The organism is Psychroserpens burtonensis DSM 12212 (genome assembly GCF_000425305.1).
In the GTDB taxonomy this organism is placed as follows: Bacteria; Bacteroidota; Bacteroidia; order Flavobacteriales; family Flavobacteriaceae; genus Psychroserpens; species Psychroserpens burtonensis.
Genome location: NZ_AUDE01000012.1, coordinates 115,343 through 167,263 on the forward strand (window position 1 = coordinate 115,343; position 51,921 = coordinate 167,263).

46 protein-coding genes are annotated in these 51,921 nt (G+C 34.4%); 23 read left to right on the forward strand and 23 right to left on the reverse strand.

The features are described 5' to 3' along the window. The first annotated feature begins 141 nt into the window (after positions 1-141). Positions 142-1,908 (forward strand): carboxypeptidase-like regulatory domain-containing protein, encoded by a 1,767-nt coding sequence (locus tag H593_RS0105835; protein WP_028871581.1) that lies wholly within the window; start codon positions 142-144, stop codon positions 1,906-1,908. 76 nt (positions 1,909-1,984) lie between these two features. Here H593_RS0105835 and H593_RS0105840 read toward each other — a convergent pair whose 3' ends face one another. From H593_RS0105840 to H593_RS0105860, 5 genes are all read right to left on the reverse strand, one after another. Next, a complete protein-coding gene (locus tag H593_RS0105840; protein WP_028871582.1) occupies positions 1,985-2,842 on the reverse strand; it encodes a GLPGLI family protein in 858 nt (285 codons plus the stop codon). Positions 2,843-3,141: 299 nt separating this feature from the next. Beyond that, positions 3,142-5,910 (reverse strand): TonB-dependent receptor, encoded by a 2,769-nt coding sequence (locus H593_RS0105845; RefSeq protein WP_028871583.1) that lies wholly within the window; start codon positions 5,908-5,910, stop codon positions 3,142-3,144. A 60-nt stretch (positions 5,911-5,970) separates the two neighbouring features. Beyond that, positions 5,971-6,855, reverse strand: coding sequence for a GLPGLI family protein (locus H593_RS0105850; RefSeq protein ID WP_028871584.1), 885 nt, complete (start codon positions 6,853-6,855; stop codon positions 5,971-5,973). 174 nt (positions 6,856-7,029) lie between these two features. Next, complete coding sequence (locus H593_RS0105855; RefSeq protein ID WP_028871585.1) at positions 7,030-7,878, reverse strand: GLPGLI family protein; 849 nt, start codon at positions 7,876-7,878, stop codon at positions 7,030-7,032. Positions 7,879-7,967: 89 nt separating this feature from the next. Further along, the gene (locus H593_RS0105860; protein WP_028871586.1) at positions 7,968-8,339 is read right to left on the reverse strand and encodes a hypothetical protein; all 372 of its coding nucleotides are present in this window, start codon (positions 8,337-8,339) and stop codon (positions 7,968-7,970) included. Positions 8,340-8,462: 123 nt separating this feature from the next. Here H593_RS0105860 and H593_RS0105865 point away from each other — a divergent pair, with 123 nt between their 5' ends. From H593_RS0105865 to H593_RS0105885, 5 genes are all read left to right on the forward strand, one after another. Then, positions 8,463-10,025, forward strand: a complete 1,563-nt coding sequence (locus H593_RS0105865) for a sensor histidine kinase (RefSeq protein ID WP_028871587.1) — start codon at positions 8,463-8,465, stop codon at positions 10,023-10,025. Continuing rightward, positions 10,018-10,695 carry a response regulator transcription factor gene (locus tag H593_RS0105870; RefSeq protein WP_028871588.1) on the forward strand — a complete coding sequence of 226 codons (678 nt, stop codon included), beginning with the start codon at positions 10,018-10,020 and terminating at the stop codon, positions 10,693-10,695. Before H593_RS0105865 ends, H593_RS0105870 begins: the two co-directional genes overlap by 8 nt. 87 nt (positions 10,696-10,782) lie before the next feature. Beyond that, the gene (locus H593_RS0105875; protein ID WP_028871589.1) at positions 10,783-11,565 is read left to right on the forward strand and encodes a hypothetical protein; all 783 of its coding nucleotides are present in this window, start codon (positions 10,783-10,785) and stop codon (positions 11,563-11,565) included. A 2-nt stretch (positions 11,566-11,567) separates the two neighbouring features. Continuing rightward, entirely contained in the window at positions 11,568-12,182 is a 615-nt protein-coding gene (locus H593_RS0105880; RefSeq protein WP_028871590.1) for a deoxynucleoside kinase, read from the forward strand. A 142-nt stretch (positions 12,183-12,324) separates the two neighbouring features. After that, a complete protein-coding gene (locus tag H593_RS0105885; RefSeq protein WP_028871591.1) occupies positions 12,325-12,783 on the forward strand; it encodes a glycosyl-4,4'-diaponeurosporenoate acyltransferase CrtO family protein in 459 nt (152 codons plus the stop codon). Here H593_RS0105885 and H593_RS0105890 read toward each other — a convergent pair. The 4 genes from H593_RS0105890 to H593_RS0105905 form a co-directional block, all read right to left on the reverse strand. Then, positions 12,773-13,768, reverse strand: coding sequence for an App1 family protein phosphatidate phosphatase (locus H593_RS0105890; protein ID WP_028871592.1), 996 nt, complete (start codon positions 13,766-13,768; stop codon positions 12,773-12,775). The two genes, H593_RS0105885 and H593_RS0105890, sit on opposite strands and share 11 nt — an antisense overlap. 377 nt (positions 13,769-14,145) lie before the next feature. After that, on the reverse strand, positions 14,146-14,271 hold the full coding sequence (locus H593_RS21405) for a hypothetical protein (protein WP_261793658.1): 126 nt from the start codon (positions 14,269-14,271) through the stop codon (positions 14,146-14,148). A gap of 184 nt (positions 14,272-14,455) precedes the next feature. Next, on the reverse strand, positions 14,456-16,894 hold the full coding sequence (locus H593_RS0105900; protein ID WP_028871593.1) for a sodium-translocating pyrophosphatase: 2,439 nt from the start codon (positions 16,892-16,894) through the stop codon (positions 14,456-14,458). A 193-nt stretch (positions 16,895-17,087) separates the two neighbouring features. Then, positions 17,088-17,615 carry an inorganic diphosphatase gene (locus tag H593_RS0105905; protein WP_028871594.1) on the reverse strand — a complete coding sequence of 176 codons (528 nt, stop codon included), beginning with the start codon at positions 17,613-17,615 and terminating at the stop codon, positions 17,088-17,090. Positions 17,616-17,784: 169 nt separating this feature from the next. On the opposite strand from H593_RS0105905, the gene H593_RS0105910 reads away from it, so the two are divergent. The 3 genes from H593_RS0105910 to H593_RS0105920 are packed head-to-tail and all read left to right on the forward strand — an operon-like array spanning position 17,785 to position 18,941. After that, positions 17,785-18,165, forward strand: a complete 381-nt coding sequence (locus tag H593_RS0105910) for a hypothetical protein (protein WP_028871595.1) — start codon at positions 17,785-17,787, stop codon at positions 18,163-18,165. Positions 18,166-18,221: 56 nt separating this feature from the next. Next, positions 18,222-18,602 (forward strand): DUF4174 domain-containing protein, encoded by a 381-nt coding sequence (locus H593_RS0105915; protein ID WP_028871596.1) that lies wholly within the window; start codon positions 18,222-18,224, stop codon positions 18,600-18,602. Between the two features lie 6 nt (positions 18,603-18,608). Next, positions 18,609-18,941, forward strand: a complete 333-nt coding sequence (locus tag H593_RS0105920) for a hypothetical protein (protein WP_028871597.1) — start codon at positions 18,609-18,611, stop codon at positions 18,939-18,941. A gap of 3 nt (positions 18,942-18,944) precedes the next feature. Here the strand turns inward: H593_RS0105920 and H593_RS0105925 are convergent, their stop codons facing one another. Next, entirely contained in the window at positions 18,945-21,455 is a 2,511-nt protein-coding gene (locus tag H593_RS0105925) for a DUF5686 and carboxypeptidase-like regulatory domain-containing protein (protein ID WP_028871598.1), read from the reverse strand. Positions 21,456-21,618: 163 nt separating this feature from the next. After that, positions 21,619-22,596 (reverse strand): pyruvate dehydrogenase complex E1 component subunit beta, encoded by a 978-nt coding sequence (locus H593_RS0105930; protein WP_028871599.1) that lies wholly within the window; start codon positions 22,594-22,596, stop codon positions 21,619-21,621. 324 nt (positions 22,597-22,920) lie between these two features. On the opposite strand from H593_RS0105930, the gene H593_RS0105935 reads away from it, so the two are divergent. The 11 genes from H593_RS0105935 to lspA all read left to right on the forward strand — a co-directional run bounded on the left by H593_RS0105935 (position 22,921) and on the right by lspA (position 34,079). Next, positions 22,921-23,652 (forward strand): hypothetical protein, encoded by a 732-nt coding sequence (locus H593_RS0105935; protein WP_147231599.1) that lies wholly within the window; start codon positions 22,921-22,923, stop codon positions 23,650-23,652. A gap of 26 nt (positions 23,653-23,678) precedes the next feature. Next, positions 23,679-24,425: an electron transfer flavoprotein subunit beta/FixA family protein gene (locus H593_RS0105940; protein ID WP_028871601.1), complete on the forward strand. Its 747-nt coding sequence runs from the start codon at positions 23,679-23,681 to the stop codon at positions 24,423-24,425. A 23-nt stretch (positions 24,426-24,448) separates the two neighbouring features. Then, positions 24,449-25,411, forward strand: a complete 963-nt coding sequence (locus H593_RS0105945) for an electron transfer flavoprotein subunit alpha/FixB family protein (protein WP_028871602.1) — start codon at positions 24,449-24,451, stop codon at positions 25,409-25,411. Positions 25,412-25,618: 207 nt separating this feature from the next. Further along, positions 25,619-26,233 carry a bifunctional nuclease family protein gene (locus H593_RS0105950; RefSeq protein ID WP_028871603.1) on the forward strand — a complete coding sequence of 205 codons (615 nt, stop codon included), beginning with the start codon at positions 25,619-25,621 and terminating at the stop codon, positions 26,231-26,233. Positions 26,234-26,242: 9 nt separating this feature from the next. Next, positions 26,243-28,000: a nucleoside transporter C-terminal domain-containing protein gene (locus H593_RS0105955; RefSeq protein ID WP_028871604.1), complete on the forward strand. Its 1,758-nt coding sequence runs from the start codon at positions 26,243-26,245 to the stop codon at positions 27,998-28,000. A 324-nt stretch (positions 28,001-28,324) separates the two neighbouring features. Next, positions 28,325-29,149: a thymidylate synthase gene (locus H593_RS0105960; protein ID WP_028871605.1), complete on the forward strand. Its 825-nt coding sequence runs from the start codon at positions 28,325-28,327 to the stop codon at positions 29,147-29,149. 9 nt (positions 29,150-29,158) lie between these two features. Further along, positions 29,159-29,668: an energy transducer TonB gene (locus H593_RS18580; protein ID WP_051229631.1), complete on the forward strand. Its 510-nt coding sequence runs from the start codon at positions 29,159-29,161 to the stop codon at positions 29,666-29,668. Positions 29,669-29,781: 113 nt separating this feature from the next. After that, complete coding sequence (locus H593_RS0105970) at positions 29,782-30,714, forward strand: dihydrofolate reductase (RefSeq protein ID WP_028871606.1); 933 nt, start codon at positions 29,782-29,784, stop codon at positions 30,712-30,714. 251 nt (positions 30,715-30,965) lie between these two features. Beyond that, positions 30,966-32,519: an NAD(P)/FAD-dependent oxidoreductase gene (locus H593_RS0105975; protein WP_028871607.1), complete on the forward strand. Its 1,554-nt coding sequence runs from the start codon at positions 30,966-30,968 to the stop codon at positions 32,517-32,519. A gap of 70 nt (positions 32,520-32,589) precedes the next feature. Continuing rightward, positions 32,590-33,483: an ACP S-malonyltransferase gene (fabD, locus tag H593_RS0105980; RefSeq protein ID WP_028871608.1), complete on the forward strand. Its 894-nt coding sequence runs from the start codon at positions 32,590-32,592 to the stop codon at positions 33,481-33,483. A gap of 98 nt (positions 33,484-33,581) precedes the next feature. Next, positions 33,582-34,079 (forward strand): signal peptidase II, encoded by a 498-nt coding sequence (gene lspA, locus H593_RS0105985; protein ID WP_028871609.1) that lies wholly within the window; start codon positions 33,582-33,584, stop codon positions 34,077-34,079. Positions 34,080-34,114: 35 nt separating this feature from the next. Here lspA and H593_RS0105990 read toward each other — a convergent pair whose 3' ends face one another. From H593_RS0105990 to H593_RS0106000, 3 genes are all read right to left on the reverse strand, one after another. After that, a complete protein-coding gene (locus tag H593_RS0105990; protein ID WP_028871610.1) occupies positions 34,115-34,306 on the reverse strand; it encodes a hypothetical protein in 192 nt (63 codons plus the stop codon). Between the two features lie 528 nt (positions 34,307-34,834). Next, positions 34,835-35,857 carry a UDP-glucose 4-epimerase GalE gene (gene galE / locus H593_RS0105995; RefSeq protein ID WP_028871611.1) on the reverse strand — a complete coding sequence of 341 codons (1,023 nt, stop codon included), beginning with the start codon at positions 35,855-35,857 and terminating at the stop codon, positions 34,835-34,837. A 1-nt stretch (position 35,858) separates the two neighbouring features. Then, a complete protein-coding gene (locus tag H593_RS0106000; RefSeq protein WP_028871612.1) occupies positions 35,859-37,013 on the reverse strand; it encodes a DegT/DnrJ/EryC1/StrS family aminotransferase in 1,155 nt (384 codons plus the stop codon). Between the two features lie 88 nt (positions 37,014-37,101). Here H593_RS0106000 and H593_RS0106005 point away from each other — a divergent pair, with 88 nt between their 5' ends. Both H593_RS0106005 and H593_RS0106010 read left to right on the forward strand, forming a co-directional pair. After that, positions 37,102-38,328 (forward strand): 3-deoxy-D-manno-octulosonic acid transferase, encoded by a 1,227-nt coding sequence (locus H593_RS0106005; RefSeq protein WP_051229632.1) that lies wholly within the window; start codon positions 37,102-37,104, stop codon positions 38,326-38,328. 109 nt (positions 38,329-38,437) lie between these two features. After that, complete coding sequence (locus H593_RS0106010) at positions 38,438-38,689, forward strand: hypothetical protein (RefSeq protein WP_028871614.1); 252 nt, start codon at positions 38,438-38,440, stop codon at positions 38,687-38,689. 149 nt (positions 38,690-38,838) lie between these two features. Here the strand turns inward: H593_RS0106010 and H593_RS0106015 are convergent, their stop codons facing one another. From H593_RS0106015 to H593_RS0106055, 9 genes are all read right to left on the reverse strand, one after another. Next, positions 38,839-40,119: a T9SS type A sorting domain-containing protein gene (locus H593_RS0106015; RefSeq protein ID WP_028871615.1), complete on the reverse strand. Its 1,281-nt coding sequence runs from the start codon at positions 40,117-40,119 to the stop codon at positions 38,839-38,841. Between the two features lie 12 nt (positions 40,120-40,131). Beyond that, entirely contained in the window at positions 40,132-41,454 is a 1,323-nt protein-coding gene (locus tag H593_RS0106020; RefSeq protein ID WP_028871616.1) for a M20/M25/M40 family metallo-hydrolase, read from the reverse strand. A 1-nt stretch (position 41,455) separates the two neighbouring features. Further along, complete coding sequence (locus H593_RS0106025) at positions 41,456-42,301, reverse strand: cyanophycinase (protein ID WP_028871617.1); 846 nt, start codon at positions 42,299-42,301, stop codon at positions 41,456-41,458. Between the two features lies 1 nt (position 42,302). Next, on the reverse strand, positions 42,303-43,436 hold the full coding sequence (locus H593_RS0106030; protein ID WP_037051609.1) for a PKD domain-containing protein: 1,134 nt from the start codon (positions 43,434-43,436) through the stop codon (positions 42,303-42,305). A 12-nt stretch (positions 43,437-43,448) separates the two neighbouring features. Continuing rightward, the gene (locus H593_RS0106035) at positions 43,449-44,795 is read right to left on the reverse strand and encodes a PKD domain-containing protein (RefSeq protein WP_169338350.1); all 1,347 of its coding nucleotides are present in this window, start codon (positions 44,793-44,795) and stop codon (positions 43,449-43,451) included. A 29-nt stretch (positions 44,796-44,824) separates the two neighbouring features. Beyond that, the gene (locus tag H593_RS0106040) at positions 44,825-46,153 is read right to left on the reverse strand and encodes a RagB/SusD family nutrient uptake outer membrane protein (protein ID WP_028871620.1); all 1,329 of its coding nucleotides are present in this window, start codon (positions 46,151-46,153) and stop codon (positions 44,825-44,827) included. Between the two features lie 4 nt (positions 46,154-46,157). Beyond that, positions 46,158-49,385: a TonB-dependent receptor gene (locus tag H593_RS0106045; protein ID WP_028871621.1), complete on the reverse strand. Its 3,228-nt coding sequence runs from the start codon at positions 49,383-49,385 to the stop codon at positions 46,158-46,160. A 193-nt stretch (positions 49,386-49,578) separates the two neighbouring features. Continuing rightward, positions 49,579-50,640: a FecR family protein gene (locus H593_RS0106050; protein ID WP_028871622.1), complete on the reverse strand. Its 1,062-nt coding sequence runs from the start codon at positions 50,638-50,640 to the stop codon at positions 49,579-49,581. Positions 50,641-50,753: 113 nt separating this feature from the next. Next, complete coding sequence (locus H593_RS0106055; protein WP_028871623.1) at positions 50,754-51,338, reverse strand: RNA polymerase sigma factor; 585 nt, start codon at positions 51,336-51,338, stop codon at positions 50,754-50,756. Between the two features lie 386 nt (positions 51,339-51,724). Between H593_RS0106055 and H593_RS0106060 the strand changes: the two genes are divergently transcribed. Next, the coding region (locus H593_RS0106060) for an ISAon1 family transposase N-terminal region protein (RefSeq protein ID WP_425414345.1) at positions 51,725-51,921 on the forward strand (197 nt) is incomplete at its 3' end.

The window sequence follows — 51,921 nt, forward strand, 5'->3', positions numbered from 1 at the left end:
CATTTCGACTGCGCTCAATGTGACACACGACTCATAAATTGACTTTTTATATATCCACTTTTAAAAAAAACACGATTCTACGCAACCTTTTAATAAAATCACCATCTTTAGTATACAACTCTATATTTAAATCAATTGTCTATGAAAATTTTCAAGTTCGTTTTATTAGTCTCGTTGGTATTTTGCGCAGCCTCTTGCAACAAAGATGACAGTCCTAGTAATACTCAAAATCAAGATCCGAACCCAGACCCAATAGCATTTGCTCAAAATTTTGGGAGTGAAATTTCTAGAACATTTTTAGGCACTGTTGTAGACACTAACAATAATCCTATTGAAAATGTAATGATTAGCATTGGAAGCTCAACTGCAAGTACAGATCCAAATGGTGTATTCATAATTAATAATGCCACGGTTAACGAACGTTTTGGATATGTAAAAGCTGAAAGAGCTGGTTTCATTCATGCATCAAGCGCAGTTGTACCAAGTGAAGGTACAAATAAGGTTCGCATTACCATGTTAGCAGAAACTAGTGCTGGCACAACCTCAAGCGGGACTCAAGAAACCATCAATTTACAAAACGGAGCATCTGTAGCTCTTGAAGGTGATTATATAAAACCAGATGGTTCCTCATACTCTGGCAGTGTGAATGTCATTATGCACCATTTAGATCCTGCTGATGAAAATATGCAAGATCAAATGCCAGGAATGCTCTATGCTGCCAACGCTCAAAATGAAGCGCGTATGCTCCAAACGTTTGGAATGTTGGCTGTTGAGTTGAGAGGTGATAATGGTGAAGATTTGAACTTAGCTGAAGGTTCTAGCGCAGAAATCACTATGCCTTTAGATCCAAGTCTCATAGCAATTGCGCCAAGCTCCATACCGCTTTGGTATTTTGATGAAGTTAACGGGTATTGGATTGAAGATGGTGAAGCAACTTTAGTTGGGAATGCATATGTAGGAAACGTGTCTCACTTTTCATTTTGGAATTGCGATGTACCTGCTGACTATATCGATTTTTGTGTTACTGTAAATGATAGTGTAGGAAATCCACTAGCTAACGCTTATGTTGCGTTAACTAGCAGCAATTTTGGGACAGGCTATGGTTATACCAACGAAAACGGAGAAACTTGCGGATTGGTTCCAGCCAACGAAACTTTAGAAATTAATGTCTATTCTTATGATTTGTGTGGCGGAAGTCCGATTTACACCAATACCGTTGGCCCTTTTACTGAAAATACAAGCATCAATGTTACCATCCAAGAAAACCCCGACCTTATTTCTGAAACTGTGATAGGAACTTTTAATGATTGTGATGGTAACGCGATTACAGATGGCTATGTTCGTTTAAGATATGGTAATGAGTATTTCACAGATCTTGTTACTAATGGAGATTTTGAGATTAACCTTATTAGGTGTGATGTCGATAATACATTCACATTAAAAGCGAGTGACTATGTTAACATCCAAGAAACAGACTCTTTAAGCTATACATTTACAACGCCATTAACTAATTTAGGCACCATTCAATCTTGTAATACTATTGAGGAGTTTATCACGTATCAAGTAAATGACCACCCTCCTATCTCCTACAACTTCAATATTCAAAGTGGACTTGACGGCAACTACCTAACCGTTTCTTATACTTCTGAAAACCAAGAAAGTTACTTCAATTTTTATATAGATGCTTTTAATGGAGCTAACACGTATACCAATGGCTATTTGAATTTCTTTGATGAGAACTTTGATAGCACCACCTTAGAATCTCAATTTATAGGAACCTCTAACGTCACTTATCTTGGCGACGTTGATAATTATATAGATATCAACTTTACGGGTGTTATTACAGATTTCAATAGCTCAGATGAGACACCAATTTCTGGGACTATGCATGTTTTAAGAGATTATTAGATCTACAATTTTCAAGTAAAAAGCCTTCTCAGTTTAATTGAGAAGGCTTTTTTTCTTCGGAAATTGGATAAAATAATTATCCACGTCTACCACCCATACGTTGAGATCTAAATTCTTTCATTTTCTCAACAAGCGTAGCTTGGTAATCTTTCTTATTAATTTCTTTTCCTTTATCTGGTGCCTCTATTTCAATAGTTTCTTCTGGATTGATGACCAATTTAGAACATAACATTGTGGTATCTCCTGCACTTACTTCTAAAATTAATCCTGGAAGCCCCCAATATTCTGATGGTCCATGACTCACAGGTATTTGTGGCGAATACCACGCTTCTACCTCGGTCATTGCAATTTCTGGCTCTATTGTTTCTCCAGTAGCAGTATTAGCAGCTGGAGCACTATTAGGCCAAGAAAAAGAATACCATGTCAATTCATCTGTCGGTATAGATGCTGTGGCTTTAAAACACATGTAACTTCCTATTTGCTTGCTTTCTGATCCTAATTTCCAATCTATAGGTTGTAGGCTATCTTTTACTAAAAAACGTTTGCCATAAAACTCCTGATCTTGAATTTGTGTATTGGTCTTTACATTCTTGTATTGATCTCCTGCTGCAAAGTTTTTCCCCCAAGAATCTGTTGCCCCAGACATCGCATCTAGCTTTTCCTCTTCCGTAAAGTAAGATTCTGACTTATTAAATGTAAGCGTATATGTTTTTTCTAGTCGATTTTTTAATTGTGCCTTCATGGCCTTCTTTTGTTCTTCACTCATTCTTGCTCCCCAAGCCCCAAAGTCTATAGAAGATTTCGCCATGTAAACGGCCTGGCCTTGAAATTCTTTAGCATCTTGCGGATTGTTTGAATTGGTGCTTGTACTTGGATTAATAATCATTAATCCTATGAAAAACAAGGCTGTAAATGTGGTAAGTATAAATTTCATAATTGCAAATAACAGTTAGTTTGTCTAACAAATCTATATAAATATTAAACATTACTAGTGGTTTTATTATAAAATTAACAGCTTAAGGATGTCATAGGCTCTTAATAAAAAAGGCCTTCTTTATATGTAAGTAGGCCTTTTTATCTTTGCGTTAAGAATGGAGTCTTTGATGAAGCTCCCCAAAGAGAGGGACTGCCGAGACATTTATATTCATGAGTTCAATACTATAAAATATAAAACAACGAATAAAACCTGCCCCTTTGTAGTTTTAAACTAAAAAGGATAACATCCAATATATATTACAAGGTATAGATCACTCTAAAGGTCACAAAACGCGGTTGAATAAACGTTTCTGAATTAAATACTGAAATATTACCTGCACTGTTATTTATTCTAGCATCAACATCTAATAGGTTAGATGCTCTCACTTCATATTCCCAATTGGCATCTTTATCTTTTCTATACGCTAAACTCGCATCCCAAGTTTGAAAAGATTGTGAAGGTCTAACACCATCAGCTTGATTGGTATAGGTGAAATCTGTTCTAAAGGTTATCGATTTCCAGATATAAGCATCAAATTCAATTGAAGGTGAATTTGTTACGAATCGTGTTGACGTTGTCCCTTGATCATTACTGTTAATAGAATAATCGTATCGTATGCTCACATTTGGTGCATCTCTAAAATTTGTACGTAATTCTGGAGAATACGTTTGACTAAAGTTTTCACTTACTGTTCGTCTATTTTGAACAAATTGATTTCTTTTAAAGTAGGAGAAACGCACAGCCATTCGTGCTCTAATTTTTTTAAAAGTACGTTCTACACGTCCAAATACATTTGCAGATTCATCTGCAAAATTAGAATTAAAAAATGAACTGGTTTGAATCACATTATCAAAATTTGTTAAACTTCTAATTTGATCGATATTTTTACTATAATTCGCAATAGCAACCACATTCGTATAATTAAAAAGATTAAAACTAAAATATCTCAAACTCAAATTATGTGATAATGAATTTTGTAATTCTGCATTACCAAAGCTAATATTATTAAAACTGTTTAACACCAATCCTTCAGCCAAACTATTAACATCAGTAAAAGAGTTACTCATATTATATCTAAACGTTAACGTCTCACTTTTTTTAAATTGAATTAATGTTTCAAATTCTGGCAAAACTCTAAAGAAATTGTCTTTAAATTCAGTTCCAAATTGCGTGTTCTTATTTCCGTAAGAGTGTAAAGATAGTCCTGGAGTAATTGTAAATTTTCCAGTTTTAAGTCTGTATTTAAATCCTAAATACACATCACTAAAGTTATACTCAGTATCGTTTTCATTTCTCAAAAGAGTACCTTCTCCATCTGTCAATGCTGCAACTGGATCAAATACAGAACCGTTATCTAAAAACTGAAATATATTAGAATTAAATCTTTGGTTACTTAAAATGGTACCTAAGGTTATATTAATATTACTCTTATTATTTAAGATATAATAGTAATCTAATTTGGCATCTAATTGATTCGTTTTGATACGTCTCTCTTGGTTCAGGTTATATCCAAATTGATCTCTGTCAAAACCTAAAGCTAAAGCAGTATTGTCAAAGGCGTCTGGATCATCAAGCGCATCATCTGGATTAACTGGATTGTTATTATTAGTTGGGTCATTACCTAATAGAGCATTGTAGAACGGATCCTCGTCTCTTATTAAATGCTGCGCTTCAAGTGCAAAAATATTTTTTTCATCTAGCGTGTAGTAGTAATTGAAATTTTGATTGATACTAAACGGTTTTACTTCGTTAAATTGACTGGTACTTCCAACTACCGATGACAAGATATCCTGTCGCTCTGAATCTGAAGAAATTCTACCCAAAAGATCGTAATCTAATTGATTATTAAAGTTTGGCTTGTAAGATGCGCTTAATTTTGCTAATCCTTGATTAGTGGCTTCTCTTCCAGTTTGCACGGTCTCTTCATCAGGAATACCCAAATCAGAATTTATATATCTCACAAAACTTTCTTCACGAGTTCTTAAACGACTGCTATTATAAATTAAAAAGCCACTAAAGTCTAGGTTTTTTTGTGGTGCATAACTAAAGTTACCTGCACCCAATTTTGTTACAATCTCTTGGGCATTCCCAATATTGGTTAGGCCTCCAAGACCGTTATCTCCTAAGTTAATACTTGTTCCACTCCCTTGGCTTGGACGTCTAAAACCGCCTCCAAAATTTCTAATATCTCGATTGGTCAAAGCCACTTCCCCAATATTATTCATGTCACCAATAACGTTAATACTGTATTTAGGACTGTAATAAAACAGTTTAGGTTGCACAAGGTATAAATCATCTGTATCTGCCACTCCAGCCCCTAATGTAACGTCTCCAAACCAAAAACTCTCTTTTCCTTCTTTTAGTTTGATATTAATAGCAACATTATCTTGATTATTAGTGACACCTCTTAATTGACCAACTTCAGAATAATTTCGTAACACCTGAATTTTATCAACCGCATTTGAAGGAATATTTTTAGTCGCTAATTTTGTATCGCCATCAAAGAAATCTTTCCCATTGACCATAAGTTTATTTACGACTTTACCTTCGACTTCTATTTGTCCGTCGGCATTAATCTCAACACCTGGCAATTTCTTGAGGACGTCTTCTAGCTTTCGTTCAGAGCCATCCTTAAATGAATCGGCATTATAGATTAATGTATCACCTTTTATGGTCACAGGCATTTCATAAGTAAGCTCTACCGCTGCCAGAGCATTGTCATTTTGGAGCGTAAAATCTTTAGTAATGTCTGCTTCTTTAGTTGAAATCGTTTGAGAAACGGTTTTCATTCCAATATAACTCACTTGTACGGTATACGTTGTGTTTTTGTCTAAATTGAGTTTAAAAAAACCCTTTTCATTGGTAATGGCATACGATGCCATCGCTTTGGTTTCTTTATTGATAGCAATTACGTTTGCCAATTCTAAAGGTGCTCCAATACTATCTTTCACGACACCTTTTGCGGTAACTTGAGCACTAGAAACGCCTGCTATTAAAAGCATTAAAACAACTAATAATTTTTTCATTTGATTGGTTTTTGTTCCTATTTTATTTTCGGAATAATAAAAACGATTTTGGTTAGTAATTTAATTTCTTCGACCGCCTCGACCACCATACATTTCTCTCATCTCGGCAATCTTATCTTTCATGATTTGGTTATACTCCTCACGAGTAACAATGTCTCCTTTTTCTGGTCTATCTATCGCTTCTCTTTCTTGAGGGTTCATTACAATTTTGGTACACAACATGACTGTTTTATCTGCCGTTACTTCAAGAATTAATCCTGGGAGTCCGTGATATTCTCCTGGACCTGTACTCACTGGTATTTGCGGCGTATACCATGCAGTAACAACTACAAATTTTGGCACTTCTAATTCATCAAAAGGATCGTCTGATTCTTTTTTTGTGGAGTCTGCCTTTTCTTCGCCTTCCTTCTTTTCATCATTACCTCTATTTCTTCTTCGCATGCTCATAAAGTCCATGTCATCAACAGGCTTAATTGTAGTAGCCTTGAAACACGTATACTGTCCAATTTGTTTGGTTTCGCTTCCAAGCTTCCAATCTAAGCTTGATAAAGAATCTTTTACTAGAAATTGTTTGCCAAAGAATTCTTGTTCTTGTAAAATCAAAAATTCTTTCACATTTTTGTATTGCGGTCCACCAGTGAAGCTGCTCATCATTCCTCCCCAACGACTATTATTAGATCCTGGTGCAGCCAATTTTTCTTCTTCTTTATAGGTAGATTCACTTCTATTGAAGTTAAGCACGTAAGTTTTCTCTAACATACTTTTCATTCGATCTGCAATTTGCTTTTTTCGTTGCTCACTCATTTGATCTCCTCCCCAACCACTCATATCCATAGATGTTTTGGTTTGATAAATAGCTTGACCTTGAAAGTCTTGAGCACTTACTTGTAGTGATAGAAACAATAGTAATAGAATGATAGAAAACTTAGGCAAAGGTAGTTGCATTTTGTAGTTGTTGAAATTCATGTTGAGCAAATCTATATAAAGATTAAACAATTGCGTTGTCTTTATAATAACATTAACGCTGCATTTTCGCTTAAACGCAATATTAATACAACGACTAGGACAAGAAAAACACCAAAATGTTTAAACCTCAATTGTTAAACTTTTCTTAATAAATTAACCTCCAATTCTAATTTCTATACGCTCTCCATCCCCTCTTCCATTAGGTCTAAATCGCTCTTGCATGTCTTTCATCTTCTTTATCAAGATCGCATCAAATTCTTCTTGGGTCACTTCTTTACCTTTTGTAGGTTCTATAATTTCATTAGACTTTTTGGGATTAATAATAATCTTACTGCAAATTATAGTTTGACTACCATCATTAGTTTCAAGAATTAATCCAGGAAGTCCATGATATCCAGCTGGACCTGCACTTACCGGAATTTGTGGTGTGTACCAAGCCGTAATAGTAATGGTTTTCATTGGCGCCTCTTTGTCTACTTTTTCATGTGAGTCTTCATCTTTATCTATTGTAAAACCGCTCTTAACCTCTTCAACTTCCCTGGTCATAGTGGCTTTAAAACATGTGTATTCCCCAATATTTTTTGTGTCAGATTCTAAAGTCCATTCATGTTCTTTCAAACCACCTTTAACTAAAAAAAGCTTACTAAACGTTTCTCTCATGTTCGTGTTACGTTTCTCTTTTAGGTTTTTATATAACACATCAGATCCTCCTGCACCTATTATTGTCATTTGCATTCCTTGTGGATTTGGAGCACCAAGTGATTCTTCTTCTATGTAAACAGACTCTTCTTTATTAAACGTAAGGATGTGCGTTTTTTCAAATTGCTTTTTCAACATTTCCATCACCTGCTCTTGCATTCCTGAATACATCTGTGTGCTATCTAACTTAACATCTATTTGTCGTTTAGACTTATATGTTGCTTCACCTATAAATTCTTGAGCGTTGATTGTTCCGCAGAGCAGAAATATGGACACGATAATTAATTTCACGAGTACTTTCATTTGTTTGAATGTATTTAAATGTTGATTTTATAGAAAATGAGCTCTAGAAACAAAGGTTCATTAAGTGTTTTTCAAAGCTCATTTAATGACTACTCTTTATTGTTATAATATGTAATTGCTGCTTTTCTAATTTTATTTATACGCTTCAAAAAAGCATCTTTATCATTTGAATTTCCCGTCACACGATAGGACACTTTTTTTGTAACACCTTCTGATATTTTTTCCCCGTTACACGTAATTTCAAAAGAGATCTCTTCATCGCCTTCGACTTCATTTAATATGCTCTTGATGTCTTTCATATCAAAAGTAGTCTTAACTTCTTCTGCCGAGTCTACTGTTACCGAAACACTCAAATTTGTGATTTTAATGTTTTCTGTGGTCACCTTTCCTTCTAAATTTTGAGCTTGACTAAACGTAACTGTTGCAATTAAAAGTCCTAAAAATGTAAATACTGTTTTCATGATGTTTTATTTTGTGATTAATACACTACAAATATAATTCTGCCTTACATAGATTATAGTTAACCAATGTTAACGTGTGTTAACCGATTAGCTTTTAAAGGTTTTAACATTTACTTTTGGAATATGAACGATACTAAATACAGATCTATACTATATGTTATTGTCATTGTAATACTGTCTACAATAGGGATTCAAGCCTACTGGAATTACAAAAACTATTTATCTAGTAAACAGCAACTTGTCAATGATGTACAAACAAGTTTAGATAAAGCGGTGGATGACTATTATGCTAATTTGGCCGAAAATAGCACCATTGGTTTTAGCTTTCAAGGTATGAATCAAAAAGACTTCCTTAAGAATGGTAGATTTGATAGTATCATGAGCTCTATCACTGAATCTGACACCGATGGGTTTAGTGGTATTGATTCTATTAACCCAAGTTTATTGAATGGTGTTTCTGTAGTTAAAGGACCAAAGGCTGACTCTATTATTAGTCAAATGCAATTAAACGCTACTGTCGATTTTAAGGATTCGCCTTCAAATCGTATTACAAATATTAATGTAGATACGCTTTCCATAGCTTCTACAAATAAAGACACCCTATTTTCAGATAAAAGTTTAAGACAGTTTACATCTAAGATTATAATATCGATGAAAACAGATTCTTTATCGCTAAAAGGCATTGATACGTTATTACAATCTGAACTTCTCAGAAAGGATATAGGTATTAATTATACGATCAAATATAAAGATCCTTCAACCGATATTGATTATTATAACGCGGTTGAAAAAGACATAGAATTTATAGATTCGGTTCAATTAAAATCATTTTTAAGCACCTCTTCTAAATCGGCATTACTACCCAAAAACAGTGAATTAAGCATCTTATTTAATACTATTTCAAATGATGTCTTCAAACGCATCATTTGGGGAATCGTCATTTCAACACTTTTAGTTTTATCTGTCATTAGTTGTCTTTTCTATCTTTTACAGATAATAAAACGTCAAAAACAACTAGCAGAAGTTAAAAATGATCTTATTAGTAATATTACGCATGAGTTCAAAACACCTATTGCTACTATTGGTGTTGCTTTGGAGAGTCTTCAGAATTTCAATATGATTGACAACAAAGAGAAAGCGAAAACCTATTTAGAGATGTCAAGATCTCAATTATCAAAATTAAATACTATGGTTGAAAAGTTGTTGGAGACTGCTTCTCTAAATAGTGATAATTTAGAACTCAATTTTGATACTTATAATATTTCCGAAGTGATTACCACAATCACAGAGAAACATAAATTTAATGATCAAAAAAAAATGATATCTCATGACATTGAAGCTGCTGTTTTTGCACATGTAGATATTTTTCATTTTGAAAATGCCATTAATAATATTCTTGATAATGCTTGTAAATATGGTGGCAACACCATACATATTATTCTAAAACAGACTGTGAATCATATAGACATCTCAATTTCTGATAACGGATCATCGTTAACAAAGGTAGACAAAGACCGAATTTTCGAAAAGTTTTATCGTGTACCAAAAGGAAACACGCATGACGTTAAAGGGTTTGGAATTGGCTTGTATTATGCTAATGAAATTATTAAAAAGCACAATGGATCGATTGATCTTGATCTCAAAAAACAACTAACAACTTTTAAAATCCAACTGTCAAATGTCTAAAACTACTATTTTGCTTGCAGAAGACGAGCCAGCATTAGGACAGATTATCAAGGAAAGCTTAGAGACTAGAGACTTTCATGTTTTGCTTTGTGAGAATGGAAACATCGCTTTTGAGACCTATAAAAAACAAGCTCCAAAAATTTTAGTCCTAGATGTCATGATGCCAAAAAAAGATGGCTTTACACTTGCTAAGGAGATCAGAGCAATTGATGATAGTATTCCTATAATTTTTTTAACAGCAAAGTCACAAACTAGAGATGTGGTTGAAGGTTTTAATATTGGTGGTAACGACTATCTCAAAAAGCCGTTTAGTATGGAAGAACTTATTGTAAGAATCAATAATTTACTCAACCGCACACAAGTCCAAAAAACAGCTGATATTATAAAAGTAGGGCATTACACATTTAATTTTCCTAAGCAAATATTATATTTTGAGTCTAATGAACAACCCTTAACACACCGAGAATCACATTTATTATATCACTTGGTACAAAACAAAAATAAAGTACTTGATCGCTCACTTATACTCAATAAACTGTGGGGAACAGATGATTTTTTTACGGCGCGAAGCATGGATGTCTTTATCACCAAACTGAGAAAGAAACTTAAAAAAGACGATAGCATACAAATTATCAATGTTCGTGGATTTGGATACAAATTGGTATTCTAAATTAAAAAATCACACCATCTACGATCACAATTATAGTTATCTAAATACTGGTTCAATTTTTGTACTTTTCAGTTTTGTAAAACACCTATGGCTTTAATTAGATACATTTTATTGATTTTCACCTCCATGGCTGCTGCTCAATCTCAAATTGGGTTAACTCCTGTTAACGCAATCGCTTTCAAAGCAGATGAAATTATAGCTGTAGATAATTTTGAGACGGTTTATTATACCATTGGCAATATCCTCTATAAAAAATCTTCTGATAAACCAGCTATTAATTACAGCAACGTTCAATTGGGTTTCCCAACGACAGTTAATGCTTTTAATCCATTAAAAATCAACGTGTTTTATCAGGATTTCAATACGATTCTAATTCTCGATAATCGATTAGCCGAAATTTTTAAAGTTGATTTCAATACTAAGCAACCTTATAAAAATGTATCTCATATCTCGACTGGCTATGATAATACACTTTGGATTTTTAATCAAGATCTCCAACAATTAGAACTCTATGATTATAAGACCGACAAGGTGAGAGCTACAACTGTGCCTATACAATCAAATGTTTTAGCATTAGCGAGCGATTATAATTATTGCTGGATGCTCACTGAAAAATATTTGTATCAATATACCTACTTCGGAAGTTTAATCTCGAAACTCGAAAACAAAGGCTACACTTCATTTGCTGCAGATAATGAGAACCTCATTTTAAAAACAGAAACTGATCTTTTTTATAAATCGCAAAAAGCCGAAACTATTCGCCCTATTTCAATGCCAAAATTGTTAATAAATCAGTTTTTACTAACCAATGAAACGGTGTATATTTACGACTCTAAAATACTTCATAAATACCAACTAAAACTCAAATAAATATGCATGTTGCTGTCGCAGGAAATATTGGTGCAGGAAAAACTACACTTACTAAATTACTAGCTAAACACTTCAAATGGGAACCACAATTAGAAGATGTGGTTGACAATCCATATTTAGATGATTTTTACAATCAGATGGAACGTTGGAGTTTTAACCTTCAAGTCTATTTTTTAAATAGTAGGTTTCGTCAAGTGTCTCAAATTCGCAAGAGTGGTAAAGATATCATCCAAGATAGAACCATTTATGAAGATGCGCATATTTTCGCTCCCAATCTGCATGCCATGGGATTAATGACTAACCGTGATTTTGAAAATTACCGTTCTCTTTTTGACCTTATGGAGTCCTTTGTTGAAGGGCCAGATTTATTGATTTACTTGCGTAGTTCTATCCCTAATTTAGTGTCACAAATTCACAAGCGTGGACGCGATTATGAAAATTCTATTAGTATTGATTACCTCAGCAGACTTAACGAACGTTATGAAGCTTGGATTACAACATATGATAAAGGTAATTTATTGATAATAGACGTTGATAATTTAGACTTTGTTGCAAACCCTGAAGATCTTGGTGAAATCATCAATAAGATTGATGCGCAGATAAATGGTTTGTTTTAGGGCGTTACATTTTGCTTATAACTACAAGGTTTCAAAAACCTCGCAGGATCACAAAATGTCAGGCTTTCACTACTCGCTCTCTTCGAGGAGCTCAAACAGACCGTTCAATCCTTAACGCGAGGCTAAATCAAACTTAATTGAGATGACTATTCTAATCTATATTCTTAATGCTTTTGTTTTCACATTGGCCTCTTGGACCATTGGATTATTGCTTAACAATGCTATCAAATCAATGCCTTTTTACTCATTAATTTCTAACTTTAATTTTATAAAAAAAGAATCTACAAATCGAGCCATTGGATTGACAGGTTTCAAATGGCTAGTAAAACATACGTTTTTTAAATATTTTAATCAAAAATTAAAATTTAAAACGCGACCTAGCACTTCAGAATTACAGGACATTAGAACTGAAATGGTCTATGCAGAAATCGGTCATTTTGTGACCTTCATTGCTATTCTTGTAGTGAGCGTTATAAAATTAATAAACGGACTAGCTACTTATGCAGTCATCCTTTTTATATTCAATATAATCTTCAACTTATATCCTTCTTTATTACAACAACAAAATAAAACACGAATTGATAGAATACTTAAGCGATAAAAGAGTGTTCCCTAGCATGCTCAATAGCCTCATCACTACTTTCTACCAATAACACAGGTATTTGATCATAGTTCTTAAATAGAGCTCTTATTCTGAGCATTTTTTTTCTATGCTTGACACTTCGCAAATATATCGCAGTAACTTGTGTTGGAAATTCATCTGCAATTTCTATATAAATATCTGCGTCATGTTCCCCACTATCTCCTATTAAAATGAATTTAAATTTGGGATAAGCTTTCAAAATATTGATAATTTCAATATGCTTTTGAGGCCTATCTCCAGACTTCTTTTTGAATATGTCCTTAAAACTTCTAAGTAGAATAGGACCTTTAGGAAACGTATTCTGTTTCAAAAAGAATTCGAGATAACGGTATAAATTCCACGGGCTATGGCTCACATAAAAAATAGGATTAGCATGCTTACCAGATGAACCTCTATGTAACTTGTGATAAAAATCTGCTGCGCCTTCTAATGGAATCCTACTAGTGGCACTTTTAAAAATACTGTTGATTAAGACTTTCCATTTAAGGGTAGATACTACTCCCGTGTGAATTATTGTATCATCTATATCACTTATGACGCCATATTCAGCCTTAATACCTGGTATTAATAACTCACCGGGAAATCGATTAGAGTTTTGAATACTACGTTTGATATTGACATCATCATAAGCAACCTCAAAACTAAGCCAACCGTCGTCATTCGTTAAAGCACTTAATCCTTCTAATTGGGCATCAATCTTAAAATAACCATGGTCATCTGTTGTAGTTTTTAAAATGGTTCCGTTTGGTAGCGTTATTTTAAGTTCAGTATGTTTGATCTCATCACTTTCAAATCGCTTAAAAGAATTGATCAACAAACCAAACAGTCCCTTCTGTTCCAGATTTATAGTTTCATCCTCTAGAGCACGACCACGCATATAAAAATGAGTATCTGTACCATAACTTTGAAATGTAATAACTTGTAAAGAATCCTTTTTAAACACTAACCTATTGAATTAGACGTTCAAGATACTAAAATCAAGAAAAATAAAATCTTAAATGTTACTGTAATTAACTTCGGTTATGATAAGTTACTCAATATCAGTCTTTATTTTTAATAATAGATTTATAAGTTGTTTGTTTTGAGATTTCAAGAGAAACTCTGATTGTTTTCGTTTATCTTTTACGCAGATAACAAAATTCAACTCATAAACGGCTATATCGTGTTCTAAATTACCAACCTTATGATCAAATCATAAATTTTTATAACCACCGATTTAAACTTATTTTTATAGTCTAAAATTTGCTTCATGCATTGCGGTACAGCTGTTGCCAAATGCTCTAAAACGAGTTCAAAATTGAGATTGACTCCAGAATACGCTCAGCCTAAACCTATATTTCTGTGTGTAGCATCACAGCGTTTAACGCAATCAAAAACAAGCACCTCACCTAATGCATTATGAATTGGATTTCCACCACCATCTGTTAGCACTCTCTCATGATGCATTTGATACTGTACAACCTCAAAGGATTAGATAGTATTTACTATATGTTATTTGCAGCCTCCATTACACAACTAAAAATAAAACATTACAAACAGTTAGCTCTAGGTATAAAAACCTGATTATTAAATACAAAAAAGCCACGATAAACGTGGCTTTTTAATATTTATAATTTTGAAATTAGTAGTTTTACTCAACTTCCTCAGTAATCGTTTTTTTGATTTTCACATCGTCAACACTTTGATTATTGTTTAAAGCTTTTACCTTAGCATGAACCTCCTCTAGTGTTCCTTCAAGAGTTTTTTCTTCTGTAGTTGTTATATTATTTTTAGTACTAACTTTAGTTAAAGTAGCCATCGCTTTACCAACAGTTCCATCTTCATTAATTTCTACAGTTTCAGTTTTAATAATTTCTTCAGTATTAACAGTATTAGTTAACACAGTTTCATCAGCGTGACCTCCTAAAATTGGAGCAATGACTAAACCAATTAAACATGTTAATTTAATTAAAATGTTCATTGATGGTCCAGATGTATCTTTAAATGGATCTCCAACTGTATCTCCAGTTACTGCAGCTTTATGCGCCTCAGAACCTTTGTAAGTCATTTCACCGTTAATCTCTACACCAGCTTCAAAAGATTTCTTAGCGTTATCCCAAGCACCTCCTGCATTGTTTTGAAAGATTGCCCATAACACACCAGATACAGTAACTCCAGCCATATAACCACCTAACATTTCAGCAATAGCAAGATTATCCATACCAAATAACATAGGCACAAATGCAATTACTAATGGAAAACCGATCGTTAATAAACCTGGTAACATCATTTCTTTTAAAGAGGCTTTAGTAGAAATAGCGACACATTTATCGTATTCTGGTTTCCCAGTACCTTCCATAATTCCAGGAATCTCTCTAAATTGACGACGTACTTCTTCTACCATTTCCATAGCCGCTTTACCAACAGCATTCATTGCTAAAGCAGAGAATACTACTGGCACCATTCCACCAACAAATAACATGGCTAATACTGGCGCTTTAAAGATGTTAATTCCATCAATTCCTGTAAACGTTACATACGCAGCAAATAGTGCTAATGATGTTAATGCAGCAGAAGCAATAGCAAATCCTTTTCCGGTTGCTGCTGTTGTATTTCCAACGGCATCTAAAATATCTGTTCTTTCTCTTACGATTGGTTCCTGTTCGCTCATTTCAGCAATACCACCTGCGTTATCAGCAATTGGCCCAAAAGCATCAATTGCTAATTGCATAGCCGTTGTTGCCATCATCGCAGAAGCTGCTAAAGCAACTCCATAAAACCCTGCTAAAGCATAAGAAGACCAAATTGCTCCAGCAAATAATAATACTGATGGGAATGTAGAAATCATACCCGTTGCTAAACCTGCAATAATATTTGTTCCTGCTCCTGTAGAAGATTGTTGTACTATTTTTAAGATAGGAGATTTTCCTAATCCTGTATAATATTCTGTTACAGATGAAATTCCTGCTCCAACGACTAAACCAACAAGTGTTGCATAGAATACACGCATTGAAGAAATCTCTTGCAAACCTTCACCAAAGAAGTTCATTTGCATAGTTTCTGGTAACATCCAAGTGACTAAACCAAAACAGGATATGGCAACTAAACCTATGGATACCCAGTTCCCAACGTTTAAAGCACTCATAACTTGAGATTCTTTAGCATCGTTACTTTTTATTTTTACGAGCATCGTTCCTATTAAAGAAATAATAATTCCAACTCCAGCGATAGACATTGGTAATAAGATTGGACCAATACCACCAAAGGCATCGTCAATAGACCCACCCATATCTTTAATTACATAGTTACCAAGAACCATGGCAGCTAATACAGTTGCAACGTAAGAACCAAATAAATCGGCTCCCATTCCAGCAACATCACCTACATTATCTCCAACGTTATCTGCAATAGTTGCAGGGTTACGAGGATCATCTTCTGGAATACCAGCTTCTACTTTACCAACTAAATCAGCTCCAACATCTGCCGCTTTGGTATATATACCACCGCCAACACGTGCGAATAATGCAATGGACTCAGCTCCTAGCGAGAATCCTGCTAGTGTTTCTAAAACAATCGTCATTTTCTCTACAGAAAAAACCCCTTCTGCTCCACCCATAAAGTATTGGTAGAAAAAGATAAAGAAACCTGTTAAACCTAATACAGCTAAACCAGCAACCCCAAGCCCCATTACAGTTCCACCTCCAAAAGAGACTTTTAATGCATTTGGTAAACTCGTACGAGCAGCTTGTGTTGTTCTAACATTTGTTTTAGTTGCGATTTTCATTCCCATGTTTCCTGCAAATGCAGAAAATATAGCTCCACAAATAAAGGCAATGACAATAAGCCAATGTGTTGTATCTACTAAAAGAGATACTGCAAAAAGTAATATACTTACGATTACAACAAATATTGCTAGTAATCTATATTCAGCGTTTAAGAATGCCAATGCACCTTCGTAGATATGATCTGAAATTTCTTTCATTTTACCATCTCCAGCATCTTGTTTCATAACCCATGCTTTTTTTATAAACATGTAAATTAATCCTAAAAGCGCCAAAGCAATTGGCAGGTAAATCATTAGTGACTCCATATTTTAATTTTATTTTGATTTATTAGTTATACATCCTTTCTGAGTAAACATTTTGTAATAAAGCGACCTTTAATCACTTTCTATCCCAAAACTGAACTGAAATTTGCTGGTCAAAAGTAGTGAAATCTCTTAAAACTAAAAAACCCTTCAATTTTATTGTTGAAGGGTCTAAGATTTTATTGGGATTCAACAATTAAATTGTAAAATTTCCATTGACTTTATGTTCACTATTCTCGTATCTATCAATACATTTATTTAGAATCTCGTACGCTTCCTGTGCATTTCCCCATCCACCAATGTCAACTTTCTTTTTCTCCAAATCCTTATAAACTTGAAAGAAATGAGTGATTTCTTTAATTCTATGCGGATTCAAATCATCAATATCATTATAAATATTCCAGATAGGATCAGTTACTGGGACGCAAATCAACTTCTCATCTGGTCCTTTTTCATCTGCCATATGAAACACGCCTATTGGCTTCACTTCCATCACACACATTGGGAATGTTGGCTCGGTTCCCATGACCAAAACATCTAATGGATCACCATCTAAAGCTAAAGTTTCTGGAATAAATCCATAATCTCCAGGATACATCATTGATGAAAATAACATACGATCAAAACGTATTTTATGAAGATCAAAATCATATTCATATTTGTTACGACTCCCTTTTGGTATTTCTATCAATACATCAAAGGTTAATTTTCCAGTTGCTGTCATGGTCTTTTATTTTTTCTCCTACGGAAATAGGCCTGTTATTCTTTTTTTGGGATGCAAAGATATTATATTGTTTGAGTTTGGCAATATTTTTAGGGTTGTAAAAGTTAAACAGAACACATTTGATAATTGAAATGAATTATAAGTGTTTTGAGCCCTACCATTCAAAAACATGCCACTAGACTTAGAAATAAGATTAGAATACTGGAATACTTTAGCCAATATAACTATTCTGACTAGCGCTTTACTCATTCGCTTTTCTGTTTCAGCAGTCACTAACTTATTAGTTTTTAATAAGAAAGATAAACTGACTGATCTAATTTTAAAGTCTGCAATGACATCTACTGGATATTTTCTAGTGATTATATTTGCCATGACACCCATCTTAATGACGACAACAACAGAGGGCTATTTAAAGCCTTCTGTTATAAATGACTTTTTGATTCACAGCGTCATTGAAATAGTCACTGTTATAATTGGATTGTTATTTTTGGTCGTTATCATTTCATTATCAGGATGGATAGCATTTAATCGTTCAATTACTAAACCTTAAAAATGAAACTCCATAACATCCTCCTATGTTCATTGATAACATTCCTAAGCTTTCAAATGAACGCACAAGACCTTTTAAAACACCAATGGAAAGACAGAGTACTATTAATAGCAACCAATAATACAAACACTCCAAAATTTCAGAATCAACTTAAAACATTACAAAACCAAGAAAAAAATCTTAAATACAGAAAATTGATTATTTATCAAATCACACCAAGTTATTATAGTCAAAGGGTTTCCGAAGAAAATAAATGGACGAAAAGACCTGAACTATACCAAAAGATGAAAACAAATGACAACACATTTGAAGTCATACTTATAGGATTAGATGGTGGCGAAAAACTGAGACAAAACGAACTACTAACGACTAATAAGTTGTTTGCTATAATTGATGGGATGCCAATGCGACGGGCTGAAACGGGAAATAAAAACTAATTATATATGATTGGAGATACAACAGAGGATATTCTTAAATGGTGGGAGCCAAAAAGACTTTGGTTTAATATAGCAGTTAGCTTCTTTAGTGTATTAGCTCTTGTTAGAACTAATCAATTTTCGTTTTTAACTTTAGAATTATTTGGTGTAGTACTTTGGGGACTACTAGCCAATGTATTATTTTCTACAGGAATCATAATTGAGCTTTTAGACGCCTATTATTTTAAAGGAAAATTAAGTGTTAAAAACTTTAGATGGCTTTTCTATATTTCAGGAACATTGCTGTATTGTGCTTGGTCTTTCGTTTATGTCGTCTTTTACTATATGCCAGATTTTTAATTTCTAAAAACTAAACCCAAAACTACCGGTAACACCAAAAGGTCTCGCATCTGGAGTATCTAAGTAATTACCTCTAAAGTTAAAATCAATACGCAGTATTTTAAAAATATTACCAACACCAACGCTATACTCGTAATACATTTGGTCATTTGGTGCAATTAAAGGCGTTTCTACAGGGTTTCCTGTACTATTGAGCGCAATATTATCTGCAGATAAATCTCCCCAAACCCCTCGAATACCGATAATAGCTCTTAAGTTATATTGTTTAAGAAATGGAATTCTAGAGAAAAAGCGTCCATTAAAATTATGCTCTAAATGTAATGAGGCATAGGTGTCTGTTATAAACTCATAGAAATCTAACTGCGGGAACGTATTATAAATAGAGAAATACGATTGGTTTCCTGGAACCACACTTAGCAATGCTAAAGGCACCTCTCCAAATGTTTTACCTGCTTCAATAGTTGTGGTTAAACGACCAAATCCACCAACTTGCCAAGGTTGGATATATGAAAATTGAACTTTTGTATAATTAAAATCACTATTAAAAAAAGCTTGATCTCCACGAGTGACCTGTGCAAATAAACTCGCAAATCCGTCATTAGCTGTGCGACGCTCTACACCATAACCTGTCATTTTCCGATTAGGAAAGTACGATAGTGACAAGGCAGTCTCAAACTGTTTAACTTCCGAAGAAATCCCGGTAGCAGATTCTGGATCATTATAATCCAAACTAAATGTTGGTGAAGCAGAATTTAGAGTTCGATAAGTTCCGCTAGTACGCAACACAAAATTCTTACTAGGTTCAATTTCCACGCCTAACGTTGTTATATTCACACTTGTTAATTTGTCATTAACACTCGTATTTACAACTGCAGAAGACGCTAAATTACGCCCTAAAACATCAGTAGAAGCGGTTAAATTTGCGCCTATTTGCTCAACATCTCGCCTGTTTCCACCAGAAATAATGAGTCGATTCTTTTTATCGATCAACCATTTCCCCGAAATACCATACTTAAACTTGTCATCTCTAAATCCGTAAGCTAAAAACCCCTCTACTCGCCAAAGATCATTGGGTCCAAAATAAGTTCGTCCGCCAGCACGTATTCGAGTTCCTTCAACCTCATTAAACCCAAAAATAGAGAAGATAGGTCCAATATCCATATTAAGACTTGGTACTTCTATATAACCTGAGGCTAGAATACTTCCAACATTATAGAGTCGCTTAAACTTCTTAACTGTTTTTAGGGTGTCTAACATTTTATAGACACCTTTTTCATCTTTGTTTAGAGATTCCATTCGGTTTTGCACCCAAAAATCATCATCGCGATTGTAAGCATCTTCATTGTAGTTATAAACTTCTACATCGTAAAATGCTTCATCCTTGGGCTTATCAAAAACATAATTATCGTATAAAGTTGTCCGTTTCCCATAAACACCACGAGATTTTTCCTTTTTGTTCAAAGCAAAATCAGATAACATATAATCCCGCTTAATCAAAAACAGTGTATCATTTAATACCTCAAATTCCTGCTCTATATAAATTTCTTTGACCCAATTAATATTGGCGCTTTTTGAAGCTTGAAGATTGATATCCTTAATAGCATATGTAGAATCATTAACCCAAAAATCACCTTTAAACGTTAATTCATTTTTACGTCTTGGGTAATACACAATATTATAGCACCATTTATTGTCAATAAAGGCACTATCAGACAAAACATAGTTGTAGGTTTGGACTCCTGTTCTAGATAACGGACTCACAAAACTCTTATCAAAAAACTTTAAATAGTTATCATAGATATTAAAATCTGCGTAGAGATCATCAATAAAATCAATGATCATTTGATTATTACTAAAGCCTGAGTTTTTATTCCCTTTTAGATCGTTCTTTTCCTTTTTTATTAGATTATCGCCATAAACTTTACTTACAGCCTCATTAAGAAATATTGGCAAATAGGTTTTCCCTGTAATACTAGACGTATCTACTTCTTCAAAAACAAACTCCATACCTTTAAAAAGCTTACTTTTAATTAAAGCGCTATCAATCGTATTAAGATCAAATTCTACCTTCTCGTATTTATCATATTCATATTGTTTAAATTGTTGCAATCCGTTTTTTCGTTTGCGTTCCCATATTTTCTTTAAGATTCTAATGGCTGGGTTTTCAGATGCTTTTTTAGATTGCTTTCCTGTAACGATAAGAACAGCGTCCAAAGCTCCCGCCTCTTCCTTTAATATGAATTTTAAATCGTAGTTAACTTTCTGCTCCAGTTTAATTTCTTGACGTTCATAACCCAAAAATGAAACAATAAGGATGTCCCAAGTGTTTTCAGACTCGAGGTAAAAACGCCCATCTTCATTAGAAATGGTTCCTTCTGTAGATCCTTTGAACAAGATATTTGCAAAAGCGACGGGCTCATTGAATTCATCATAGACATAACCACTTACTTTGGTTTGTGCATAAGCGAAGCTTATTCCGAAGAAAAATAATAAAACGAGGAGCTTTTTTTTCATTAGTATAGGTCTCTGCAATGTATACTTTTTTGGGGTTAAAAATTGCAATTCCCAGCTCTTAAACTGGATAATATTTTAAACTAAAAACTTCATCAACGATCGTGCTACAAGTTATCTGCCGATAGTAGATGAAGTTTTAATAACGCAAAAAATTGCGTAATATTTACTTGTACATCACTTTATGTACTCCTTTAATTACCTCTTTGTAGTCAGGCAACCACTCTGCAAATAAAACTGGCGAATACGGTGCAGGCGTATCTGCTGTATTAATTTTCACTACAGGGGCGTCCAAATAGTCAAAAGCTTCAGATTGTACTAAATAGGCAATGTCCGTAGAGATGTTTCCAAAAGGCCATGCTTCTTCAAGAACTACTAATCTATTCGTTTTTTTTACCGATTTTAAAATTGCATCACGATCCATAGGACGAACCGTTCTTAAATCTATAATCTCACAAGAAATACCTTCTTTCTCTAATTCGTCTGCAGCTTTATAAGCCTCTTTTATGATTTTCCCGAAGGACACGATAGTCACATCTGTACCTTCTCTCTTAATTTCAGCGACACCTAATGGAATGGTATATTCACCTTCTGGCACTTCGCCTTTATCACCATACATTTGCTCACTCTCCATAAAAATTACAGGATCGTCATCACGAATCGCAGATTTCAATAATCCCTTAGCATCATACACATTGGAAGGTATGACCACCTTTAAACCAGGTGTATTAGCGAACCAATTCTCGAAAGCTTGAGAATGTGTTGCCCCTAGTTGTCCTGCAGATGCCGTAGGTCCACGAAAAACGATAGGACATTTAAATTGTCCACCAGACATTTGTCTAATTTTCGCAGCATTATTGATGATTTGATCAATCCCAACTAAAGAGAAGTTAAAGGTCATATACTCAACGATAGGACGATTCCCTGTCATTGTAGAGCCAATAGCAATCCCAGCAAAACCAAGCTCTGCGATAGGTGTATCAATCACACGCTTTGCACCAAACTCGTCTAACATTCCTTTTGAGGCCTTGTAAGCTCCATTATACTCTGCAACCTCCTCACCCATTAAATAAACACTCTCATCTCTGCGCATTTCTTCGCTCATGGCTTCGCAGATCGCTTCTCTAAATTGAATTGTTTTCATGTATTTCTTTTTTTAACGAATAGCAAAAGTAATAATTATTGATAATACTATCACATAAAAATAAGCTCGAAAATAGAAATCAAATAACTTCAAGATTATATGTATTACGAATACTCTTGTTCTCCTTCGGAAATGAGCCTTGCTATAAAAAATTATTAGTGTTAATTTTACACATATCTTCTAATAAGACAATAAAACTTATCATATTGACAGCTAAACTATCAATAATCAAATTTTCACAAAATTTTATTATGCACGCATAGTAAAATTTGAAATTTTATAATTATCTTCGTGGTCATTAATTTTTTAACTAAAAAAACTCAAATGAAAAAAAATATACTGCTCATATGTATTGCGTTATTCTTAATTACTAAAGGTTTTGCTCAAGATAAAAAAGTAGCTGTAGTTGGTTTTTATACGGATAAGATTATCAGTTTTAGTGACCTTGATATTGGAAGCGAAGCACTTATTGCGAGTGTTTTAAAGCTTAGAGATAATCCAGATTTTGATCTAACACCAATGTTAGAGCAGTTTCACGAAGAGTTTTTTGGAACATACGCAAAGAAATTCCCTTTCGATTTGCTTCCAGAAGAGGATGTAGCATCAAATCCAGACTATATAGCGTTTACACCTAAATACGATAAAGACGAAGAAGAATTAAAACGCTTTGTTGTTTATGATGGATACAAATATATCCATGAAGGCTTTATGGGTAAAGACAATGAAATAGCTACTGCGAAAATCTTTAGTGACAAAGCCGATGGCGTTATGTTTGTTGAAATCCATTTTGCATTACAAAAAGGGTTTGGTATTGGTGGAACAGCTACGGTGAAAATGAGAGCCTATGCTAGAATTGCACTTTACGACAAGACAGGAAAGAAAGTTTTTGCAATAAGCGAAGGTGAAAATTCTAAAAAAACATCTGTTATGGTCGGTGGAATACCCGTTATGAAAACAGAAAAAATATTACCAATGTGCGAAAGTGCATTACAACAATTGATGAAAGACTTAGAAAAACGTCTTCCAAAAATTATCAAAAAAGCAGATAAATTATAATAAATATACACTCAAAATAATTCGATATGAAAATATTAGTATGTATTAGCCACGTACCTGATACGACTTCAAAAATTAATTTCACTGATGGCGACACAAAATTTGATACCAATGGTGTGCAATTTGTGATCAACCCAAATGATGAGTTTGGTTTAACTCGTGCGATGTGGTTTAAAGAAAAACAAGGTGCTCAAGTCACTGTTGTTAATGTTGGTGGACCAGAAACTGAGCCCACACTTCGCAAAGCTTTAGCTATTGGAGCAGATGCTGCCATTAGAGTTAATACTGAAGCTAAAGACGGTTTTCAAGTTGCCAAAGAATTAGCAAATGTTGTAAAAGACGGTGGTTTTGATTTAGTAATTGCTGGTCGTGAATCTATTGATTACAATGGCGCAATGGTTCCTGGTATGTTAGCAGCTTTAACCAATGCTAATTTTGTAACTAATTGTATCAGCCTAGAAATTGAAGGAACAACTGTTACTGCAATTCGAGAAATTGATGGTGGTAAAGAAACAGTTACAACAAGTTTACCTCTTGTTATTGGCGGCCAAAAAGGATTGGTTGAAGAAAGTGATCTTCGTATTCCTAACATGAGAGGAATTATGATGGCTCGTAAAAAACCATTATCTATCGTTGAACCTACGAATGCTCCTGCCGAAACTAACTCAATAAAGTTTGAGAAACCGGAACCAAAAGGTGCCGTTACTTTAGTAGATGCAGATAATTTAGACGAATTAATTAATTTACTTCACAACGAAGCCAAAGCGATTTAATTAACCCTTAAAAGAAAAAAAACATGTCAGTTTTAGTATATACAGAATCAGAACAAGGAAAATTTAAAAAAACAGCTTTTGAGGTCGCATCTTATGCCAAAGCAATTGCAGACCAAATGGAAACGACTGTGACTGCAATTACAGTAAATGCAGGAGATGTTTCAGAGTTGGGAAACTACGGTGTAGATAAAGTATTAAACGTTAGTAATGGTGATTTAGATAAATTCAATGCCAATGCTTACGCAAGTGCCATAGCTCAAGCCGCTAAGAAAGAAGACGCGAAAGTAGTAGTTGTTAGCGCTAGTGCAGATAGTAAATATTTAGCGCCAATTCTAGCCATTAGTTTAGATGCTGGTTACGCGTCAAATGTTGTAGAAGCACCTTCTAGTATTTCACCTTTTACAGTGAAACGAACAGCCTTTACAAATAAAGCATTTAATATGACTACCATAAATACCGATATTAAAGTTGTTGGAGTCTCTCAAAACTCATATGGATTAGTAGAATCTAGTGGAAATGCGTCTTCGGAAGATTTCTCTCCGTCATTACCAAGTATAGGAGTGAACGTACAATCTGTAGATAAAGCAAAAGATAAAGTTACAATTGCAGACGCTGAAATTGTGGTTTCTGCGGGTCGCGGACTAAAAGGTCCTGAAAACTGGGGAATGATAGAAGAACTAGCAGAAGTTCTTGGAGCAGCGACAGCCTGTTCTAAACCAGTATCAGATCTAGGATGGAGACCTCATGGCGAACACGTTGGTCAAACAGGAAAACCTGTAGCATCAAACCTGTATATTGCTATTGGAATTTCAGGAGCCATACAACATTTAGCCGGTATTAACGCTTCAAAAATAAAAGTAGTCATCAATACAGATCCTGAAGCACCTTTCTTTAAAGCTGCAGACTATGGAGTTGTTGGTGATGCCTTTGTAGTTGTGCCTGCACTGATTGAAAAACTGAAAGCTTTTAAAGCTCAAAACGCATAATTTTTTCTAAATTATAATTGGAAAGGGCTGTTTTGATTTGGTTCTTTAAACATAAATCTGCATTTTGCAGTTGTTAAAGTCCAAATTAAAACAGTTCTTTACGTTTTCCTCACCCGTAGTTCAAAAATTAGAATTACGACCTCTACACACAAGAGGCATGTTGGGACACCTCACCAAAATATGTTGAGGCATTTTTAGATTAAAAATATGAGTCTAGTTAGATTAAATATTAAAGGAATATCATATAGCCAAACTCAAAATGGCGCATATGCTCTAATTCTGAATGAAGTAGATGGTGACCGTAAACTACCAATCGTTATTGGCGCTTTTGAAGCGCAATCCATTGCGATTGCTCTCGAGAAAGAAATTAGACCTCCAAGACCACTTACCCACGACTTATTTAAAAATTTCGCAGATCGTTTTGATATTGTTGTCAAGCAAGTTATTATTCATAAATTAGTTGACGGTGTGTTTTACTCCAGCTTAATTTGTGAACGTGATAAAATAGAAGAAATTATAGATGCAAGAACCAGTGATGCTATTGCTTTAGCGTTGCGTTTTAAAGCACCTATATTTACATACAAAAACATTTTAGACAAGGCTGGCATTTATCTCAAAGTCAATCCTAAAAAAGATGGTGAAGAACAAGATCAAGATTCTATTCTTGTAGATGACATGGTCGCTGAAGAAATAGAAGCAAGTATCCAAGATAATTATTTGGATAAAACACTTCAAGAGCTCAACGCGCTCTTAGACGAAGCTGTCAATAATGAAGATTATGAGAAAGCAGCTAAAATACGAGACGAAATTGATAAACGATAATAAGTTTTTATGAGACATTTTCTACTAGCTATTGCGGCTATTTTTTTTGGAATTACATTGACTTTCGGACAAGAATTAGAAAAAAAATGGCAATTTGAAACTGTAAAAAATGATTCGGGAGTTTCGTTATACAACATTCAAGCATCAGATGAATTTCAATTAAAAGATGGTGAATTCAACTATGCCATAGAAGCAATTGACACGATAGGAGATTTTTCTGGGAACTATATGTTTCAGAATAACCTATTAGTACTCTACTACGATATTCCCTCAGAAAAAATTGAGCGTTATAAAATTTCAGAATTAACAGATTCCACACTAATATTCTCTAATAAATTGAAGAGTTTTAGTTTTAAAACAGCTTCAGAAGCTACTGCTATAGCTCCAAATAACGAGAATCTTACGGGGAGTATCGTTCCCAGCCAAGGCTTCTCTTTTAATAGTTTGTGGCGAGGAGTTCTAGGGATGTTAACCTTATTATGTATCGCGTTTTTATTTAGCAGTAATCGTAAAGGTATTAACTGGAAAACAGTTGGATTAGGCTTAACATTTCAATTAATAATTGCTATTGGCGTTTTAAAAGTAGATTTTATCAAATCAGCATTTGAAATCATAGGAAAAGGATTTATAGCTATTCTTGGATTTACACAAGCTGGAAGTGAGTTTTTATTTGGAGGAATGCTAGATGTTAATTCCTTCGGGTTTATTTTCGCATTTCAAGTACTCCCAACAATCATATTCTTTTCGGCACTAACCTCTGTCCTGTTTTACTTAGGATTAATTCAAAAAGTTGTGAAAGGTATGGGATGGTTGCTTTCTAAGGTTTTAGGGATTTCTGGAGCAGAAAGTTTAAGTGTTGCAGGTAATATTTTCTTAGGGCAAACCGAAGCACCTTTATTGATTAAGGCCTATCTAGAAAAAATGAATAAGTCTGAAATCCTTTTAGTCATGATTGGAGGAATGGCGACTGTTGCAGGTGCCGTTCTTGCTGCATATATTGGGTTTCTTGGTGGAGAAGATGAAGCTTTACAATTATTCTATGCAAAACACTTACTCGCAGCTTCTGTTATGGCAGCGCCAGGAGCTATCGTGATTTCTAAAATATTATTCCCACAAACTGAAGAAATTAATACCGACGTTAACGTCTCTCAAGAAAAAATTGGTTCAAACATATTAGAAGCTATTGCCAATGGAACCACCGAAGGTTTAAGACTTGCTGTTAATGTAGGAGCTATGCTTTTGGTTTTTGTAGCATTTATTGCCATGGCAAATGGTATTCTAGGTGGAATTGCAAGTTTTGATGGATTCACAATAGAAGCCTTAAATATGAACTGGCACTTTACGTCCTTAAATGAAATCATTGCCCAAAACACGCCTTACGATTCATTATCATTAGAGTTTATATTGGGTTACATTTTTGCTCCTTTGATGTGGCTCATTGGTATTGCTACCGAAGACATGGCGCTTATGGGGCAACTATTGGGTATTAAATTAGCAGCTAGTGAATTTATTGGATATATTCAATTAGCAGATCTGAAAAATGCCGCTAATGCAACACACTTAAAATACGAGAAATCAATAATAATGGCGACCTACATGCTTTGTGGTTTTGCAAATTTCGCATCTATTGGTATTCAAATTGGAGGTATTGGCTCTTTAGCTCCAGGACAGCGCAAGCAACTCTCAAAATTTGGAATGAAAGCTTTAATTGGCGGAACTTTGGCGTCATTAATTTCTGCCACGATTGCTGGGATGATCATCGGATAACAAATTCCTGCGAAGGCAGAAACCTAATTGTAGACAGAACTAATATAAAACGCTCACAGCAAGTCATTGTAACGAGTGTTTTTTTTCTGCAATGTAATAAGGCTTTGAACGTTAATAACTTTTAATATTTATCTCATGTCCATTTCACAGAAAACTCTTCTTTTTATTTAAATTCGTATTTGCTTTTAATTACTTGTCACACTGAGCAGAATTGACATCAAAATATATGTTGATTAACAATAGCTTATAAGATAAGTCGAAGTGTCCTATAACGATTAATTGAAGTTTAATTTAAAGAGATTTCCGCTTTCGCGGAAAGTGAACATGAAACAATACCACGACCTAGTAAAACACGTTTTAGAACAAGGAAACGAAAAAGGAGATCGCACAGGAACAGGCACCAAGAGCGTTTTTGGATATCAAATGCGATTTGATTTAAGTGAAGGTTTCCCTATGGTAACTACAAAAAAACTACACTTAAAATCTATCATTTACGAATTACTTTGGTTCTTAAAAGGGGATACAAATATTAAGTATCTAACCGAAAATGGTGTAAAAATCTGGAACTCATGGGCAGATAAAAATGGAGACTTAGGCCCAGTCTATGGTCACCAATGGCGCAACTGGAACAATGACGATATTGACCAAATAAAAGACGTTATAGACACCCTTAAAAACAATCCAAATAGTCGTCGTATGATGGTGTCGGCTTGGAACCCTTCTGTGATGACAGATACTTCAAAATCCTTTGATGAAAATGTGGCTAATGGTAAAGCAGCTTTACCGCCTTGTCATGCATTTTTTCAGTTTTATGTAGCTGATGGAAAATTATCTTGTCAGTTATATCAGCGCAGTGCAGATATATTTTTGGGTGTGCCTTTTAATATTGGTTCTTATGCATTATTCACGATGATGATGGCACAGGTTTGTGGCTATGAAGCTGGAGAGTTCATCCACACCTTTGGAGATGCTCATATTTACAGCAATCATTTCGAACAATTAGAATTACAATTATCTAGAGAGATTAGACCATTGCCAACAATGAAACTCAACCCTGCGGTAACTGATATTTTCGATTTTAAATTTGAAGATTTTACTTTAAAGGATTACAATCCACATCCACATATTAAAGGTGCAGTTGCTGTTTAAATTCATGTTATGAAAGCCTTTTACACAATACTACTTACGCTTATTTTCACTAGGACTTATGCTCAAGATAGTATATCTAAGTCTGAAGCGCAACTAAAACTAATTGAACAAGATGGAAAATTTAAAATAGTCCCTTTTAACATAATTGAAAGGGTACCTGTTTACTCCGGTTGTGATGAACAGCTTTCAAATGAAAAGCTCAAAAAATGCATGAGCGATAAAATCTCATCGTTTGTATTAAAGACATTCGATACAAGAATGGCGAGTTACTTAAAACCATCTGTAACAGACGTAAGAATCACGGTACTCTTCAAAATTGATGAGCATGGCAACATAGGAAATATTATGGCTAGAGGTCCTCATCCTAAGTTAGAACAAGAAGCTATACGAGTTGTAGAAGCTTTACCTGATATGACCAAACCAGGAATGCAAGACGGGAAACCAGCAATTGTGCCGTACATGCTACCAATTCGTTTTGCTATTGAAAAACCATCTAAAAATCAAAGAATTCAAAATTAACAGGAAATTGTTATCTGATTTAAGAAAACAATTTCATTGCTAAATCAACGAAAGAAAGTGCTTTTTCTTTAGATTAAAAACGAGTAACTTTACACTAAGAAATTTTGTTAGTTATGTTCGGAAAAAAGAAAACCATACCTCAAATAGATCAAGAGCAATTGGCTTTAATTAAATATGCTGAAAAACGCATCAAACAAAAGCAACGCGTTTATGTTCATTTCGTTGTTTTTTTAATTGGAGCTGTATTTTTAATCTTAGCAAATACTGTTTTAGGCATTGGTAAGGATTTTACCATTGCTGGACTCAACTGGTTTGTCATTACCATAATTATATGGCTAGCCTTTTTTATATACCATTTTGTGAGCGTATTTATAACTCATAAATTTATGGGTAAGGACTGGGTAGACCAACAACGAAATACACTCGTAGCGAAACAACAAGAACGTATAGAGAAATTAAAACAACAATTCTTAAAAGAAGAAACTGAGATTGCAAAGTCTCTAGCTTTTGATGATACCGTAAACAAAGGTGTTTCAACTCAAAAAAAAAAAACTGAGCTAACGATCATTGTAGCAGCCGATGAAGATAATGCTATTGGTAAAGACAATGATTTAATTTGGCATTTAAGTGATGACCTTAAGCGATTTAAATCTTTAACAAATGGGCACTGTATTATAATGGGGCGCAAAACGTTTGAAAGTTTCCCTAAACCACTCCCTAATCGCACGCACATTGTTGTCACACGTCAAGACAATTATATGGTACCAGATGGTGTTATTGTTGTCAATAATATGGACGATGCTATTGATGCTGCTCGCAAAGACAAGCAACCATTCATTATTGGTGGAGGAGAAATCTATAAACAAGCAATGAGTTTTGCTCATAAAATAGAAATCACTCGTGTACATCACAAGTTTGGAGGTGCTGACACCTTTTTCCCTGAGATTGATGCATCCGTTTGGAAGGAAACGAACAGAAAAGAACATCTTAAGGATGAAAAGCATGAGTTTTCTTTTACTTTTTTAACTTATGAGAGAACCATTTAATTAGTTCCAAAGAAAGATTAGGTTAGGTTAGGTTAGACCTAATAGATATACTCTTAAATAAATCTTTAGCAGAAGATATTTCCGTAGTAAAAACACTTCAAAACTATTAATTTTAGTTCAACCTTTTATTTCAAATTTAATAGTTAAAATTATTAGTTTGGAAGAGTGAGATTATTAATAAACTAAAAAACACCTCATCGATTAAAATCAACTACAGTGTTTTTTATTTTATTAATTACTAATTTTGCAGCATGATATCATCCTTACAATTACGAATTAATTTACATGAAGAAGGAAAACCAGATGGACTGCTTAATAAAGCAGCTTATGATTTGGGTGTAAAATCTTCAGAAATTTCTGGAATTAAAATTCTAAGAAAATCAATTGATGCACGTAAATCCCGCATCATGTTTAACTATAAAATTGAAGTATATAGTAATGAGCCAATGCCTGAAACTTCAGCTCATAATTTTGATTACAAAGATGTTTCCGAAGGAAAACCCATCCACATTATTGGTTTTGGTCCTGCAGGAATGTGGGCCGCTTTGCGGTGTATAGAGCTTGGATTTAAACCTATTGTTTTAGAACGCGGAAAAAATGTACAAGATAGACGACGAGATATAAAAGCCATAAATCAAGATCATATCGTCAACGACGACTCTAACTATTGTTTTGGAGAGGGTGGTGCTGGCACGTATAGCGACGGAAAATTGTATACGAGAAGTCTCAAGCGTGGTGATGTAAGAAAAATATTTGAAAGTCTTGTGTTTCATGGCGCTACAGATCAAATTTTGATTGACGCACATCCACACATCGGAACAAATAAGCTTCCAAAAGTGGTTACGAACATTCGTGAAACCATTTTAAAATTTGGTGGTGAAATACACTTCGAAACACGTGTCATAGATTTCAATATTAAAGACAACCAAATCAAATCTATAATTCTTCACAATGGGAATGAGTTAGATGTCGAAAAGATAATTTTAGCAACTGGACATTCTGCTCGTGATATTTATTATTTACTGAATGAAAAAAATATTCAGTTACAAGCAAAATCGTTCGCAATGGGAGTTCGAGTAGAGCATCCACAACAAATTATTGACGGAATTCAATACCATTGCAAAGGAGAACATCGGGATGCGTTGTTACCCGCTGCATCTTATAGCCTGGTAAATCAAGTTAACGACAGAGGTGTCTATTCCTTTTGTATGTGTCCTGGCGGATTTATAGTGCCTGCAGCAACCACAGACGGTGAAGTCGTAGTTAACGGTATGTCCCCTTCAAAACGAAATAACGCCTTCGCTAATTCGGGAATCGTAGTGGAAATAAACGCAGACAAAGACCTTTATAAATATGAGCATCATGGTGCTCTAAAAGGTTTAGAGTACCAAAAAGACTTAGAGCGTTTGGCATTTACATCTGGAGGAAGAACACAAACAGCACCTGCACAGCGACTTACAGACTTCGTGGAAGGCAAACTATCTACTGATTTAAATCCTACATCATATCAACCAGGATTAAAGTCTGCTCCTATGCACTCCTTATTACCAAAATTGATTGGTAGTTCTCTTCGTAAGGGTTTTAAAGCCTTCGGAGAAAAAATGCACGGCTATTATACGTCAGAAGCCAATATAATAGGTGTAGAATCTAGAACGTCATCACCAGTGAATATTCCAAGAAATGACAATTTAGCCCATCCCGAAATAGCCAATCTTTTTCCTTGTGGAGAAGGTGGTGGTTATGCTGGTGGAATCGTTTCTGCTGCCATGGATGGTGAACGATGTGCAGAAGCTGCATGTGTTTAATTTTTCCACAGAAATAGACCGTTTTCAGTAAAAAAATTATTCCTATTTTTGTCTCTTAAATTTGATTACAATGAACGCATATATATTTCCAGGTCAAGGTGCTCAGTTCTCAGGAATGGGACTTGATTTATACGAAAACTCACCGTTAGCACAGGAGTTATTTGAAAAAGCTAATGATATTTTAGGTTTCCACATCACAGACATCATGTTTGAAGGTTCTGCGGAGGACTTAAAAGAAACAAAGGTCACACAACCTGCTATCTTTTTACACTCTGTTATATTGGCCAAAACTTTAGGCGACAGTTTTAAACCAGATATGGTTGCTGGTCACTCTTTAGGTGAATTTTCTGCATTGGTTGCTGCTGGCGCATTAACTTTTGAAGACGGTTTGAAACTCGTTTCTCAACGTGCCCAAGCGATGCAAAAAGCTTGCGAATTACAACCAAGTACTATGGCAGCTGTTTTAGGGCTGGCTGATGATATCGTAGAAAATATTTGCGCTGACACAGAGGGTATCGTTGTAGCTGCGAATTATAATTGCCCCGGACAATTAGTGATCTCTGGAGACGTCGAAGCCATTAATAAAGCCTGTGAAGCTTTGAAAGACGCAGGTGCACGTCGTGCTTTAGTACTTCCTGTTGGCGGTGCATTTCATTCGCCATTAATGGAGCCAGCGAGAGAAGAATTAGCTGCTGCAATTGAGAATACAACATTTAGCAAGCCTGACTGTCCAATATATCAAAACGTGACCGCTTCTGCGATTACTGATGAAAATGAAATTAAAGCCAATTTAATATTACAATTAACCGCTCCCGTACGTTGGACACAATCTGTACAACAAATGATTACGGATGGTGCATCTCATTTTACTGAGGTTGGCCCAGGAAAAGTCTTGCAAGCATTGGTTAAAAAAATTCATAGAGATACAAAAACGGCGTCAGCTACTTTAGAATCTAATGCTTAGTTTTTTTTTGTAAAACAAGCATCTTAAAAGTACTATCATTTAAAAAAAATGATTAACAGCGAACACCATGTGATCCCAAAACTAATAAAAATAAATACATGAAATTATCTAGAAATGCAGGTGTCATTCTGCTCATTATTTTTAATATAGCTATTGACCAAATTTCAAAAATCATTGTAAGAGATACTATTGATCCAAGTGAACGAATTCAAGTTATTGGTAATTTTTTTCAAATGATGAATGTCGAAAATACTGGTGCCTTTTTAGGCATGGGAAGTGATATGAATCCTACTTTAAAATTAATATTCCTTCTAATTTTACCCATAGCTGTATTAGGCTATTTAGTCTATTATATTATTACTAATAAAGCTTTAGACAAACTTAGTCTAATAGCATTAGCCTTTATCGCTGGAGGGGGAATTGCAAATGTTTATGATAGAATAGTATATGGATCTGTAACAGATTTCTTTTATTTATATATAAATGATACTTTACGAACTGGCATTTTCAACGTTGCAGATATGTCCGTAACCTTTGGAATGCTCGCTCTACTATTCACCACAATATTCAATAATAAAAAGAAAGAAATAGCATAAAAAAACCTCTTCAAAGATGAAGAGGTTTTTTAAAATTATTTTGCTAAACTTATAGTTTCACAATCTTTAATTTTGCCATAGTACGTTTCACGATATTTGTGAATCGTTTTGTAAGGAATACTTAAGAATTGTTTCTTAATATAAGTCACATTAGTTGTCAATTCTCCCATTTTTTTTGTGAACCTAAGTTCAGCTCTTGTTTCTCTTTTAATGCTTATCAGTTTCATTGGATTTCATTTACATTGGCTATAAAGAAACAAAGATATACTGCCAATACCAAATTTAAAATGTTAAATCATTGTTTATCAATTTGTTAAATACAAAACATTTAAAAAACAGTATTAAATATTATCAAATCTATAATTACGAGGGGTGATTATTACGAGATCTACAATTCGCTATTATAGATTTTCTATTCTTTGATTATAAAAATCACTTGTTCCATTTTAGAAATGTTTTTTGTAAGATTGTAGTCTACTGCACTAATATCTGCTATAAATCCATTCCTTAATTTGATCCAATTGATTTTCCAGATCTAGTAACAAGGTATTTGTTATTATAGCACTTTTCAAACAAAACATTGGTGATCATCCAGCGTACACCATATCGCCAAATACTTTTGCGTATTCAGCATAAAGGAATACACGAGCTCAAGTCTATTGGCAATTTCCGCGGTGCATACAGGGGCTTTATCTAGTTACTAAAATTATCAGTCAACGGATGATAAGTTGTCAACCCATCTCATTACATATAGTTTATAAATTTCTAATTTTTTGTTCCCATTTCCATGCAGAATCTATAGCGTCTTCAAGAGAGGATTTAGCCTTCCAGCCTAACACGTTATTCGCTTTCGTAGTGTCTGCATAGGCAGAAATCACATCACCTTCACGTCTTGGAGCAAATTTGTAATTAAGCGATTTATTAGAAACGCTTTCAAAAGCAGTGATAACCTCTAATACAGAACTACCTACTCCTGTTCCTACATTAAAAGTTTCAAAATTTGAGTCATTTTTTTTGTCCAGCAAACGTTGTAAAGCTATAACATGAGCTTTTGCTAAATCTACTACATGAATATAGTCCCTAATACATGTTCCGTCTGGTGTTGGATAATCATTTCCAAAAACAGATAAACGCTCTCGCAATCCCAATCCAGTTTGTGTAATATAGGGTACTAAATTTTGAGGTATTCCAATTGGCAATTCTCCTATTAGAGCACTTGAATGTGCTCCTATAGGGTTGAAATACCGTAATGCAATAGCATTTAAATTCAGATTCACTTTACACGTATCTGTGATGATTTCTTCACCAATTTGCTTGGTGTTGCCATAAGGAGATTCTGCTAGTTTTATAGGAGCATTTTCTGTAATAGGCATTTTATCTGCTTGACCGTAAACTGTACATGAAGAACTGAAAATAAAGTTTGATTCCTGTAAACCAAGAACGTCTTTGAGCATGTAAATAAGTGTATGCAAATTATTTTCGTAATAAAGCAGGGGGTTCTCAACACTTTCACCAACCGCTTTACTCGCTGCAAAATGAATGACACCAGAAATATCGTTATGCTTCTTAAAGAAATTTTCTACGGAAGCTTTTTCCTTTAAATCTAAGTTCTCAAACGTTGGCTTTTTATGAGTAATACCTATAATCCCGTCAAGAACGCTTTCCGAAGAATTTGATAAATCATCAATTATTACGACCTCAAAACCATTGTTTTGAAGCTCAACAACTGTATGAGAACCTATAAAACCAAGTCCTCCAGTAACAAGAATTTTTCTCATATTAAGTGTTAATAAAACTTATGACAGTTGACGTTATAAACTTAATCTGTTCATCATCCAGTTCGGTATGCATAGGCAACGATATGACCTCTTTGACCAATTGATTGGTAACTTTAAAATCGGCTTCATTATAGCGTTCATCTAGATACGCTTTTTGACGATGTAAAGGAATTGGGTAATAGACTCCACAAGGGACACCATTATCATTTAAGTGCTTTACTAGAGCATCTCGATCACTATTTAATAATCGTAAGGTATATTGATGAAATACATGACAATCACAAGCGTTACAAATACCAGAACAGCCATTGTTACCTGTTGGCGTTATTATCTTTGCTTGTCCTTCAAAGGCCTTATTATAAGCTCTTGCGGCATTTTGTCTCGCACTATTATAACTATCTAATCGCTTTAATTTAATATCTAAAACAGCCGCTTGTACAGAATCGAGCCTAGAATTAACGCCTACAACATCATGATGATAGCGTTCGTACATACCATGGTTAACAATACCTCTTATTATATGCGCTAGTTTATCATCGTTAGTGAAAATTGCGCCTCCATCACCATAACATCCTAAATTTTTAGATGGAAAAAATGATGTAGATGCCACATGACCGATGACACCTGCTTTAGTTTTTGTTCCGTTTTTATATGTATCTGTAGCACCAATAGCTTGGGCATTATCTTCAATAACAAATAAATTATGGTCGCTTGCAATTTGCATTATAGCTTCCATATTGGCACACATACCAAATAAGTGTACTGGTACAATGGCCTTTGTTTTAGGTGTAATTGCGTTTTTAATAGCTTCAATATCGATATTGAAACTCACAGGATCTACATCTACCAAAACTGGAGTTAACTGCAAAAGTGCAATTACCTCAACGGTAGCTGCAAATGTAAAATCTGCAGTAATAACTTCATCTCCTGGCTTGAGACCTAAACCCATCATTGCTATTTGCAACGCATCAGTTCCGTTTGCACAAGGAATCACGTGTTTTACACCTAAATAGGATTCTAGATTTTTTTGAAACTCATGAACTTTAGGTCCATTAATGTATGCTGTAGAATCCAAGACCTCTAAAACAGAGTTATCTACCTCTTCCTTTATTTTGCTATATTGACCTTTAAGGTCAACCATTTGAATTTTTTTCATATCTAACGAAATTACGAAATTCATTGACATTAAGCAATGAATTTATTTTAAAGAACAGTATTTTAGCAGGAACAATAGAAATTAAGTTTTGTACAATTTAGGCATATATCTACTTTCATTAATTCTGAAGATTCTCGCACTCTTTAATTCCAAAATTAAATTAGGTGTTGATGGTCGTGAGCAAACCTTCGATATTCTTAATATAAATATTGACAAAACTGACACGACCATCTGGTTTCATTGCTCATCCTTAGGCGAATATGAGCAAGGACTCCCTGTTTTTGAAAAATTAAGAGACCAGTATCCTCGTCATAAAATAATACTGAGTTTTTTCTCACCATCAGGATATGAAATCAGAAAAAACACTACAGTTGCAGATGTGGTTGTTTATCTCCCATTAGACACAAAATTTAATGCAAAACGGTTTATAGATCTTATACATCCGGAGTTTACAGTTTTCGTGAAATATGATATTTGGGCAAATCTGCTTTTAGAGCTAAAAAATCAAAGTAGACGAGCGATTTTGATTTCGGCACTTTTCAGAAAAAATCAGTCGTATTTTAAGTTCTACGGAAATAGGCTGCGTAAAGCATTATTTACTTTTGAGCATATTTTCGTACAAGATAACAACTCTAAAATATTGCTTAATAATATTAGCTATACTGCTGTAACAGTATCTGGAGATACAAGATATGATCGGGTTTCAAATCAATTAGAACAAAATAATCAGCTTGATTTTATTTCAGAATTTAAAAGCGACAGCACTTGTATAGTCATAGGAAGTTCATGGGAAGAAGATGAAGCGCTACTAATTCCTTATATAAATGAAACTGCTACAAAAAATTTAAAATTCATTATCGTACCGCATGAAGTGAATACTAATCATATCAATTCTATTAGTTCAAAACTATCTGCTTCTACGATACTATTCTCTGAAAAAAATAGTAAAAATTTAGAAGATTTTAATGTTTTCATTATTGATACTATTGGATTACTCTCTAAAATTTATAGTTATGCAGATATTGCTTATGTAGGGGGTGCTATGGGTAAAACCGGTTTACATAATATACTAGAACCTTCAACTTTTGGTATCCCTGTAATTATAGGTGAAAATTATAAAAAATTTCCAGAAGCGTTTGCGATGATAAAAAACGCAGGTGTCATTTCGATAACAAATGATAAGGATTTACATCAAACATTGAACACACTCATAACTTCTAACGAAAAACGTGATTCTTTAGGAAATAAAAATCTAAAATTCATAAAAGAAAGCAAAGGTGCAGTAGTCCAAATCATGGATTACATACGTATATAGTACATTGGTTGAAGGTTATCCCTATTTATAAATGTTAAAATATTAACGATATAATTAATTTAAATATTAATTTCGATCAATAACAACAATTAACACTAAAACTATTAAAATGAAAAAATTGATTTTAAACATCGCATTAGTACTGGCACTTGTCGTGTCTGTTGCATCATGCAGAGAAACTAAAGAAGGTGCAAAAGATGCTGCTGATGCAGTAGAAAACGCAGCTGAAGATGCTGCTGATGCAGCTGAAGGTGCATTAGAGAAAGCTGGGAAAGCTATTGATACTGCTGTTGATGAAACTAAAGAAGCTGGCGAAGCCGCAAAGGAAGCTGTAGAAGAAGTTACGAATGATAATGACTAGGTCATTAAGTAAATATAAAAAAAGGGCCTGATTTTCATCAGGCTCTTTTTTATTTGAAACAAATAGAGTTAAAAAAAAATTCAAAGAGCAGTACAAATATATTTGTCATCACAGAATACTGCCACTCAAACTTTCAAAGAACAGCATATCTACCTTTTAACGATCTTAAGAGTTTGAACTGTTGTACCTGTTTTTATTTTTAAAAAATACACTCCAAAACTAATAAAAGAGGTGTCAATTGTAGTATTGTCATTTACTTTAATAGGTATCATTTTCCCTAAACAATCATAAAGCTTTAGGTCTATTAAGTCGGTTTGAGAACTTATTTGTATCTGATCTAAAAAAGGATTTGGAAATACCTCTACTTTAGCGATATCAAAATCGTCTACTGATAATGCACTACAAAGCGGATTAACTCCTACTAAAGATGTAAACACGCCAGTATCAATAGTCCAATTACGCCATTCGCCTCCACTACCAGTTTCCCAATCTGACAAATCGAAATAATTTACACCACTCTCAGTTCCTGGAACTTTATACACTTTAATGGCTTCATTATTTCTGTCCCAAGTCAATGGCGAACCTGAAACACAAGTTTCTGGTTCAAAATCTGTCGTACAATTAGCTTGTATAAAATATGCAAATTCATCATAAGCAGGATATTCTCCATAGACATAAGCTTTACCATCTGGTTCTACACAAACTGCAGTGTATTCGTTACAAGCAATCCCAAAAGAACGTATAGAATAATCTGTTGCAATTCTAGCTAACATGACGCTATGTCTTGCTCTTCTATCTGGATCATCATAATGAGAGTCTGTGATAACATTATTTAAATAAGGAATATCCAAAAAATCATCATGACCTATTGTTACTCTTGGGTGATAAGGATTACTTAAAGCTACTGCATTAGTGAGTGTACCATATTGAGCAGAAAAATAATTACCTCCTAAGATTGCTAAACCAGCACTTGTACCGCCAATAACACCTTGTTTTACATTAACAAAATTATTAAGTGCGTCTTCCATAGCATTATCTTTAAAATAGCTTACATAATCATATTGATCGCCACCTGCAAACCAAATTGCTTCTGCATTTGCCACTCTTTGCAACACGTAAGGATCTGCAGCACCAGCTGCATTATCTATTACAAATGTGGTCACAGAATTAATTGTAACACCCAAATCGGTATAAAAATAATTATTGTAACCATCACTTCCTGAAGCTCTCAACACGACAACATCACCACCGTTTGCTTTGTTTAAAAACCAAATCATGGCATCCTCTTGTTCTGTAGCTCCTCCCATTAGACATACGCCTGGTTGCTGATTAGTGGTCACGTCTGTTGTGCTTCCTGTTTGGTATTCTGTATAATTTTGAGCGAAACAGAATTGGATACTCAAAAATAATAGTAGTGTAATTTTTTTCATAGCTTTCATTTTTTATAATTTGGAATTGACTAACCGGTACATTAATACTGCAGTAATTTTAGCCTGTGTTGCCACTGTATTCAAATTCCCTGTTTCATTTATAGTATGATCTCCACCACCTCCTGTGAGTCCTAGTCCGTCGATTGCCATATCGACATATTCTGAAGTAAACGAAATATCTGCAGCTCCAGCATTTCTAGGGTTTACAGCGGTTACTGATCCAAACCCTAAATCCTGGCTTACAGAATTAAAATATTCTAATAACTTTAAATTCCCCTCTGTTAAGGTTAAAGGCGGATAAGCGCCTTCACCAAAGATAAGCTCTGCGGAGGTTTTAGAATAGTTCTCTGAAACAATTTTTTTCATGGTCGCCTTTGCTTGTATAAGTTGGCTTAAAGACACCGCTCTTAAATCACCTCTAACACTAGCTTCTTGAGACACGACATTAGATTTCCCAAAAGCATGACCTCCAGTGCCGTCTGAACCTGGCTTTAAAGTTGTACCACCAATAATGTAACCTGGATTAAACGTTAAATCTTTCTCTTTAGCGAGTTGCACGTAGAATTCATTCAAAATTCTTGAAGATTCATAGATCGCTCCTGCTCCAATATCTTTAGTAAAAATTTGAGAGGAATGTGCTGGTTCACCTGTCACTTTTAGCTCCCAATCTGCAGAACCTCGTCGAGATGCTACAATGGTTTTTGGATTATTATCACCATTTTCAAAACCTAAAGCGATATCTGCACGCTTAGCCGCATCGATCAAATCTTTTTTAGACAACCCAATTGGATTTCCACTTTTTTCTTCGTCGCCAGTCATTACTATTTCTATAGACATGTCGTCTAAAACACCAGCATCTTTGAGTGCTTGCATTACTAAAATGATGATGACATCACCACCTTTCATATCTGCAACTCCAGGACCTTTCATTATAGAATCATTAAGCATGGTGTATTCTTGTAACGGACTTTCCAACTCAAAAACAGTATCTAAATGACCAATTAAGAGAAATTTTGGACCTTTTTTACCTTTTCTCGTGGCTATTAAATGACCTGCTCTACCATAAGCTTCTCCATTAGTAAGTACTGTTTTAAAACCCAATTTATCGAGTTCCTTTTGAAAAAGACTTCCTACAGCTCTAACCCCTTCAAAATTCATAGTACCACTATTCATATTGACTGCTGTTTTAATGAGCTCAATAGCACTTTCTGTATGCTTGTCTACCGCTTTCACAATGTTGCTCTCCTCTGTATTGTTTTGCGAAAAACCTAAAAGCGAAAAGCAAAAAAGCACTATAAGAACGATACTTTTATTATTAAATTTTAAAATCATCATATTAATCTATTGTAAAGGTTTCTCCTGGCAAATAAATATTCAATAATATACCTTGCGCACCAATTTTATCATTAAAAGTGTTTTTTGACTGTTCTGGATTTTTGAAAACAATCACTTGAGATTCGCCAACGACTTCCATCTGTTTGCCAGATACTAAAACTGCTGTAGACTCGTCTATACCAATACCTACTAATTGAGGATATTCAATTATAGCAGTTAATAAACGATTATACCTGCTTCGTTTTACAAAATGCTGATCTACAATAATGGTCGTTATGAGCCCTAAGCCTGTTTTAGTTTCAATATTTTCAGATTCCAAATGTCTAAAAGTTGAAGCATATTCTGGGTGTTTTAACTCACTTCCTGTAATCATCATTTTACTCATAACTGCCGCTCCTGCGCTTGTTCCAGCGATTAAAGACCCGTTTTTATAAGCGTCGTGAATGGCTTTTTCAATGTCTGTTCCTCCTACAATATCCATAAATCTATTTTGATCCCCTCCAGAAATATAGATCAATTTTGCATTTCTAATAGAATCTAGTTTTGAAGCTTTTAATTCTTCAAGTTTAACAAAATTCAACCCATAGATATTAGTAACACCTTGTTTATAAAATTGACTAGTTGCATAATACGCCGAAGAATCAGGCTCTGAACTTGACATTGGCAAAACAACTCCGTAACCTTCCTTATCAATTCCCGATTCTTTAACCATACGATCTAGCATAGATGCTGGTCTTGAACCACCACCTATAATAAATAGTTTTCCTTTTATGTCAAAATTTTGAGCCGAACTTTGAAATGCAAGCCCAAAAAACAAACTAAATATAATTAACCTTCTCAATATCATACTATTCTAATTCACCGATAACAATTCCTCTAGTATCGGCTGAATGTGTAAACCATGCTTCTGGACTAGAGCCGTCTAAATTTGCTCTCATCATCACATCTGTGCTGCGATCTCCCCAATAAATTTTATTCTCATTGGCATCATAACCTATGCCATAAACCACTCTTCCAATATTCACAGCAATTGTAGAAATATTAGTCCCGTCTAAATCTGCAGATTTTAATCGTACATCTCCAGAAGCGACATACTCATCGTAAAAGATTCGATCACCAATAACCAACATACTTCCTCCTTCAATAACTGGGATCAATTCAGATTCGCCAGTGCCATCTAAATTCTTTACCCAAACGCCTCCATTATAGTTCACCCAATAGAGCTTTCTATTGACTAAATCTATGGAAAGTCCGTCTGGATCATTAGATTGTCCAGTCACAAAATCTTCGACTTGATTCACGTCAGTATCATCAATATTTCCTCTTTGAATTCCTGAACTCGTATCCCAATAAATTTGATTTTCTTCATAGTCAATAGTCATCCCATTTGGTTGATCGACACCTGTTCTAAACTCTTCAAAATTACTACCATCTAAATTAGATCTGTAAATCTTATCTGCACCATAATCACTAATATAAAGTTTGCTATTTACATTATCAATAACCATCCCGTAAGACGATTGTGCTACGACTCCATTTACAGTTGTAAAAATTGGTGCTTGCGTGTTTATAAGTCCTTGATACACTTGTGCGCCATCAGTAAAATAAATAGGAACTCCCGTTGCATTAGGATCTTTAATAACCACTGTTTTTGTGATCTCATTTATTTCTAGAGACTCAGATGTTGTCACTACCAAATTCACGGTGTAAGCCCCTGACTCAGTATATAAATAAGTTGGGTTTTCTTCTGAGGTGGATTCTCCATCACCAAAATTCCAGTAATACGTGGCAGTACCTACATTACCTGGCACAATAGAATTGTTTGTAAACGTAACGGTTGCCGGCGCAAACTCATCATTATCTATTACAAAAGCAAATTCGGGTACTGTACTGGCTGGTGGCACTGGAAAATCATCATCGGAACACGACTGAAACATTCCAACCGTTAACAATATCGCAATTATATAAATTAAATTCTTCATTGTTCTAAACGTTTATTTTATTAAAGCAATTCCCCTTGGGCTTGCTATTCCTGTTCTTAACACTTGTCTGTCTGTACCATCTAAATTAGCACTGTATAATTCTCCCGAGTCACGACCAGACCAATATAATTTGCCAGCTTCATGATCTATTTGCATCCCGTAAATCCGTGTCCCTTCAGCATCAATAGTTTGAATATTAGTACCATCAAGATTAGCTACTTTTAGTAAATCATCATTTTGGTCGTCAAAATAAATTTTGTCATTTACGGTATCCACCAAAAGTGCGTATCCATAATTTCCTGTAATAATAACATTAGGATTTGTACCGTCTAAATTCACTTCATACACCTCTTCAATATTAACATCATAAACGTACATTTTACCATTTTCAACATCTAAAGAAATGGCTCTCCAATTCACACCAGGCACTGAGAAAAACCCTATTTCAGGATTAGAACCATCTAAATTTGCTTTTGATACATTTCCATCATCATCAACCCAGTAAACTTTGTTTCCGTCAACATCTAGAGCAATCGCATAAGGATCACCAATATTTGTTGCAATCGCTTCAATTCCTGTTCCGTCCAGGTTCATTCTCCAGATATTTCCGAAGGGATACGTATCAAAATCACTAAAATATAATTTCTCATTAACGTCGTCATAAGCCATACCAACACCACCTTTACCAACAGCGTTATAAACATCGCTTACAGCTCCTGTTCCGTCTAAAATTAGTTTTCTAACATACTCGTCACCTATGGCCATGTAATATACATTAGCTGGCGCTTCGGGTGCTTCACCGATAATGACATCTTTTGTAAATGTTTGTGAACCAAAAGCACTACTTGCGGTTAAACTTACCGTAAATGTTCCTGCAGTTGCGTAAGTAAACATTGGACTTTCCTCTGTTGATGTCGAGTTATCTGCATCTCCAAATTCCCAAGAATAGGTGTTTGCGCCTGCAGATGTGTTGACAAACTGAACTGGAATCGTTGCAATAAGATCTTCTTCGTTTTCTACGGAAAACGAACTTGCTGGAGTTACCGTAACCTCTAAGTTAGAAATTGTGGACCCTCCAGAACCTGTAGAAACCAAACTCACTAAAAAGACATTACTCGTTGCATATGTTTTTCTTGGTGAGACTTGATTTGACGTTGTACCATCTCCAAAACTCCATGCATAAGCAGTAGCGTTTTCAGAATTATTAGTAAACTGAATCTCCTCACCAACAGCAACTTGAGTTGCACTTGCAGTAAATTCTGCTTGAGATTGCGGTGGTAATACCTCATCTTCTTCACATGTGAAAAATGTAAAAGACAAAATCGCTATAAAAATGTAACTGAAAAATTTAGTGTTCATAAGATGTGTTTTAATCATGATATTTATTTTTAGTATCCTGGATTTTGAACCATTCCTGGACTGTTGTTAGTTTGTATTTCATCTAAAGGAATTGGGAAAAGCGTTTGATTAGGGCTATTGACATTTGGCAACAGGACTATGGCACGATCTGTTCTTACTAAATCAAACCAACGTTGACCTTCAAACGCAAATTCTAGTCGTCTTTCGTCTTCAATAATTCTGATTAATTGCGGGATAGATGATTCCGTGGTTGGTTGCAAGCCTGCTCGCACTCTAATTTGGTTGATATCAAATTGAACCGATCCTGCGTTTGGTGCAGCCAAACTAGCTTCAGCTTCGGCTCTAATAAGATATAGATCTGCTAATCTCAAAATGATATAATTATCAGCTCCAAGACTTAAATCGTCGTATTTAATAGCATAGGCTTTATCACCTTCAAAAGCAATACTGCCTTCAAATCTTTCGTCGTCAGCCTCATAAGCATCCAATAAATCTTGTGAAGGTTCTACTTCACGTCGTCCATTTAATGACTGCGGAAAATTATACTCTGCAATACGGTTTCTTTCCAATTGCGTAAATGCAATTTCGAAAATAGATTCTGAAGATTCGTCATCTGCAAATACATCACTGTAATTTGATGGCAATGTATATCCGCCATTTGTGATCACATCTGAAGCCAATTCAATCGCTAACGCATAGTCTTGTTTGTACAAATATACTTTTGCTAACAATCCCTTAGCAGCAGCATTAGAGGCTCTAATTTTTACTCCTGACACAGGAAGAAATTCTACAGCGAAGTTTAAATCGTTTATGATTTGGCTGTACACCTCTTCAACTGAATTTCGAGGCGCGTCCAAATTTGTAACGCCCACAGTGGGTCCTACTTTAATAGGAACACCTCCAAAATAGTTTAACAGATTAAAATGATTTAAAGCTCTAATGAAATACAATTCTGCTAAGGCTTCATTTCTTTCTTGTTCTGTCATATCTGCAATGGTTGGCACTTTATCAATGACATTATTAGCGACATTAATTCCGTCATACGCTAAACTCCAAATACCATCTACAGACCCATTTTCTGGCAAGATATTGTTATTATTAACTTCTGCATAAGAGCTTGCTGTTGCAGCGAGAGGATGCGATAGATTATCTGCAGCCAAATCTGAAAACAAACCAAACGTTCTTCCGTAGTAACTTAAACTCTGAAACGATGCATAAGCGCCCAAGATACCTTTATCAATATCTTCTTTCGTTTTAAACGCTTCTTCCGCAGAAATAGAATTTTGAGGTTCTACATCTAAAACATCGCACGATAATGCCGTGCATAATATGACCATTATAAAAATTATCTTCTTCATCTTTTTAAAATTTTAAATTAGCACCTAAAGTGATTGTTTGCGCTTGTGGATACGTAAAAAAGTCTGTACCAATAACAGAATTGTCGTCACCTCTATAATTCACTTCTGGATCCAAACCTGTGTACTTTGTAAACGTGAGTAAGTTTTGTGCACTCACATACACACGCACACTAGAAAACATTGTTTTCTCGAGTGTATTGTTACCAATCGTGTAACCTAATGTTACGTTTTTAACCCTCATATAAGAACCGTCTTCTATAAATCGGGACGATACACGTTTATTTTGTGCAGATGCAATTGGATCTGTGGTTGCTCTAGGGATATCTGTAATATCTCCAGGTTGTTGCCAACGTCTTGTTACTGCTGCCAATTGATTATCACCGCCTTGCAAGGATTCTAAGAACAATCTAGAACCATTAAATACATCGTTACCATAAGACCCTTGTAAAAAGATGGTTAAATCAATCCCTTTATAAGTAAAATTATTTGTTAAACCGAATATAAAATCAGGATGCGGATTCCCAACAATCGTTCTATCTGCCGATGTTATTTGTCCGTCAAAATTAGTATCTGCATACACTATATCGCCCGTTGATGGATCCACTCCTAAAGATTCATAGCTGTAGAAAATCCCAATAGGCTGACCTTCCATAATTCTGTTTCCACCACGTCCAATATCATCTATTGGTTGTCCGTTATACAATTCTAATACCTCATTACGGTTACCAGAAATATTGAACTGTGTATTCCAAGTAAAATTATCCCCAATAAAATTTTGTGTTTCTAAAGAGATCTCGATTCCTTTATTTTCAACTTTCCCTACATTTTCGGTAATTGATGAAAAACCAGAACTAGAAGGCAATGGTCTTCTCAGTAATAAATCGTTGGTTTGCTTGTTGTAGTAATCTGCAGTAAGTGTGATACGATCATTAAATAACCCTACGTTAAGCCCAATATTAAGTTGCGTTGTACTTTCCCATTTTAAGTCTGGGTTAGGAATATTACTTGGGAAAATTGCTGGTTGCCCACCGTAAGATCCATTTCCGTAGAGTTCTGAGAATAAAAACGGACTAATATCATCATTACCTGTAATACCATAACTCACTCTCACTTTAAGATCTGAAATGGTTTTTTGATTCTTTAAAAAGTTTTCTTCGGAAACGCGCCATGCCACAGATGCTGCTGGAAAAAATCCAGTTTGGTTATTGGATCCAAATTTTGAAGACGTATCAAAACGACCTGTGATTGACGCGATATACTTATCGTCAAAATTATAATTTAAACGACCTAAATACGAACGTATCCCTTCGTCTGATGCACTTGCACTAGCTGAAACTATTGTTGCTGCAGAGTTGATATACTCTAAATCGTCATCTGCAAAATCCTGACCTCTAATAAAGGATGACCTAAATTGGTATTTTTCAAAGGTGTAACCTACCAATGCATCAATCTTATGTTTGTTGAATTTCTTTTTGTACTTCAATAAGTTATTAGAAACGATATTAGAAACATTAGAGTAGGTTTCAAATCCTAAACCATTGAATTTGGCACCTTGAACAGTTTTAGTAGATTCATAAGCATGTTCTCTAAAATTCAAGAAATCTACTCCCCATTTTGAGGTAAAACTTAGATCCTCTATAATATCCCACTCCAAATAAACATTAGAATTAGTTCTGTATGAAAAATTTTCATTAATAGTTTCATTTGCTATCGACACTGCATTAGAATAAGGACCGTCTTGATTGTAAGCCCCATCTTCATTAAAAACCGGGAAAATTGCAGGTGTCGAAATACCATTTGGCAACGGTCCTTGTAGCGTTTGATCGCCTTCAACGCGATTCGTTTTAGCGTAGGTTAAACCTATACTTGCTCCAATTTTAACCTTGTCAGATAATTGATGATCCAAATTTAACCGCGTACTAATTCTTTCGTAATCCGTACCAATCAAAATACCTTCTTGTTCAAAAAACGTTCCGCTCGCGAAAAACTGTGTTTTTTCAGATCCTCCTCTTGCAGACACTTCATAGCTACTTATTGGAGCTGTTCTAAAAATAACATCTTGCCAATCGGTATCGATTGTGATATTATTCATTTGTTCTTCGGTAAAAACAGTACTATTAGTAAGATCGTTTCTATAATCCATCCATTCCCTTGCGTTCAACATATCTAATTTATTCCAAGCACGTTGCATCCCAGAATAGACGTTAACACTCACCACAGATTTTTGCTGCTTACCACGTTTGGTTGTTATTAATACAATACCATTAGAACCTCTCGCTCCATAAATAGCAGTTGCAGAGGCATCTTTTAATATACTTATAGATTCTATATCACTTGGGTTTAAATCTGAAAGCGCACTTGAGCCTTGACCCGAATAACCTATCTGTGCAAAATCACCTGTTGTCACAGGAATACCATCAATAATATAAAGTGGTTGATTAGAGCCACTAATGGAACTCAAACCACGAATTCTCACTGACATTTCACCACCAGGAGTTCCAGAATTTTGCTGTACTTGCACACCAGCTGCCTGACCTTGAAGAATACCATCTACAGATGACACGGGTAAATCCTTAACTTGATTAGATTTAATAGAAGTTACAGCGTCGCTCAATAAAGCTTTTTTTTCTGTACCATAGCCAATAACTATAATTTCATCTAAGGCCGCATTATCTGTAACCATTTGCACATCTATTGACGTACCAGTTATCTCAACTTCTTGAGGCAAAAAACCCAAATACGAAATGATTAGCGTCGTTGCATCATCAGGAACCGACAATTTATAATTACCATCAAAATCTGTAATAACACCTGTATTAGCTCCTTTAACCATGACTGTTGCCCCTACCAATGGCAGGCCTGTATCGTCCACAACTTTACCGGTAATTATTTTATTCTGCGGAGTACTTTTAGACTTATTAGCTGGTACTATAGGATTGATATTCTCCTTAATAACAACTTGCCTATCATCTACTTTATAAGTTAAATTAGTACCTTCTAATGCAGTATCTAAAATTGTACTAAGTGTTGCGTTTTTAAGATTTAAAGACACGTTATATTTTAACACATTATCTTTGTAAAAAAATATAAATTCGCTTTTACTCTGTATATCTTTAAATAATTCTTCTAAAGTTACATTGTTTACGTTTATATCTATTTTAGTCTGAGCATTTGAAGTATTTGCAAAAGCAGAACTTAAACCAATGGTTATTAATAATAGAAAGATTCTCATAATATTTACCAAATAGTATCTTAAAGACTTTACACTTTTAAAAACGTAAAGATTCCCATATTTATTCATAATTTTGTTTTAGTGGTTAATATTGCTGTTAAATGCAGTTATGTTAATTTTTTAAGCTAGAAGGTGTTGGCGCATCTTCTAGTTTTTTATTACAATTTATTTTGCTTCATATTAGAGCGTTTTATTAATTAATGATTAGCTGATTGTTATCTGTCATTTTATATGTAAACGGAGACGTTTCAGCCTGATTAATGATTTTTAAAACATGATCTAAATCTTCGTTTACGTCTAAATATCCTGAAAACATTTGGTTAGATAAATTTTCATCATTGATAATGATATCTACATTATAATACCTTGATAGTTTTTTCATAATCGTTTTTAAAGCATCATTTTTAAAAACAAAAACACCATCTCGCCATGAAAAATAAATTTCGACATCGACCGTAATTGTGTCGATACGTTTAGCCTTTTTGTTATAAGTAGCTAACGTATTTGGAGCTATTTTTAAATGCTTTTTAGAAGAAATCAGGTTGTCATTCTTATAATGTATTTGAACACTTCCACTTTTAAGCACTGTGAATATAGAGTCGTCATCAGAATAATTACTCACATTAAATATTGTACCTAATACTTCGATATCCTGGTTTTTTGATTTAACTATAAATGATTTTTTCTCATTATGAGTCACTTCAAAAATAGCTTCACCCTCCAGATATACTTCTCTTTTATCCTCTGAAAATATGGCAGGGAATATTAATTTTGAGCCAGAATTTAGCCAAACTTTACTACCATCGGATAAGACAATTTCTGAGCGCTTACCATAAGGAACAATTAATGTATTGTACACCACTTCACTTTGAGTCGAAAGCGCTTGACTTAAAAACTTTGAATTTCCAATAGTTACATTTTGACCATTATTAGAATAGGTTATTGCTGAATCACTTTCTGAAATCTCAACACCTTCCTCGTTATTTAAAATAAGAGTTACCTCATTATGTTCTTCTTGAAGTTGCACTGAATTGACAAAGGTTTTTATTGAAGAAACATCTTGTGTCATGTAATTAAAAATTCCCACTGAAAACAAAAGTACTATTGACGCTGCAGCAAAGCTCATCGCGTACTTTACACGACGTTTTTTTTGCATATAGGTATAAACTGAGTTTGTAATTTTGTGTTTTAATTGAGCTTTCTCTTCTTTAGAGATCTCATCAAAATTCATTTTATGCAAAGAATTATCTTTCATCTATTTCTAAAACTATGTATTAAGAAGCACTGATTTAAAATAAAAAAGACTTAAGGTCTTTTTTATAATAAGTCAAACATGTTGGAGGTATAGACAAAAAAATATGAGGAATTTTAATAAAAAAAATGAACCAGAAAGAACATATGCAATAACATGCTGTTTCTAAGCGACTTAATCGCCCTGTAAATAATAGTTCTTGAGGTTTGCACAGTGACATTCATGATTTTAGCAATGTCTTCGTAATCCTTTTCTTCATTAAATCTTAAAAACAAACCTTGCCTTTGCTTTTTACTTAACAAGTTTATTGATTTAGATAATAGATAAGCCCGTTCATTTTTAATCTCATTAACAATAATCTCTTCTTCTGCAGAAGCACTAAAATCTTTTAAAAAAAGATTATTATCATCAATAGCTTGTATTTGCAACTTCCCTTTACCTTTTTTAAGAATTTGATTTTTCACTGACCGAAGTAAGTAGTACTTGACATTATTTGTACCTGCCAGCTTATTTCTATACTTATAAAGGTTTAGGAATACATCATGAATACTATCCATAACTTCTGTTTTATTGGAACAAAATTGAATACCATATCTAAATAAATCATCAATATAAAGGTCATATAGCTTCCCTAAAGCCTCAATATTTCCGTCTTTGAGTTTTGCCCACAAAAGAAGATCGATACCTTTTTTAGCTTTCAAAGTTATATACGCTTTAGATTAATTAAAAACAGTGGTTTGTAGAATACTAATTGCATCCAAATATATAAATTACAGTAATAATATGGAATAAAAAATGAGATGACGATTATACACCTTGAATATTGATATTTAAATGGATTAAAATCTTTTAGTTTTCAGGTAGGTATTCATTGAAAAGGGACTGACTCGGTACAATCTGTCTGTTTCAAGAAAGGTTCAAATTTCAAGACGTTCAAAAAATAGATAGGCGGAATTGGGGATCATTCCTAAAAGTTGTGTTTGATAATTAAAAATAGATTCCGATTTTTGTTAAAAAGAGTATTTTGGACAACTATCAAGAACTGCTTAAGCTTATTCTTCCTGAATTTTTAATAACCCACTTCGATTTGATTAGCCATACCAAGAAAGATGAAGTAATGCATCTTTATTTTGAAGAACGCAATAGCGCCCCTAAAGAAGAAACTTCCCGAGAATTAATTGCACATGGGTTCCATAAACAAGCCACTATCCAAGACTTTCCATTAAGAGGTAATACCGTCTATTTGCATGTTAAACGACGTAGATGGTTAGATAAAACCACTAA

Excerpts from the sequence above, each read along its gene's own strand:
- H593_RS0105920 (WP_028871597.1), top strand. The coding sequence starts at position 18,609 with ATGATTGGAGATACAACAGAGGATATTCTTAAATGGTGGGAGCCAAAA.
- H593_RS0106025 (WP_028871617.1), bottom strand. The coding sequence starts at position 42,301 with ATGATATTGAGAAGGTTAATTATATTTAGTTTGTTTTTTGGGCTTGCA.
- H593_RS18580 (WP_051229631.1), top strand. The coding sequence starts at position 29,159 with ATGAAAGCCTTTTACACAATACTACTTACGCTTATTTTCACTAGGACT.
- H593_RS0105925 (WP_028871598.1), bottom strand. The coding sequence starts at position 21,455 with ATGAAAAAAAAGCTCCTCGTTTTATTATTTTTCTTCGGAATAAGCTTC.
- H593_RS0106000 (WP_028871612.1), bottom strand. The coding sequence starts at position 37,013 with ATGAAAAAAATTCAAATGGTTGACCTTAAAGGTCAATATAGCAAAATA.
- H593_RS0106030 (WP_037051609.1), bottom strand. The coding sequence starts at position 43,436 with ATGAAGAATTTAATTTATATAATTGCGATATTGTTAACGGTTGGAATG.
- H593_RS0105935 (WP_147231599.1), top strand. The coding sequence starts at position 22,921 with ATGAAAAAAAATATACTGCTCATATGTATTGCGTTATTCTTAATTACT.
- H593_RS0105905 (WP_028871594.1), bottom strand. The coding sequence starts at position 17,615 with ATGACAGCAACTGGAAAATTAACCTTTGATGTATTGATAGAAATACCA.
- galE (WP_028871611.1), bottom strand. The coding sequence starts at position 35,857 with ATGAGAAAAATTCTTGTTACTGGAGGACTTGGTTTTATAGGTTCTCAT.
- H593_RS0105915 (WP_028871596.1), top strand. The coding sequence starts at position 18,222 with ATGAACGCACAAGACCTTTTAAAACACCAATGGAAAGACAGAGTACTA.
- H593_RS0106045 (WP_028871621.1), bottom strand. The coding sequence starts at position 49,385 with ATGAGAATCTTTCTATTATTAATAACCATTGGTTTAAGTTCTGCTTTT.
- H593_RS0105900 (WP_028871593.1), bottom strand. The coding sequence starts at position 16,894 with ATGGAGTCACTAATGATTTACCTGCCAATTGCTTTGGCGCTTTTAGGA.
- H593_RS0105860 (WP_028871586.1), bottom strand. The coding sequence starts at position 8,339 with ATGAAAACAGTATTTACATTTTTAGGACTTTTAATTGCAACAGTTACG.
- H593_RS0106015 (WP_028871615.1), bottom strand. The coding sequence starts at position 40,119 with ATGAAAAAAATTACACTACTATTATTTTTGAGTATCCAATTCTGTTTC.
- H593_RS0105955 (WP_028871604.1), top strand. The coding sequence starts at position 26,243 with ATGAGACATTTTCTACTAGCTATTGCGGCTATTTTTTTTGGAATTACA.
- fabD (WP_028871608.1), top strand. The coding sequence starts at position 32,590 with ATGAACGCATATATATTTCCAGGTCAAGGTGCTCAGTTCTCAGGAATG.
- H593_RS0106050 (WP_028871622.1), bottom strand. The coding sequence starts at position 50,640 with ATGAAAGATAATTCTTTGCATAAAATGAATTTTGATGAGATCTCTAAA.
- H593_RS0105870 (WP_028871588.1), top strand. The coding sequence starts at position 10,018 with ATGTCTAAAACTACTATTTTGCTTGCAGAAGACGAGCCAGCATTAGGA.
- H593_RS0105975 (WP_028871607.1), top strand. The coding sequence starts at position 30,966 with ATGATATCATCCTTACAATTACGAATTAATTTACATGAAGAAGGAAAA.
- H593_RS0105885 (WP_028871591.1), top strand. The coding sequence starts at position 12,325 with ATGACTATTCTAATCTATATTCTTAATGCTTTTGTTTTCACATTGGCC.
- H593_RS0106020 (WP_028871616.1), bottom strand. The coding sequence starts at position 41,454 with ATGATGATTTTAAAATTTAATAATAAAAGTATCGTTCTTATAGTGCTT.
- H593_RS0105845 (WP_028871583.1), bottom strand. The coding sequence starts at position 5,910 with ATGAAAAAATTATTAGTTGTTTTAATGCTTTTAATAGCAGGCGTTTCT.
- H593_RS0105960 (WP_028871605.1), top strand. The coding sequence starts at position 28,325 with ATGAAACAATACCACGACCTAGTAAAACACGTTTTAGAACAAGGAAAC.
- H593_RS0105865 (WP_028871587.1), top strand. The coding sequence starts at position 8,463 with ATGAACGATACTAAATACAGATCTATACTATATGTTATTGTCATTGTA.
- H593_RS0105880 (WP_028871590.1), top strand. The coding sequence starts at position 11,568 with ATGCATGTTGCTGTCGCAGGAAATATTGGTGCAGGAAAAACTACACTT.
- H593_RS0106040 (WP_028871620.1), bottom strand. The coding sequence starts at position 46,153 with ATGAAGAAGATAATTTTTATAATGGTCATATTATGCACGGCATTATCG.
- H593_RS21405 (WP_261793658.1), bottom strand. The coding sequence starts at position 14,271 with ATGCATCATGAGAGAGTGCTAACAGATGGTGGTGGAAATCCAATTCAT.
- H593_RS0106035 (WP_169338350.1), bottom strand. The coding sequence starts at position 44,795 with ATGAACACTAAATTTTTCAGTTACATTTTTATAGCGATTTTGTCTTTT.
- H593_RS0105875 (WP_028871589.1), top strand. The coding sequence starts at position 10,783 with ATGGCTTTAATTAGATACATTTTATTGATTTTCACCTCCATGGCTGCT.
- H593_RS0105855 (WP_028871585.1), bottom strand. The coding sequence starts at position 7,878 with ATGAAAGTACTCGTGAAATTAATTATCGTGTCCATATTTCTGCTCTGC.
- H593_RS0105950 (WP_028871603.1), top strand. The coding sequence starts at position 25,619 with ATGAGTCTAGTTAGATTAAATATTAAAGGAATATCATATAGCCAAACT.
- H593_RS0105840 (WP_028871582.1), bottom strand. The coding sequence starts at position 2,842 with ATGAAATTTATACTTACCACATTTACAGCCTTGTTTTTCATAGGATTA.
- H593_RS0105940 (WP_028871601.1), top strand. The coding sequence starts at position 23,679 with ATGAAAATATTAGTATGTATTAGCCACGTACCTGATACGACTTCAAAA.
- H593_RS0105945 (WP_028871602.1), top strand. The coding sequence starts at position 24,449 with ATGTCAGTTTTAGTATATACAGAATCAGAACAAGGAAAATTTAAAAAA.
- H593_RS0105930 (WP_028871599.1), bottom strand. The coding sequence starts at position 22,596 with ATGAAAACAATTCAATTTAGAGAAGCGATCTGCGAAGCCATGAGCGAA.
- H593_RS0105835 (WP_028871581.1), top strand. The coding sequence starts at position 142 with ATGAAAATTTTCAAGTTCGTTTTATTAGTCTCGTTGGTATTTTGCGCA.
- H593_RS0105990 (WP_028871610.1), bottom strand. The coding sequence starts at position 34,306 with ATGAAACTGATAAGCATTAAAAGAGAAACAAGAGCTGAACTTAGGTTC.
- H593_RS0106010 (WP_028871614.1), top strand. The coding sequence starts at position 38,438 with ATGAAAAAATTGATTTTAAACATCGCATTAGTACTGGCACTTGTCGTG.
- H593_RS0105970 (WP_028871606.1), top strand. The coding sequence starts at position 29,782 with ATGTTCGGAAAAAAGAAAACCATACCTCAAATAGATCAAGAGCAATTG.
- lspA (WP_028871609.1), top strand. The coding sequence starts at position 33,582 with ATGAAATTATCTAGAAATGCAGGTGTCATTCTGCTCATTATTTTTAAT.
- H593_RS0105850 (WP_028871584.1), bottom strand. The coding sequence starts at position 6,855 with ATGCAACTACCTTTGCCTAAGTTTTCTATCATTCTATTACTATTGTTT.
- H593_RS0105910 (WP_028871595.1), top strand. The coding sequence starts at position 17,785 with ATGCCACTAGACTTAGAAATAAGATTAGAATACTGGAATACTTTAGCC.